The sequence below is a fragment of the Grimontia indica genome (genome assembly GCF_000333895.2).
GTDB classification, from domain to species: Bacteria; Pseudomonadota; Gammaproteobacteria; order Enterobacterales; family Vibrionaceae; genus Enterovibrio; species Enterovibrio indicus.
On the sequence record NZ_ANFM02000010.1, the window covers coordinates 1 to 57,671 of the forward strand.

The window sequence follows — 57,671 nt, forward strand, 5'->3', positions numbered from 1 at the left end:
TTTCTGCTGCGTTATCGGCTTCTCATGTAGGCGAGCTACACATTGAAGCCTCTGCCTTGCATAAAACCCCCACAAACTGCTGCAAAAATCACCACCAAAGGTCAACAGGCCCTACCGTTGGGTAACTTGATGAATATTAAACAAATCGCTGTTAATTGTGGCGATGGTGTACTCGAAGGGGGTGCCATCATCAAATGAGACCACTTCGCGAAGCTCGATCATAGCCTGTCCTTCATCGACATTGAGAAGCTCTGCCAGCTCAGCATCACGAAGGTTAAAGGCGGAGATATCCTGTTCGCGAGTCTGTACTTTCTTCCCTGTCATCTGCTCCATGTACCCGTATTTTGAGTGTTCAATCTGGTTGAATTCAAAGCCATCGCAAACCGCGACCGGGATATGGGTTTGCTCAAAAGACACCGGCATGTTGCCAAAGCTCATCAAACGCTCGATGTAGTAAACCTTTTCATTGGGTTTGATACGAAGAGCATGGGCGATTTGCACATTAGGCACTTCGATAATCGCGCTGGAAATCACGCGCCTGACACCGCTTTGGCCTGCTTTCTGGGCTTGTTCATCAAAGGGGGAAAGCACATGGAAGTTGCCGTTCGGCGCAGCTTGTCCTGAACCGACGTAAAGACCGGAGCCTTTTACGCGATAGACCATGCCTTGCTCGACCAGATAGCGGGTAGCTTCGCGCACGGTCACGCGAGTAATACCCAGGTGTTTGGCGATACCCGCTTCCGTATCCAGCTTGTCGCCGGGGGAAAGGTTAGCGCTCGAGATTTTGCGCTCAATGAAGTCGATGACTTCCTGTTGCTTCCCTGTCACTTTAAACGTCATAGCGTCTCTTTTTTCGTTATTTATTAGCCGACTGACTGCAATGTTATTGAGTGTTATTTATTTTGCAGACACAGAAACGGCGGATCCCTGATCCGCCGCTTAGTTTATGTTATCGCTAGGTGAATACAAACTGTCGCTTGCGTAGTGCGACAGTTGAGGGCTAAGCGCTTAACAAGGTGATGCAGAAATCCGCAATGCGTTCGGCGCTGATGCCGTATGCATCTTTCAGAAAATCGAGTGAGCCCACCTGACCGTATTGCTCCTGCACGCCCAGCTTATGGAAGCTTTGCAGCGCAACACCGCCCGAAAGCAGTCCAGAAGCCACCGCATCACCCAAGCCACCAATCACATTGTGGTTTTCAATGGTTACCACACGGCCCGTCTTACGCGCTTCTGTAATCAAAAGCTCGGTATCCAGCGGTTTGATGGTGTGCATGTCGATAACCGCAACAGTTTTACCTGTGTTAGCTTCGATCTGCTCTGCCGCTTCCAGCGCGTCATGCACACAGATACCCGCCGCGATGAGGGTGAGATCCGCACCATCTTTCAAAAGATTACCCTTACCGATCTCAATCTCATCTTCTGAGCCATAAATCGCCGGCAAATCTTTGCGGGTAGAACGTATGTAGTTCACCCCTTTGTGCTCATAGGCATAACGCATTGCTGCGCGAAGCACCGATTCGTCTGACACATCAATCACAGTCGCATTGGGTACCAAGCGCATCAGGCCTGTGTCTTCAAACGGCATGTGGGTACCGCCGTTGGTGACTGCGGTAACGCCGGCATCACTGCCGAAGATATTGATATGTTGGCCTGCGTAGCCGCCTGCAAGGAAAATCTGATCGTAACAACGACGGGTGGCGAAGCAGCCAAACGAGTGAACGAAGGGCACTTTGCCAACCGCTGAAAGTCCGGACGCCACGCCAATCATATTGGCTTCAGCAATACCACAGTTTAGGAAGTGATTCGGGAAAGCGTCCGCGAATTTCTTGGTGCTCACACTGCCTGCAAGGTCGGCTTCCAGCACCATCACATTGTCGTGTTGATCAGCCAGTTCCATCAGCATTTCTGCATGGATAACGCGAAGTTCTTTGCTCATTTCAGCTCCTCGATTTTTTGTTCCAGCATCGCAATGTCAGTTTCAATGGCTGCGCGCAGGTTGTCGTCTAAACGCAAATGGTGGTTGGCTTCAATCGCTTCCACGGTTGGCATGCCCTGGCCTTTTTCGGTATCGAGAATGATGGCGGTTGGGCGCTCGGTTTCAGCCTGTGCGGCTTCAATCGCGGCGCAGATAGCTTCGACACTCTTACCGTCGACATCAATGGCGTTGAAACCGAAGGAAGCGAACTTCTCGCGAAGATCGAACGACGCCTGAATCTCATCAATGTAGCCGTCAAGCTGGCGCTTGTTGTTGTCGACAAACACCACCAGATTCGACAGCTTGTGGTGCGCAGCAAATTGCGCCGCTTCCCAGCACTGACCTTCCTGAAGCTCACCGTCACCAACGATGGTATAAACCGTTGATTCGGTGCCCGCCGCCATACCTGCTGCACACGAGATGCCCTGACCCAGAGAGCCGGTTGTCATATCCACGCCCGGTGTTTTGTTCATGTCCGCATGGCTTGGCAGGTTAGTACCGTTACCGTTGATGGTTTTCAGCCATTCGATATCGAAGAAGCCGCGAAGAGCAAGAGTAGCGTAAAGCGCAGGACCTGCATGGCCTTTAGATAGCACAAACAAATCGCGGTCTTGCATTTTCGGGTTTGCAGGGTCGTGCTTCAGGTAGCGGCCATACAGGCAAGCCAGTGTTTCAGTCACAGACAGGCAGCCGCCAAAGTGTCCGTAACCCATGTTCAGTAAAGCCTTTGCCATTTCTTTTTTGATGGACAGATTGAAGGCCTCAATCTGACGCAGATCGAGTAAAGATTGCATAGTTACCTCGGGAGAAAGAGAAGGGCGGGCTGGTGGTCAGCCCGCGCTGAAATTAGATGTTTTCTGCTGTCTCGGCGGTTTTCTTGCCGATGAAGTTGGTGCTCAGAACCAGTGCAGCAACAGCTGCCACACCCAGAATGACCGCCTCTTTGCCCAGCATCGCCAGATAGCCCAGGAAGATACCTGTGATAGCGAAGTCAGAGTCAGAGAATGTGGTGTTGGCAAAGCCCAGGTCGCCCAGTACAGGCAGCAGCCACAGGGTCAGGAAGGTAATGACCACACCGTTGATGAATGCGCCCACTGCCGCGCCGCGACGGCCACCGGTTGCGTTACCGAACACACCTGCCGTTGCGCCGGTGAAGAAATGAGGGACCACGCCAGGAAGGATAAGTGTCAGCTCCATCACACCCAGCACGCCCATGCTCACCAGACCGCCAAGGAAGCTACACAGGAAGCCAATCAGTACCGCGTTTTGTGCGTAAGGGAATACGATTGGACAATCCAGCGCTGGTTTCGCGTTTGGCACCAGTTTCTGGGAGATACCGGTGAATGCCGGCACGATCTCTGCGAGTACCAGACGCACACCCTGCAGGATAACGAACACACCCGCTGCGAAGCCGATAGCTGTCAGAATCGCGTAAACAATCGGGTTCTGACCGTTACTCAGGTTTTCGGTGACGAACTCACTGCCTGCTGCCATCACGAGGATCAGGTAGATGATACCCATGGTCAGCGAGATAGAGATGGAAGAGTCGCGCAGGAACACCAGGTTCTTCGGCAGGTTCATCTCTTCGGTACTCTTAGAGCCTTTGCCGACAAGCTTACCGACAAGGCCAGATGCCACATAACCCACGGTAGAGAAGTGACCGAATGCCACATCATCACTGCCAGTGATTTTGCGCATGAATGGCTGCGCCATGGCTGGGAACAGCACCATGATAAGGCCCAGAGACACCGAGCCCAGGAACACTAAAGACGCGCCGCTAAAGCCTGCCACGCTCAGGATGATCGCAATCATACATGCCATGTACAGGGTGTGGTGGCCCGTCAGGAAGATGTATTTGAACTTACTGAAACGGGCAAAGAAGATGTTCGCCACCATACCGAACGCCATGATCATGGACGTTGCTGCACCGAATTCCGCCATTGCAGTGGCGTAAATCGCCTCGTTGTTCGGGATGACGCCGCGAAGGTTGAAGCCTTCTTCCATCAGCACACCCATTGGGGTAACAGCACTCACCAGAATGCCGGCACCGCCGCCGATCACGATGAAACCAAGGACAGTTTTTATCGAGCCTTTGATCACGTCAGAGCTCGATTTTTTCTGGATAGCAAGACCAATCAGGGCCACGATACCGATAAGGATCGCAGGTGTACTTAGAATGTCAGTGATGAAGTCGAGCATAGCGAAACCCTCAATTAACGGTTCATGTAAGCGACGAGCTGTTCTTTCATTGCGTTCTTGTCGGTGATGTTAGGGATAGAAATCACATCACCGGCATGAATGCTGTCTGCCAAATCGCGGGTGCAGATGAACACATCTGCCATGTCTGGCGTCACGGAACCCAAATCGGTGTGGTTCACTTCTGCCTCAACGCCCAACTCACGCATAACTTCCTTCACTTTCATTTCGATCATGAAAGAAGAACCCAGACCTGTGCTACAAACGGCCATGATACGCATAGTGTTACCCTCAATATTTTTTAATAATTTCAATGATGTCTTGTGTATTCTTCGCTTCGGTGACGGCTAAAACGTCTTCGTCGGAGCAGAAGAACTCAGAGATTTTGGTGATGAGCTCGATGTGCTGATCGCTGTCTTTTGCAGCCAACAGAAGCAGCAGTTTCACCGGGTCGTTTTCTTCACTGTGGAACTCGACGCCATTGCGGACGACGAGCAGGGAAAGCGCGTTATTGTTCACGCCCTGTTCCGGGCGGGCATGTGGCATGGCAATCATTGGTGCCAGCACGTAATAAGGGCCAAGCGACTCAGTGGTGTCGATAATGGCAGACTGGTAATCAGGCTCGATATCGCCGGATTTCACTAAAGGCGCACACACCTGATGAATGGCGTCTTTCCAGTCAGAAACGGAATCTACCACCGCAATGCGGTGCTCGGAGAGTAAGGTTGAAAGCATACATACCACCATGCTTATACAGCTAATAAGTTGTCTATACAGGTGGCAATGTAGCGGTTTGAAAACCACTTTTTCGTGATGGAGGTCTAACCTGTTACCGGATACTTTCGCAATATCTCCACAGTGTTTTCATGGTCACAATGGCGACTTATTTCGTATCACATTCGGATTAAAGTGAGATCTTCTGACGAGTATTGGGAATTACTTGATGATATGTGCATGAGTGCTTATGTGAATTCAGGGTTATTTTTGCACCAATGTCTGTATAGAAGTTTGCCAAAGCGTTAACGCCGCGATCTGGGCTAGTATGTTAATTGTGTGGTTAATCAATAAGCGGCAACCTATCGCTAATAAAAATGAAACCACCTTTGTAGTCAGCCAGAATTAAGGGGCGGTTTATGCTTTACCAATTCAACGCAACCTATATGGATGCCATCAAGCCTTTGAACAGTTGGGTCAAATTTATCAGGGATGTGAATGCCGCGCCCTGGAACCCAATGAAAACCTCACCGGTAACCCGAACGCTTGATGCTTCAATGGAGCTGGTGGAGCGGCTGACAGACTGCTACGACGAACCTGCTTGGGGGCTTGATACCACCGTTATCAAAGGCGAAAAGCTCGCGATTCAATACAATGTGATTGCCAATAAGCCTTTCTGTAATCTGCTGCATTTCCGCCGCAGCAAAGCGCAACCCAATCAGCCTAAAGTATTGTTTGTTGCACCGCTTTCCGGCCATTTTGCCACGCTATTGCGCGGCACTATTGATGCCTTCCTGCCGGATCACGATGTGTATGTTACCGACTGGCGTAATGCCCGCGATGTGCCGCTCACGGAAGGGGAATTCCATTTTGATGATTACGTGGATTATCTGGTCGAATTCTTAGAGCTACTGGGGCCAGATACCCATGCCATTGCTGTATGCCAGCCAAGTGTGCCCTTGATGGTGGCGACAGCGCTGATGTCTGCCGAGAAGAATCCTGCCGCGCCTGCAACCGTGACCTTGATGGGCGGCCCTATTGATACCCGCATCAATCCCACCGAAGTAAACGACTACGCCAGCGGCAAGGATTTAGAGTGGTTTGAGTCCAACGTGATTTGTACTGTACCCGAGCAATACGAAGGTGCAGGACAAGTGGTGTACCCAGGGTTTGTTCAGCTTTCGGGTTTTATGTCGATGAACCTTGATACCCATGTGCAAAAGCACTTTAAGTTTTTCGGCGATCTGGTCAAAGGTGATGGTGATAACGCGGAAGCGCACCGCAAGTTCTACAACGAATATCTGGCCGTGATGGACTTGCCCGCTCATTACTACCTCGACACCATCCGAAAGGTGTTTTTGGAACATGACCTGCCAAACGGCACCATGACTTATCGTGGCAAACCCATCAATCTTGCTGCCATCAAAAAGACAGCACTCCTGACCATTGAAGGGGAGTTGGATGACATTACCGGCAGAGGTCAAACAGCTGCTGCGCTCGACATCTGCCCTAACATCCCTAAATCCAAGAAAATGCATTACGAGCAAAAAGGCGTGGGCCATTACGGGATATTCAACGGCCGCCGTTACCGCGAGGCGATTGCGCCGAAGATCAAAGGGTTTATTAAGAAGTACAATCCGAAGATGGTGAAGGCGGCATAGCCCATTCTTACGTGCCAGTGGAGAAAACACTTTTGCCACTGGCGTGATTCTGTTCCTTCCTGATCGTCGCTATAAAAGAAACAAAACGGTTTGAGAAGGAACAGCGGATGTTACGAAAACTACTTCCCGTCATTGTGATGCTGGCAGGGATTGTCGGCGTTTCCACGGCCAATGCCCATGGCCCATCAAGGCTCAAAGTCTCGGAATCTGTCACCATCAATGCGCCGGCTGACAAAGTTTGGAAAACCGTGGGGGCATTCGACAGCCTTTCCTGGTTGCCACCTGTCACCAAAGTGGTAATGGAATCAGGAAACCCTACCGAGAAAGGGGCGGTGCGTGTGGTGTATGTGGGCGATCAAAGCGTGACGGAAGAAATCAAACGCTACAACCCTGACGCCATGATGCTCAAATACAAGATCACCAAAGAAAACACAGCCCTGTTGCCCGTCACCAATTACCAGTCCACCATCAAAGTGAAAGCAGAAGGTGACAAAAGTATCGTGACGTGGAAGGCCGGATTCTACCGTGGCTATCCGAACAACGATCCGCCTGAAAACCTCAATGACGCAACAGCCATTTCAGCCATCACTGGCCTCTATAAAGCGGGGTTAGACAACCTGAAAGCAGAGATGGAAAAGTAAGGTTTCCCCTATTTAACCCCATCCTTGGCTCTCCCGTTTAAAGGGAACGATACAACCGGTCTTGGCTCACCCTTTTCAGGGGAGAGGCGAGGAGGGGTTAACTTTCGTTAAAGATGATCTTCAACTCAATTCCTGCGAACCACCGCCGCTGACTGTCAGCACCTGACCACTCACCCAAGACGCCGCTGGCGAGCACAGAAACAGTGCGGCCAGCGCGATATCATCGGTTTTCCCAAGCCTTCCGAGTGGCGTGTGTTTCAGCATGGCTTTTTCAATATCCGGGGTGAGCACTTTCTCCAGCGCCGCAGTGCGGATTGCGCCTGGCGCAATGGCATTCACGCGAATGCCATTGGTACCCAAATCAAAAGCGGTATTGCGGGTGAGGTGATTGATAGCGGCTTTCGACGAGCCATAAGACGCCATCATCCAGTTTTTGTTTTCACCAGCCATCGAACTGATATTCAACACTGCGCCTCCGCCGGCTTTTTCCATTTCCGGCGCGCAAAGCTGCATCAGCCTGAAAGGGGCAAACACATTGAGTTGATACGCCCACTCAAAGTCTGCCATTGGCATGTCGAAGGGCTTTGGGCCGCCACCGCCTGCATTGTTGGCAAGGATTGTCACCTTGCCAAATGTCGTGACAGCACGTTCAATCAAAGCGACTCTGTCTTCTTCTTTGGTGACGTTACAGGCCGCTGAGATAGCATGCCGACCTGTCGCATTAATGGCCGAAGCCACTTCTGTTGCGGCATCCAAATCCAGATCGCTTACCACCACCTCTGCGCCTGCATCAGCAAATACTTCTGCTATCCGGCGACCAATACCCGCGGCAGCGCCGGTCACAATGGCGACCTGACCATCAAGGCTGAACTGTTGAATGACTGACATGACAAACCCTCATTGAAAAGAGATGCATTGAGCCTAGATGTGGAGGGCAGAAGTGCGCGCGTTATTCTTGATACAAAGCGGGAAGGGAAAAGTGGGAAGGGAAGTTTTCGGGAGAAGACAGCAAAGAAGGAGCCTAGTGGCTCCTTCCGTTAGTCAGGTGTGTTATCCCGCGTAGCGGAAGTAATCCAGACCCTCGACATTACTGGTGATCTCTTTGGAGATGATTTGCGCCAGCAGATGACCAGAGCCACATGCCATGGTCCAGCCCAGCGTGCCGTGACCTGTGTTGGTGAACAGATTGTCGAACGGCGTTTTGCCAATCAGCGGCGTGCCGTCTGGCGTCATTGGGCGGAAACCTGTCCAGAACTCGGCCTTGTCGAAATCGCCACTGTGTGGGAACAGATCTTTCACCACCATAGAAATCGTCGCTTTGCGCTTTTCCGGAATAGAAGGATCGAACCCTGCCAACTCAGCGGTGCCTGCGACACGGATACGATCGTCAAAGCGGGTCAGAGCGACTTTGTAGGTTTCGTCCATCACAGTTGATGTCGGTGCCTGCGTTTCGTCAGTGATTGGCACGGTGAGCGAGTAACCTTTCACCGGGTACACAGGAATGCTCAGACCCAGACCTGCCATAAACTTGGTTGAGTAGCTGCCCATCGCGACCACATAAGCGTCTGCTTCCAGTTCGCCTTTGTCCGTCACCACGCTGACAATGCGGGTGCCTTCGCGTTTCACATTCTTCACTTCGGTGTCGAACATAAACTCCACGCCGTGTGCTTTGGCAAGCTCAGTCATTTGTTGGCAGAACAGGTAGCAATCACCCGTTTCGTCATCCGGCAGGTAGAGACCGCCAGTCAGCTTGTGGCTCACAGACGCCAACCCCGGCTCTTGCTTGATGCAGTCTTCTATCGTCATGCGTTGATAACGGGTGCCGCTTTGCTCCAGAAGGGCGATATCTTTTTCCACTGCATCAAGCTGCTTCTGATTACGGAAGATTTGCAGTGTACCTTTCTGACGGCCCTGATATTCGATGTTGTGCTTGTCACGAAGCGCGAGCAGACACTCACGGCTGTGGTTAGCAATGCCCAACATGCGGGATTTGTTCACCTGATAACGATCAAGCTGACAATTCGACAGCATTTGTGTCGCCCACTTGATCAGCTGTGGATCCAGTGTCGGTTTCACCTTCAGTGGTGCGTGTTCTTCCATTAGCCAGCGAATGGCTTTTTGTGGAATGCCAGGGGCCGCCCAAGGGGAGGAGTAACCATAGGAAATCTGCCCTGCATTGGCGAAACTGGTTTCTTCGCCCGCTTTAGATTGGCGATCAACAACAGTGACTTTGTAGCCTGCCTGCTGTAAATACCAGGCGCTCATCAAACCGACAACGCCACTTCCCAAGACCAATGCTTTCATGATTATTCTCCCCAATCAGACAGGGCGAGTTTGCGTTGTTTACATAACCCTAACAATCGATTTAAATTAATCACTGTGTATAGAATTTCTAAAAGCAAAGATGCAGACACTCAAAAGCCAACATCTCGGTGCCCTTTATACTTTTTCGGAAGTTGGGAGGCACAGCACATTAACCAGTGCCGCTAAAGCCATGCACCTAACTACTGGGGCGGTGAGCCAACAGTTGCTGCAGCTGGAGCAGCAATTGGGTTTCACTCTGCTTGAACGCCACTCCCGTGGTATTCGTCTGACCGAAAAGGGTAAACAGCTTCACCAGAATGTGAGTTTCCATTTAGCAGAAGTTGATGCAGAAATCGCCAGCTTGCAGCGTAACACCGGAAAGAAACAGGAAATCCGCCTCAAGCTCACACCCTCTTTTGCGTTCAAATGGCTGGTGCCAAAACTCGAAAGCTTTCACGATGTATACCCCGATATTCAGGTACAGATCTTTGCCGAAGGCGCGCTGGTAAACGCGGACACGCGGGACTTTGACCTGGCCATCGACTATCGCCCACATACCTTCAAACATCCGAATACCGAACTTCTGCTGGACGAATACCTGCTGCCGGTGATGAACCCAAGATATCTGGAGCGTCACCAGTGGCTGCAAAACGATGCTGGTAAATCCGAACATTGGCAGGGAGTTACCTTGCTGCACGATGCCATGCCGTGGGAAAAAGCTGAAAAAGATTTGGAGTGGAGAAACTGGGCCAAGGCAATGCAGCTTTCGGTACCCACTGACCGCGGCCACTTTTTCAACCGGACTGATATGGCTATGTCCGCCGCCGAAGCAGGTGTAGGCATCGCCATGGCTAGGATGGCGCTTATCGACAATGAGCTGGAAACCGGAAGGTTGGTGTCACCGTTTTCGCCCATCAAAGCCAACGCAGGGTATTACCTGATCAGCAATGTGCAGGATGAGAGCACAGAGAGCTTTGTGAAGTGGTTGAAGGGGATGATTGGGTAACAGCGTCAAGCTGTCTTAGACATCATAGAGAGCAACAGCGCGCCAATCACGCTCCACATTCCCAGACAATTGAACCACATAAACAAAGAGAATTTTTTTGATGTCGTAGAGACTCTTTTACGGATAAATGGATAGGAAATCCAATATCCATACAGACGTGTCGCTATGTTGGTGAAAAGCATACTCGTCCCATTGGCATGAAGCTTTTGAACGTCTTTTGATAACTGTTTATCGATGAAAATAATGCGTTGAGGATCACCTAAAGCAACAACCGCATTCATGATGGTTCCGGGAAGAGCCCACAATATGGCGTAGATTGCCAATAAGCCTGATACTACTATTTTTAGCTCTTCAATGTGCATGGGTATCCATTTTTAAGGTTAGGGAATAATCCCCAGCAACTTTGCCAAGCAAACAAAAAATGTTGTACCAACTAAGCTCCACATTCCTAAGCAATTTATCCACATGAATAGCCTGAATTTTTTAGACTTGGTGGTTGCTCTTTTCTTAATAAATGGATAAGCAACCCAGTAGCCAAATAGTCGTGTGCCAATTGAAGTATACAATTGATATTCAGGCTTTAAATAACCTCTCTCGTCATAATACTTCTTCAGGTTCTTAGCAAGTTGTTTATCAATAAATACAATTCGTTCAATATCACCGAGTGCAACCATGGCACTCATAATCGTTCCAGGAATCGCCCATAAAAACGAATAACCACCGAAAATTGCGCTGATGAGCACAATTGCTACTTCATACCATTCCATTGTTATGCGCTTGTGTCTAATTCAAGATGTGCAAATGTCGAACGAAAAAGGCCAGAAGCATCGTGAGCAGAAAGCTCCAGAAGCCAACAAAGTTCATCCACATAAATACTTTGTACTTCATTGACATTGATTGAGCACGCTTTTGAATAAATGGAAAGGTAAAGCAATAGGTTATAAATCGGCCGCCAATAATTACAAAATTTATGTGTTTTAGGTTACTTTCCCCATCATAAAGCTCGTTTAATTTACTGCTTAGCTGGCTATCAAGATAAATGATGTGTTTAAGACTCCCCAGAGAAACAACGCAAAAAGAGATAATGCCCGGAATAATCAAGGCGAGAGATAACGTTCCTACAATAGCCAGTAGTAGTACGAGTGTTGAGCCAAAATCCGACATAACTAGAAAATATCCCCAATCCATTCATATGCTAGGTACACAGTATCTCCAGTCGCTTTACCAGCAGTTGAACCAGCTATACCACCAAAGGCCCCGCCTCCCACAACTGCACCAACTGTTGCTATAGCGATTACAGGTGCGGATGTAATGCCGGTAATGCCAATTAATAGCGCAATACCCGCCATAGCGAGATTGCCACCTATAACCCCTCCCAAGATACCTGCACCAAATCCAAAGGTTTCTCTGGTTACAACTCTTCCGCAATTATCAGGGGTGTCTATCGAACAAGCTTCGTAAATATTGTTAATTCCGCTTGCTGCACCTAGGGCAATACTGGCATAACCAAGCCCTTTCGATGCGAACATTCCCATAGCTACATTTGCCATTCGTTTACCTAGATTTGGTACAACCCCTTTAGCGATGATTTCATCTGCGTTGTGGATGATAGATCTGGTTGAGAGCTTCAAGTTTTTTCTGACTTGGACATAGGCGGGAACTTGAACATTTCTTTTTGAAAGTGCAGCAAAGCTGCCATCGAGTTTCTTAAATAATTCGCCTCGCTCAGCCACAAAAGTTCCATAATTAATCCCACCCACGCGGCTCGCCATTGCAACCTGAGATACATATAAGCTATTAATTTCCAATAATATGCCATTAATATTATCAAGATGCTGTCCAATACCTGCAGCAATAGCCCCAACACCCAATGAAGCGTGTGCGTAAGCATCCGATGGCAATCCATCTTCTTTAACAGTTTTTAATGTTTCCGACGCATAGTAGTCCAAAAGCTCAAAGTGGCGGTTTACGGTAGCCACTGCATCATCCGTCAGTTTGCCCAGCTCTTTACTTGCCGCTTTCGCTTCTTCAATCAGTGCATCAAGACGGCTTTTCTCTTCCTCGGTCTCTGGCTCTGCAGTCGGCAGGACAACAATCTCTCCCTGTCTGGCGGGATTGTTCAAATGCTCATTGTATTTCTTGATAAGTTCCTGAATGTCTGTGGGTGTTTCGTCTGAAAACAGGTCTCCCCAGAACTGTTCTAATGGTTGGGTTTCTTCAATCTGGCAATAGCCCAAATCGAACGCTAACTTGGCTTTTCCCCATGTATTAACATTCACTACCGGCAACCCACTCTCTACCAATCGTTCGTTGTTGATGGCTTTGAGTGTTGAACCGTTTAGCAGGCGTTCTTTGTGGTCGTAGACAACGTCAACAGGTGCATTGTAGGTTTTCGGTTTATAAGGCTTTTTGGAGGCCGTCGTGGCTTTCTTGGCATCAAGCAGGCTCGGGACGTCTATCATCACGCCATGCTCACTCAGCCATTGGTCATTCACATTACCCAGTTGCTCAATCGTGATTGGGCTGTCGAGATAGATAAGATGCTGGTCGGTGACGACTTTGCTGTCGATTTTCCAGTAAAGCAGAATCGCGCCCTGGTATTTATTCAGCCCTTGCTCATTGTTCAGGCTAAATGGCGTTGAACGTGTGGCCTGAAATGCCCAGCGTCCTTCACCGAGAATTTTGTATTCCTGAACCAGCTTCTTTTTGTGGAAATGATAGAAGTAACCTTCAGTTGGAAAGCCTAAACGGTCGCCAAGTTGAAGGGCAGGAATCACCGGAATAAACGCTTCCCGAACGGCGTCTGTGCCTTTGGGTTTGAGTTTTACAGGAGGCTGGTTACTCACGCCTTTTTCTGCACTGGCAACTTTAGCGATAAGCTTGCGCGGCGTGTCATCTGTGGCTTTGGCAGAGAATACGGTGCCCGTATCCGAGAGTTTGGTTTCCCAGCTGACAATGCTTGCTTCCTTCGGTGTTTTACCGAGCGCAAACTGACACCCCACTTCGCTGGCAAGTACCTCTTCAGAACAGGCTACCTCAAACAGATACTCGTAATCCTGCGCAGGCTTTTCCTGTTTTTCTTCTACTTTAGGCTCATGGGTATAAGGCGTTTCTGCAGGGGCTTGAGATTCTGAGCCCGAGCGAGAGGTAAAGCCTTTGGCTTTTGTTCGGGAAGTCAGCGCAGATTTGGCTTCAGGGGAAAAGCTGGATTCGGCATCAGGGTTGACCTTCCAAACCTTATCACTCATCGAGTCAGTTGTGGATTTCAGAGCTGGCGTGACAGGCGCATCACTCAGTAACACGTATTCGCCCGATGCGAGCTGGGATTGGAACTTTTGTATGGTGACACCTTGAGGCAATACGGCTTCCAATGCCCGCTCTCCCAGTGTCGAAAATCCACCTTCGACTTTGCCGAACTCATACGATGCAAGTTCGGTCATTTTTACAACCCTGTACGCCACTGACTCTTTCCTGATGTGCTTTTGTTTTTTGGTTAAATACCGAACAAACGCGAGCTGCACAACGGAGTGGAAGCAAAACCGAAAGGCAGATCATGCAGGGGCAATTTCTTGCTCAATTTCTTGGTGAGAAGCGGCTCGGAGAGAGACTAATTCAACCCAAACTCAGACACGAATTTGCTCTTAAGATACATATCCGTCGATTGTTTCAGCCAGTTCGGATTTTGCTTAAACCAGCTATCTAAAAGCGGCATCACGTCCTGCTCTTTCATGCCTGCATTAACACCTGACGAATAGAGCAAGCGAAGCAAGGTGATATCCAGAGTTGTCATCACATTGTTTTTAGAGCCATCGTTAAAGATGGAAGGGAAGACCTTGTCAGAGTCATTGGGTAGGCCCATCGCCTGCGTCAGTTCCTCGACTACACAAGCGAACAGCTTGCCGCGTTCGCGGGCGAGATCGACCGGGATAACAATCAGTGCTTCTTCGATTTCTGCCTGAGATGAAGAAGAGAAATGCGCCATGCAGATAGCACCGCGGAACGGAAAGTCTTTCTGTTTCGGCCAAAGTTGGCGGGTCTCATTCTGCCAGCGGCTCTGGCGGGTAAACACCATGCGGAGATTAGCGTTTTCCGGCGAATTCACCACCTTGATGTCATGCCCTGTTGCCCGCACCAAATCTTCAATTTGGGTGTTGGCCAGCATGCTGTGGAGCTCTTTGTCACCAACGCGATGATCAATATAGATACGTATCGGCTTTTGCCACTTGCGGACAGGGTGCTGGTGATTGTCATACTCATTGCTGAGGGCAATGATTTTAAACGCCCTTTTGACATACTCAGGGTCATTCCATTTCGCCAGAGCAGGGGCAGACAGCAGTGACAGCATCAGCCCCCAGATAAGAATTCGCATTTGGCTCTCCGTGGCCCAGTCAGAAACGTCGTCGCAATCACGACGACTCAAGATTAATAATGACAATCAGTGGGTAAGGTTTCCAGTTGGAAGGTGAGATGTCCAGATTCAATCGTCCAAAACATTTTTGTGTGTGGGAGGAAGCGTTTCTTTATCCCCTAGTGGGTATAACAGAAAGTGTATCCGCGGTAAGGGATAGCAGGTCGCTATCCCTTAAAGGCCCTTTAACCCAAACTCATTGAGAGAATCCACTGATACGGATGACTTCCCGGAGTTCATTCTCCAAGTCCGCTGCGTTTCTGTATGGCAGCGTGTAAGGGCTCTGTTTGAGTAACTCAGACTCCCACGAAATTTCAGGCAATACACCCTCATTCAACCTTGAGCCATCTAACCGACGAAACTCCATAACGGGATAACTGATGTATCCAAATTTCTCATCATACAAGTCATAGATATGGTGAAGTGAGCGGAACTGAATCACCAAGGGAGAGCCCGCAGTTGGCTTGCCAATCACCGTCGAATCAGGTGAACTTTGAATCCCAGCCGCCAATATTTCCCCGCCGGAATTTGTCTGTACATCGGTCAACACCAACACTTTCCCATCGAATACCTTGCTGGTCTCGGAAGAAACACGCTTACTTCTGCCAAACGCATCGTAATAGACTCCGAAATCTTCATCCCCAAGAAACAGGCCCGCTAAACCTGTCATCTCTGGCAGAGCGCCGCCTTGGTTTCCTCTTAGATCGAACACTACAAGTTCGGGATTATTGACTTCTAAAAACTCTCCGGTTGCCTCAGCGATACCATCGTAAAAGTGAGCCATCCAAATGTAAGCGACACGCTTGCCGTCGATGTTCAGCAGGGAGAAATCAACGCCCTGCGTGTGGATGCCATTTTCACTGGAGGCGAAATCCGCCAGTGTGCCCAACTGCAACGGGACAGGAATATCAAGGAAGGTAATGTTTCCCCCGTTATTGCGCAGAACATGGAGCGTGACCATTTCACCGCGCATTCCTGTGACAAGCTCTTGGAGCTTGGCATTGTCGCTGTCTCCCAGTGCTGAAAACTCCCCGGATCTCGTCACACCGACAATACAGTCCAGCGATCTTAAACCCGCATTAAGGGTGGATGTGTTGGTAATACCCGTGACGGAGTAACACGCAGGTTTTTGTGCCAACGTCGCGCCAATGTGCGGGACGGGAGGAAGCGTCGTTTGTTGATACTCTTTTTCAGAAACATAGCGAACACCGGTCACTGAATTAGGAAGCAGGGCGCCAATAAACAGCCCGATGTTGGAAAAGTCGACGCGGTCAGTTTTCGACTGAAGGTAGTCCAATTGCCCTTCAATAATGCGCAATGTCTCTGCCGGGTTGTCAGTAAACCCGTTGATAGCGACCAGCTTATAGGTCAGGAATGCTGCTCTTCTGTCGTCTATCAGATCGCCATCGTCTGCTGAGATAAAACTCAGCGCATTGTCTGGTGCATTTTTTAAAACCTCAGCCCCGTTTTCGGCCAGCCAGTTTTTCATCTCGCTAATGGCGAGGTTTTCCTTTTCACGATAGTCGGTGTAAAAGTCCTGAGCCTTTTTGGTGGAAAGGTTTAGGGGATAAACGAACAGATCGCGATAGCGCTCCTCAAACGCCTTTTTCTCTTCATCCGTTAACACCACACCGATGGGGTCGAGATTGAAGAGAAGCCGAGAAAAAGCCTGCCCAACACTTTCGCGGTTGTTCGCCAGGGGAGTGAGCGTATCGAGTGATGACTTGTAATAGCGTCGTATAAACCGATTAACCATCGCATTCAGCGCATCGTTGTAGCCTTGTTCTGCACTGGCAGGCGTGGAGGGAGCATATGCTTTGGGGGCACTCTCTTTCGGGGAGTTAGCGCTTCCCGTTGACTGACAGCCAACAAGCAAAGAGGCGCAAAATAAGCCAAACACCCAAAACGGTTTACACACGGTTTTTCCAAACAGCACTTTCATCGACATCATCCCTGTCATTACCACTTTGTGAAAGCTAGCTTATCTTTGAGCGCGTTGCCGTGATCTGTGTTTTTACACACAGCTAATTCGTTGGTTTGTATCAGTTTGGAGGCGGGGCTAAGAATTCCTGGCTGGTGGGGGAGTTGGAGGGCGGTTAACTATTCGGTCGAATAGCCGTTCTACAAGAGGTAGGGCACAGGTGAGTAGCGAAGTTTATTTTGGTTTTAGAATGAGAGCTCTTGGTCGAGGCTATCCATTTATTTTCAGGTGCATTCGACAATGTTAGGGTTGAATACGATTTGCTAAATATTTAGAGACGGATACCAGTGTCGGTCTAGGCTCTTGTAGATGAACAGAGAACAGGCAAGACAAAATATTATAGAGCAGAATCAGATAACTGAAGAAAAAGCAAAAACTGCTCATTCATCACTCACTTATTTCTTCCCAAAGAGGATATAATCGCTGGTGATAATGCCAGTAAGCATGATGAAAACAAAAACTCAGAGGTCAAACTGTGGCTAAATTAAAACCAAGAGCTAGGCTTATACGCACAATTGGCGACAAATTAATTAGCGGCCCTGAGGCAGCTATCATAGAGCTTGTTAAAAATTCTTATGATGCAGATTCACCATCGGTTGAGATTGTGATTACTCCTCCCACAGATACCCACAATGGGAAGATTACAATAAAAGACACCGGCCATGGCATGACCTATGATAACATCCTAAATGACTGGCTTGAGCCAGCAACTGATATCAAAAGTAAAGTCACTACTTCTAGGTCTGGTGCTCGCACAGTGTTAGGAGCAAAAGGGGTAGGTCGTTTTGCGTCTGCTAGTCTAGGGCAAAAGCTCAAGCTTTCTTCAATTGCCAAACTTGACAACAAGTTTCAGATTAGTCGTTTAGAACTCGATTGGAATATTTTCGAATCAAATAAATATCTTGACGATATTGATATTGATATTCAACAAACAGAATCACACAACCCAGTGAATACTGGCGTGCTCATTGAAATCGAAGAATTGTCCACTGTCTGGGATGAAAGAAAAGTTCGCAAGCTCGTTCGAGAGCTTCGTCGCCTTGCAACACCGCAGAGTGAAACGGATACACCGTTCAACATATTTCTAGACCTTAAACACTTCACTGATAAAAATTCAGCACCGTATAGCTTTAATGGACCTCAACTACTCTTCGAAACAAATCGACTAGCAGAAGTACTAGAAGATCAAGAACATGATCCAGCACATACTAGCAATACACTAATTACTCCTTATAAAATAAGTAAAGAGTCAGATTATCGCCTCAAGGGTGTTTTCGATGAGAAAGGGAATTTTTCTGGTACATTTACTATTATTCGTGGAGATAACTTACCCACGATTTTAAAACTTGATGCACCTCCTCTCGGTATTGGAGAGCTTTCATGTGGGAGTATTGAAGTTGATTTGCGATTATACGATTTAGAAAAAGATTCTGTTGAAAAACTCTTTGAGCGAATGGGGTTGAAATTTTCTGATTTTGGTTTGAGAAATGCTAGGGCTATGATCTCTGAGAACACTGGTATCGGTATATATAGAACCGGATTTAGGATTCGCCCTTATGGTGAGCCTGATAATGACTGGCTAAAGTTAGAAAACCGAAGAGTTCAGCAACCTTCTAAAAGAATTGGTCACGGGCAAATATCAGGTACGATTAGTGTTGGAACGGAAGCAGAGTCAAACCTAATTGAACGAAGTAGTCGTGAAGGACTGGAGGCGAATAGCGCATTTGAGCGTTTGGTCGGACTTATTACTGGCGTTTTACTTAGAGTTGAACAAAAACGATTTGATTTTAGAGCAAAAGCTGGAATAAGCAGAAAACCAACAAAAAGAATTGATAAAGCTCGTGAGCTATCCTCGCTTGATTCAATAACTAAAGCTGTTGGAAATCTTGCCGAGGAAGATCGAAAGCCTCTTTTGCTAAAGATAGAAAAAGAATCTCAAGCTTTAACAAAAGCTCTAGATGAAATTGAAGCGTATCAACGACTGCTAGAGTCTCGAGCAGCTTTAGGTATGGTTGTTGCTCAAGTAATACATGATGGTCGAACTTATTTAGAACCTATTAGTTCATCTGCAAAGTCAATTATTAAAAATGCTCCTTTGGTTCTTGAGAATAGCCCAAAAGGTGAGTTGATTAGAAAGTATTACCCTACCTATGGCCAGGCAATTCTTGATGGAACGAAAGGTTTAACATCATTGTTTAAATCTTTAGATCCAATCTCGGGAAGGAGAAGGGGTCGCCCAGTTGAGTTTTCTGCAATAGATAATATTGAAAATACTTTAAACCTTTTGGATGAGTTGTTTATAGAGAGTTCAGTTTCTTTGGATTTAGATGTTGATGGAAACCTCAAGCTCTATGGTTATTCAGGTGACTTACAGTCAGCAATGATGAATATTTTCCATAATGCTGTTCATTGGTTGAACTCAACTGAAAATAACAATAAAACTATTCGGGTTTCATCCCATGTTGACGATGGGATGGCAAAAATATCTATATCTAATAATGGCCCAGTTATTGATGTTCAAGATCAAGATTCCGTGTTTGAAGCTGGTTTTTCACTCAAATCTGACGGGCATGGTTTGGGCTTATCAATTGCAAAAGAAGCATGTAAGAATAGCAATGGAGACCTGAATTTAGACAGTGACTCCATTGATACATGCTTTGTAATAACATATCCAATTTATCAGTAGGCTTATTCAATGAAATTGAAATTATTAATTGTCGAGGATGTACAACAAATCATTGAAGGATGGAAGGAAAAACTCGACTTCTATGCTGTTGAAGATGAACCGAAATATATAATATCTCCTCATTTTGTCACCAATTTGCAGGAGGCTGAACAAGCGATAAAATATACAAGATTTGATGCTGCAGTTATTGATATCCGTCTTGATGAAAACGGTCAGCAGACTCATAATGGCAATGAGATTCTTTCCCGCCTCTCAAATAATTCCTTGACGGTTTGTGCGGTTCACACTGGAGAGCCCGGTACAGAAGTTGTAGAAGAACATCTCAAAGAGTTTGTAAGAGTTTTCAGTAAAGGCGAAGGAGAAATCGAGCGTATTCTTGATTGGCTAGACGCCAAAGCAGATATGATTTCTGCAATTCAAACCATGCAGGATTCCTTTAATACATCTATGGCAAAAGCGTTTACAAAATCTGTTTGGCCTCGCTGGAGTTTTTGGCTAAGCGGTAGTCGAGACATAGCTTTTGCGAAAGCAGCCTTAACTCGTCATATGGCGACTCATTTACATGCATCGTTCCTGAATGAAGTATCAGCAGTTCACCCTGAAGAGTACTACTTTTTACCGCCTCTTCAAGATAGGTTAGATACAGGTGATATAATTCAATATGACGGAGCATTTCATATTTTGGTAACCCCTAGATGTGACTTAGCAAGAGAGCAAAACGCTACATTTCAACTTGTTAAGTTGCTATCCAAAAAAGATGACTGGGTGAATCTGCACAGAGAAAAAGTTGACGGAGCAAATAGAAAAGCTAAAGAAGTAGCAACTAAAAGCATAGGCAACCTAGTCAATCATGGAAATCGTTCTCCAAAGTTGCACTTTATTCCTCAGTTTAAGCTAAGTTCAGGTGAAGAATTAGGGCCTTTTCATGCACAGTTCAACATTATGCAATGCATAGAAGCTACACCTGAGATGCGAGCTACTCTTACGGCTGAGAGAATCGCAACTCTTTCTAACGAGTTTGTACCATCTTTGGTCGAGCGGTTGGGGGCGTATTTTAGTCGAATTGGTACGCCTGATTATTCACATCCAGAGTGACTTTTTCCGAGTAGCTCCATCACAATCTTACCAATCTGCTGTGCTAGATATGGTGGCACAGCATTGCCTACCTGCACATACTGCTGCGTTCTATTCCCCTCAAATTTATAATTATCTGGAAATGTCTGTAAACGGGCTGCCTCACGAACAGTCAGGCTTCGGCATTGCTTGGGGTCGTAGTGAATGAAGTAGTGACCGTCTTTTGATATGTGGCTAGTGACTGTCGTTGCACATTTATTTGCTGCTTGGGTGCGAAAACGGTCTGCATGTGAACCGCTACTCCAGTTTTCATGAGCGGGAGCGAGATCACTAGGAAAGTCTTTCGCTTTAGGTGAAGTTCCACCACTCAGCTTTGTATATCCAGCACTAAAGGCATAACGGAGTAAATCACCTTCCATATGTCCTCGAGTTTCATGATTTAGTACACATGCTGGGGCATTGTTTCTATACCACTTAATCAAATGGTTTGGCATTTTCTTGGGATGAGAAATTGGGTGACTAGCACTTCTTTGAAGCATTTTAAATGGCTTCAGGTCTAGTTCATTAGCATCATCAAATTGCTTTCTCAGTAACCTTTTAGCAAGTGTGCCATTTTTCGAAACTAGCTTTTCCCAGTCTTTCGTATCATCTTTACGCTTAGAGAAACCACTTCGTAACTTAGGTAAATCTGCCAGGACCTGCTCTACTGTTGTTTGTTCGCCACTTTGAGTTAGCGTTCCCGGAACTCCTTTTACATCAGCTCGAACGCCAAGCAAAATGACACGATGACGAGCTTGTGGTACGCCATATTTCTCCGCTTTAATAAGAAAATCAGAAGGGTCGCAGTAGTGAGGGTCATTGGCATTCTCTGTATCTACCACGAGGGAAAATATTTTGTATCTAGGTGTGGCGATTTTGGTTACTCGGCCTGGAGAACGCAAGTCTTTTAAGATACGAGGAAACATCACTTCATCATCTATTTTCGCGGAGAGAATGCCGCGAACATTCTCCATAACAAAAACGTCAGGCTTAGCAATAGAGATTACCTTAAGATACTCTTTGTACAGAAAGTGTCGTTGATCTTTTTTGGCTTTATAGTCTTTAATACCCGCATTGCGTGAGCGGCCAGCTAGCGAGTAAGCTTGGCAAGGAGGACCTCCTATTACGACTTTCGGACCATGATGGTTAGTAATTAGATCAAGAATACGCTCGTGAATCAGCTTATTGTCGTCACCTAGTGCGTGAGGGCCAAACAAGGTTTCTTTTTGGGCTTCTTCTGCTTGCTGGGGGAAGCGCTCAAAAAGCTCATCTCGGGTCAAGTCACCACTTAAATAAGCGCTATAACTCTGGAGACCATCTTCGGTATCGCAAAGTTTCCGATAGAAAGCTCTAGTTGTGAGCGTCTTATGAGCAGACGCTTCTTTCTCAACTGACATGCCAATTTTAAACGGCGCAATACCGTTTTCATCTCGCACCGATGACACACCTTCACCAAGCCCTCCCGGCCCCGCGAACAAGTCTATTACAAGGATTTCACCAGTTTTCATTAGCACCACAAATATCAGAAAAACATAGCAATAATACTAGCCAAAGCCGCAGTGACAATAATTTTATTACTGCTTTATCAGCATCGGTTTGATAATAGGTAATTCGCCTGCTCATATAGCTTTTAGAGCGACCGTAGTTGCATATCTGGTCTGCTTTAAAAGTATTAAGAATGCCTTTCAAGCTCTTAACAAGTAAGCTGATGGGCTTAAAGTAGAAGCTGCTTTACCATTTGTACTACAAGAAAAAAGCGCCAACTCTTTCGAGTTGGCGCTTTCCCAAACGTTTGGTGGAGCTGGCGGGAGTTGAACCCGCGTCCAAAATCAGTCTAACTAATGGCGCTACATGCTTAGTCTATCTTTAATCTCGTCAGTGTGCTGCGAATAGACACGCTACAAAAAGACATACCGAAATTCTATTTCGCGGTTCAGCTCTTCGGTCAAAGCTTCCCTCGCTATCCTGATTGGGTTTGACTGCCCTGATTCCCCGTCCTACAGGCGGAGGCTAGGGAGGGCAGGCTCTGAGCAGGTTATTAAGCTGCTAGTGCGTAGTTTTCGTCGTTTGCGACTATTTTTTTGCGGCTTTTTACGAGGCCAACCGCCCCTCGGCATGCTCCACGAGCCTTCTTGATCCTGTCGAATCCTGAATCAGCCCCGGAATGTGGACGCAGATACTAGCATAACATGCTGCTGCGTCAACGATTATCTGGTTGAGTGCTTCATGATTCGCGCTTTGTCGCGCTGCCAATCGCGATCTTTGGAAGCATCACGTTTGTCATGAAGTTTTTTACCTTTTGCCAGACCAATCTTAAGTTTAGCCCACGACTGTTTCCAGTACATGGAAAGCGCGATAACTGTGTAACCTTCGCGGTTCACTTTGCCAATCAAGTTGTCGAGTTCACGACGCTTGAGTAGCAGTTTTCGCACGCGTGTTGGGTCTGCCACTACGTGTGTAGAAGCAACATTCAGCGGAGTGATGGTCGCGCCAGACATGAAAGCTTCACCATTGCGGAAGAACACGTAGCTCTCGCTGATGTTGGCTTTGCCTGCACGGAGTGATTTCACTTCCCAGCCTTGTAGCTCTAGCCCTACCTCAATATCGTCTTCGATGAAGTATTCGTGGCGAGCCTGGCGGTTCTGAGCAATCGTGTTGCTGCCCGCCTTATTCTTTGCGTTTTTCTTTACCATAATGGCGGCATTATACGTAGTGGTTATGGTGGGCGAAACAAGTTTTTATCGGATTTTCAGGCGCCCGGCCCCATAAACCGTCGATGGCGGTGTTTCTGGGTGTCCCTGTTCGTTGCCGTTTGTGCGGTTTGGAGGCACGTTGAAGGAATTTGGGGAAAAATACGGTCTGGTGATATGATGCCGGAATCGACCTGAGAGGAGACGCTATGCCGCGTATTACCCGTTCTGCGTTGGTGCCGTATAGTGCAGAGCAGATGTTTGAACTTGTTAATGATGTTGAAGCTTACCCTTCGTTTTTGCCGGGGTGTGCCGGTTCGCGCGTGCTGGAAGCCAATGACAGTGCGATGACCGCGTCGGTGGATGTGTCGAAAGCCGGTATCCGCAAAACCTTTACCACGCGCAATTTGCTGGTAAACGGTCAGCAAATCAAAATGGAACTGGTTGATGGCCCTTTCCGAAAACTGGTGGGTGGCTGGCATTTTACTTCTTTGGATGCGGATGCGTGCAAAATCGAGCTGAATCTGGATTTTGAGTTCACCAACGGTTTGGTGGAAATGGCGTTCGGAAAAGTCTTTAACGAGTTGGCGATGAACATGGTGAAGGCTTTCACCGACAGGGCGAGAGACATTTATGAGTGACGGTAAGTTGCTGCATATTGAAGTGATGTATGCGTTGCCGGATGAGCAGCGTGTGTTTAAGGCGATTGTGACGCCAGATACGCCGGTGGAAGAAATCATCAGCCACTCGGGTATTTTGGATGCCTACCCAGAAATCGACCTGAAGAAGAACAAAGTCGGTGTGTTCAGTCGTCTGGTGAAACTGGATGCGACGGTGCACGACGGCGACCGCATTGAAATCTACCGCCCGCTGGTGGCTGACCCGAAAGAAATTCGCCGCCGCCGCGCAGAGCGCATGAAAGCGGAAGGGAAATCTGACCCGGTCACAGGTGGTAAGGTGAACCCGCTACGTAAAGGCGAGTGAATCTGCATTTCGCTTTCGTAGAAGAAAGTGAAGAAGAATGCGGATAAGAATATAGATAAGAACAAAGAGAAAAGCGGTGGTCATTGGCCACCGCTTTTTTGTGTATTGACTACGATTGGTATGACTTCAGCAGGTTCCAGGCATCTTGCCAGAACGGTGTTTTACCCGGCGCATAACTTGGGTTAGAGCACCAGCCTGAGTTTGGCCATGGCTTGCATTGGTATAGCTTGCCGTCCTGACCTTTTACAATGTCACCTTCCTGATAAGCCGCGCCCGGTTTGTAGCTTGGGTATTCACCCGGTGGTGGCGGTGTCACTTCTGGATCCGGATCTGGTGTTGGCTCTGGGTTTGGTTCTGGGTTAGTGCCGCCGCAGCTCTCGTCGTCAGTTTGTTTCCAAACGCCCCATTCGCCGGTGTTGCCCGGCTCTTCGCCTTTGGTCCACCAGGCGGCCAGCCATACCACGCCGTGGTGCGAGACTTTATCTCCACCGACATATACGCGGTTTTTCTCCCAGCTGGCAATACATGTCGCGCTGGCTTCGACCGCAATGGTGCGGGTGGCTGACGCTGTCTGGCCTTCGCTGTCGGTGACTTTGTAGCTCAGCAGGTAATCGCCCGGTGTTTGGGTATCAACATCACCGAAAACGCGGATGCTAGCGGTGATGTCGCCATCTTCTTTATCAAACGCGCTCACGCCTTGCAGTGCATCAAAGCTATCGCCCTGTTGCAGGGTCACGTCTGTCACACCTGACAGGGTCGGCGCTTCGCCAAGCTCTGTGGTGACGATGCCTGCTTTGAGTTCCACCGTCGGCGCGGCAATCGCGATATCGGCAAGCAGTTTGTCGTTGCAGTAAAGCTCGGCACGGTAAGGGTTGAGCGCGGTTTCCACATTCACGTGGAAGCGGTTCATCAAGCCTTCTTTAAAGCGTCGGTTGTGCAGGTTGAAGCGTTGGGTACCGCCTTGCTGAGTGAGCACGTCCAACTGGCACGACGATGCAGTGAAGTTATCGGCATATACGGCACCATGCGCACCATGCAGGGCAGGGTAGATGTAGCTTGGCAGCGTGTTGCTTGGGTCGTAGTAACCCACCAGTGTGGTCACGGCAACGCCTTGTTTTTCAGGAATGCGTGGTACGGTTTTGTCGATGATGTCTTTTTCCACTTCCACCCACTGACCTGCTTCAAAGCGGTAGGCGTATTTGGTGCCGTTCACCAGAAGCTGGGAGTCACCGTTAAAGTGAATGTGGGAGTTGTAGCCTGCTGATGAGCGGAACACCACCACTTTGCCTTCAAAGCTTTGGTCTGTCGGCAGGTAGAAATCACGCGCCCAGTAGCCGTTGCCTGTGTTGATGCGAACGGCGTCTGCGTTCTCGAACAGTTCGTGGAACTTGCGGCTTTCCGCGCCAAACTCGTTCAGGGTGTTGTTGTCGCTGATGGTGACAATGTTAAAGGCGAGATCGTCCTTCAGGCTGTTGTCCCATGGCTGCATGGTCTGGCTTTCTGCATCCCATTTGCTGAATCCGGTTGGGGAGGCGGGGTCAAAGCTCGCTTTGCCTTCCATGAAATGCTGGAACACGTTCAGCTCGTAAGGGGTGTGCAGTGTGTATTCATTACCTGCCGGGTGCAGCGGCCAGCCACCCGCCATGGTGCCCCAGCCGAAACTGTGTCCGTTGAAAGGTTCTGCGCATTCGCCTTCGTAGCATGACGAGCCATTGGTTCGCGCTTTGCTGAGGTTCGGCAGGAAGCGGTTTTCAAACAGATCCCAGCCCCAGGTTGAGTTGATATTGGTGGAGCTGTTATGCACCGAGCCTTTGAATCCGCCCAGATAGTGAGCTTCTGCATGGGTGCCTGCGCCGAACTCATGGCCGACTTCGTGGCTGAATTCATTGCCTGTTGAGCTGACCACTGACGCCACACCGGCATAAGAGCCGAGCAAACCGTGATTGATAATGCCATCGCTGTAGTTGCCCCGTGAGTTGTTCACCGTCACTTGGGCCGCGTGGTAAGGCGCGCTGATGTTCCATTGGGAACCGTTCATCACGTCATAGCTGTTCACGCCATAGTTGGCGCTGTTGATGCCAGCGGAAATCAGTTCACGGGCTATGCGGTAATGGGAATCACTGCCGTAAGCGTCTGCTTTGCTTGGGTCTACGTCGACCAGCAGGCGGCCATCCGGCAGCATGATCTCTTCCAGATGGATGGGCGCATAGGGGTTCACGATAAGTTTGCTGATCTGCACAGACTGGAAGTAATCGCGGTGCAGTTTCTCATCGGTCATAAAGCGGAATTCACCGCGCGGTGGCGTCAGCAGACCCACATCGACAGTGTTAAGGATCAGTGTGGTGTTAGCGCCGACTTTAATGCCTTCGACCACGCCTTCCTGAAGGCCATTGCTGAGCGTCAGGCTGAAGCCCGGCTCAATCACTTCTGCGGGCAAAACCGTTGTGTAGGCTTTGTCGCTGTAGGCGAGTTTGCCGTAATCGGCATCAGACTGGGCAAACCATTTTCCGCCAACGTTGTTGTAGGTAAAGCGGTTACCGGAAGAAAGCGTGTCTGAGCCGTGGGTGTAGTGAATGCGTGAGTTGTATCCGGCCTGTGAGGAGAAGGTGACAATCTTGCCGTCGAGCTCTGCGCCTTCCGGCAGCATAAAGTCGTAGGCAAAGTTGCCGTTGCTGGTGGCGATTTCTAGGGTGTCATGCTCGGTCAGCAGCGCTTTGAAAGCGTCCTTGCCGGATTCATAGGCGATGACATCAATCGCCTGTTGTGACGAGATGCGGTGCGCGTAGGTTTCCGGTACGACAATATCGAGGTCGATATCAATCTGGCCCGCAGGTTTTGGCTGCGCAGAAGGCGGCAGCAGGGTCGTGCGGTGCACCTCTTCGCCCTGGCTGTTTTTCACCACCACGGCGATCTCGCTGTTTTGAAGCGCATCAGTGGTGTGAGGTTCTACGATCACCAGTGCTTTACGCAGTGCGACCAGATGCGGCTGGCGATCACCTTCAATACCGTGGATGGTTGGCATGATCACGCTCTGTGCCATGCTGACGCTGGCAGCCAGTGAACCTTGGGTATCTGAAGGCAAGGATTTCTGGTTGAAGTAAACGGCTTGAGAGCTAGGTGTGCTGGCGAAGGCTGTTGAGCAGCTTGCCCCAGCGAGCAATGCCGGGATCAGGCAGGCTAACTGTTTCTTGTTCATCGTCTTTATTCTTTTTGATGTGTGTGATTTGGGGCGGAATATATAGATGGAAATACAAGGTGAGTGAGCGAGAAAATCTGTTATTTGAAGCAGTCCCTCAATTCAGAATCGTGAACTGGCAGTAAATGCACAGCGGTGACATTTTTATGACGTAATTACAGTGGCTTACGAAGTTTTGACGCTGTCTGGAAAGGTCGTCTTTGAGGTGTGTTTTCAAGACAAAAAAGCGCAGCTTATATTGGCTGCGCTTTTGGGGTGAGTGGTGGTTGGCTTATAGCGCTTCGGTGACATCCGGTACGAAGCTTTGGCTTTCGAGCGGCACACGCACATAGCCTTCTTTGTTGATCTCCGGCAGATCGATGGTGTCATAGCTGATGGCTTCATACGGAATGCTGGAAAGCAGGTGGGAAATGCAGTTCAGGCGCGCCCGTTTTTTGTTGTCGGCTTCCACCACCCACCATGGAGATTCTTTGGTGTCGGTGTAGGCGAACATCTTGTCTTTCGCTTCACTGTATTCTTTCCAGCGGCTTCGGGATTCCAAATCCATCGGGCTGAACTTCCAGCGCTTCATCGGGGTGTTGATGCGCTCGCTGAAGCGCTTTTCCTGCACTTCATCGGAAACTGAGAACCAGTATTTCAACAGGATGATGCCGGAGCGCTGCAGCATGCGCTCGAACTCGGGGCAGGTACGCATGAACTCGTCATATTGCTCGTCGTTGCAAAAGCCCATCACGCGTTCAACACCTGCGCGGTTATACCAGCTTCGGTCAAACAGGACGATTTCGCCCGCTGCAGGAAGGTGCGAAACGTAGCGTTGGAAATACCATTGGGTGCGTTCGCGCTCGGTGGGTTTATCCAGCGCGACAATGCGGCAAACACGAGGGTTGAGCTTTTCAGTAATGCGCTTTATCACGCCGCCTTTACCCGCAGCATCGCGCCCTTCGAAGACGACGACCACTTTCAGGCCTTTGAGTTTGACCCATTCCTGAAGTTTAACGAGTTCCGTCTGTAGCTCAGCGAGTTTGTTCTCATAGGCTTCGCTGCTGAGTTTCCCTTTCTTCTTTTTCGTTGGCTTGTCTTGTTCTTCGCTCGCCATGTGCCACGTCCTTTTCCTCGGGTTGTGTTGCCACCCTAAAAAAGAAAGGAGGATGATTTCAATCCCCCTTTCGGAAAAGTGCGAGCTTAGCGAGTTAGCGCTGAGAGTGTGGCTTTGATTGTCTCAGGATTGGTGACTGTGATGGCAAAATCGTCACCGTTGCCCATGGTGGCGTTTTCATTCTTAAACGCCATATGAGATTGGCGGGTGGTTTTACCGGATAGGTGAATTTCGGTGACGCCTGTGGCATCGACAATGCGCTTGGCATTGTCCGGCGAAACGCCTGCACCCGGCATGATTGAAAGGCGACCTTGGGTAAAGGTAACCATGTCTTTCAGCATTTCAATGCCGTCTTCGGCACGCTTGGCAAGGCCGGAGGTGAGGATGCGCTCCACCTTGTGTGCCATCAGAAATTCCAGTGCATCAAACGGGGCAGAGCAGTGGTCAATCGCTCGGTGGAAAGTGATGCCCATGCCGGAAGCAGCTTTGATCATGTCGCCAACAATCGTCTCATCGATTTTTCCGTCAGCCTGCAGTGCACCTATCACCACGCCGTTAAGGCCTGCCTGTTTCGCGGTGTGAATGTCTTCAAGCATGATTTCCACATCATCACCGGAGTAAAGGAAGTCGCCTTCACGGGGACGGATAATGCCGTAAACCGGAATACTTGCCACACGCGCCGCCGCTTTCATGTAACCCGCACTGGCTGTCAGGCCACCTGTCGCCAGCGAACTGCAAAGCTCAATACGCTTTGCGCCCGCGCGCTCAGCGATAGGAAGGGATTCAATACTATCAATGCACACTTCAACCAAAACAGACATACAACACTCCTTGGAATTTGAACGCTCATCATCAAGGAGTTGCATTCGGAATAGAAGATGGGGGCGTGTAAAAGTTTGGTAAAAGTTGGGGAAGAGCAGGGCCTAGGGTACTAGGTCCTAGGAAGAGCAAGAGCGAGGAAGAGCAGAGATGAGATTTGAGATAAGAGAAAGAGCGGGAAGGGCAGAGAAAGCAGGGACGAGATTTGAGATAAGGGAAAAAGCAGGAAAACGAAGATATAGATTAGAGCAATGCGAGAAAAGGCGCTGAAAGTTGGGTGTGTCTGGAAATCAATTTAATGACCGAGAGTCCGCTTTTCCTAGGACCTTGTTCCCTAGGATCTAGGACCTTTTAAGTCCGCTTTTCCTAGGACCTCGCCCCCTAGGACCCAGGACCTATAAAGTCCCTTTGGAATGCTGAAGTGCGGGCTTAACCAAGAGGCGAATAAATCCGAGATTTGCCGGGGCCCAAATACAAAAAGGGCCCGGTGGTCCGGGCCTCATTCTATTTTTATAGCTGACTTTGGCTTTACGCTTACGCGTTAGGGGGAAACTGCGCGAGCAGTTAGCCAAATATTACAGGTCGTCAGAGTGCTCAGACAGGAACGCTGCAACACCTTTAGGAGATGCGTCCATACCTGCTTTGCCTTCTTCCCACTGTGCTGGGCAAACTTCACCGTTCTTCTGGTGGAAGTTCAGTGCGTCAACCATGCGCAGCATTTCGTCGATGTTACGGCCCAGTGGCAGGTCGTTAACAACTTGGTGACGTACCAGACCGTCTTCGTCGATCAGGAAAGAACCACGGAAAGCAACGCCAGCTTCTGGGTGCTCTACGTCGTACGCTTTACAGATCTCGTGCTTAACGTCTGCAACCAGTGGGTATTTAACCTGGCCGATACCGCCGTCTTCAACAGCAGTGTTACGCCATGCGTTGTGAGAGAACTGAGAGTCGATAGAAACGCCGATGACTTCAACGCCTTTCTCTTGGAAGTCAGCGAAACGCTTGTCAAAAGCGATCAGCTCAGAAGGACATACGAAAGTGAAGTCCAGTGGGTAGAAGAACAGAACCGTTTTCTTACCTTTGGTGAATTCTTTCAGGTTGAAGTTTTCTACGATTTCACCATTGCCCAGTACTGCTGCTGCAGTGAAGTCTGGGGCTTGACGGCCTACTAGTACCATTTCTCAGCTCCTAAAATGTCTAATTTTCAGGCATGAATGCCTTGATTCATCTATGAACGGGACAAACTATAATGGAACTGCTAGATTGAAAAAAGTGAATTAAATAGATTAACCTAATCGGAAAAATCGATGAATAAATTCCCTTCTCTCAAACAACTCCATTACTTGGTCACACTGTACGAGACGCGCCATTTCGGTGAGGCGGCCAAACAGTGTTTCGTCAGCCAGTCTACACTAAGTTCCGGCATTCAAAACCTTGAAGACCTGATTGGATCTCAGCTTATTGAGCGCGATAACAAAACACTGGTATTTTCGGCTATCGGTGAAGATGTGGTGTCTCGAAGTCGGGAAATCTTGGCACGTAGTCAAGATTTAATGGAGCTGACACAAGTCAGTGAAAGCCCGATGCAGGGCAAGCTGCGTGTAGGCTGCATTCCCACTATCGCTCCTTTTCTTCTCTGTGATTTGGTGCAGGCAGTGAACCAGCGCTTTCCCGAGCTTGATTTACTGCTGCGAGAAGACACCACCGCAAATCTGCTTATGGCGCTGAAAAGCGGTGAAATGGATGTGCTGATTCTGGCGCTACCTGTCGAAATCGGCGGCATGCAAAGCCGAATCGTGGGGAAAGACTCGTTTAAGATGGTGCTAAACAGTGCTCAGGCACAAGGGATCCCTGTTCCTATCCACTATTCTGATCTGCCGGATGAGTCGGTGTTTCTGCTGGAGCGTGAACATTGCCTGACAGACCACGCCGTGTCGGCCTGTCAGCTCACAAGCACAGAGAAAATTAACCCATTTACCGCAACCAGCCTTCATACCTTGGTGCAAATGGTCGCGAATGGGTTGGGGACGACTTTCATTCCTCAAATGGCCATCAATCATGGGCTCATCGAAAATCTCGATTTGGTGGTGATGGAACCACCTGGACGTGAGGCTTACCGCGAGATCGGTTTGGTTTGGCGTCCTACTTCGAGCCGCAAACCGACCTTTGAAGCACTCGCGGATCTGGTTGAAACTCTCCTTTAAGTACCATTGTGGTACTCAAATCCGGGGAACTTTCATCGTCAACATATGCATCACGACACCTAAAACGATGAAATTTCCTCTGGTTTTTCAAGATTCTTTAGCTCTCATTAGGTTTTAGAATAACTTTGGTGATTTATTCTAAATATTTAACCCATATTCGAATTAAATCCTTTTTACACTTTGGTAACTCCCCTGCGCTTCTGAAATTAAATTCTGTCGGTATCCCTACATATTTTTCGCCAATTATTAAGCACTTAAGTTGCATGTTTGTTAGCGGCTGCCAAACGCTTCCATTGTTAAGCTTTTGTTATAAAAAGATTTTCTGCAGAAATTGATATTCACTGCTACGTTTAAAACATGCGAATTCGATATTCAACAAGTTGACTCAAAAAGTAATTTAATTTCGTAAGTGCTTACAAAAATCGCACTAAGGGATGAGAAAGTCACAAACGGAAGAACAATCTGAGATTCGTTTTAATTCAGTGTTTTGAGTTAAAACTCTATATTTTATAAGATATTGATATTTAATGGTTTAAATGATTTAAGACTTAAGTCTAACGCCTTTGGTAGTGTTGACGGGTGAAAATAAATACGCCAGTTTAGAAAGGTGTTTCGGCGATAAGAAAGCAATCGAAGCAGTAAGGGAATAATTGGTATTGTTGTGATTTAGTTACAAATGGAAATGGAGGGCATTTTATGGATTCACAAGCACAACAAGCTTTAAAGGAATTGTCGTTTGTTCCGCCGATCACTGAGATGGAATCTGATGTACTGACTGATGAAGCGCTCTCTTTCATCCTAAAACTTGCTACCCGCTTTGCGCACCGTGTACCAGAACTGCTGGAAGCCCGAGAAGCACGTCAGGCGCAATTCGATGCGGGTGCCACGCCTGACTTTCTGCCTGACACGGCGGAAATCCGAAACGGTGATTGGCGTATTCGCGGTATTCCTGAGGACCTGCAGGACCGCCGCCTGGAAATCACCGGCCCGCCAGAGCGGAAAATGGTGATTAATGCCCTGAATGCCAACGTAAAAGTGTTCATGGCGGACTTCGAAGATTCATTCTCGCCGGTATGGGGCCCTGTGCTGCAAGGCCAGCGTAACCTGACCGACGCGATTAACCGCACCATTTCTTACAACAACCCGGTGACAGGCAAACACTACGCCCTCGGCGATGACCCATCGGTGCTGATTTGCCGTGTTCGTGGTCTGCACCTGAAAGAAAAGCACGTGCTGCTGGATGGTACGCCGATTCCAGGTGCGCTGTTGGACTTTGGTTTGTATTTTTTCCGCAACCATAAAACCTTGTTGGAAAACGGCTCTGGTCCGTATTTCTACCTGCCAAAACTGCAGGCACATCAAGAAGCTGCATGGTGGAACGACGTGTTCTGCTTTGCGGAAGATGAGTTCAATCTGCCTCGCGGAACCATCAAGGCAACCGTGCTTATCGAAACGCTGCCAGCTGTGTTCGAGATGGATGAAATCCTGCACGCGCTGAAAGACCACATTGTGGCGCTGAACTGCGGCCGTTGGGATTACATCTTCAGCTATATCAAAACATTCCGTAACCACTCGGACCGCGTTTTGCCGGATCGTCAGGTGGTGACAATGGAAAAACCTTTCCTGAACGCGTATTCGCGTCTTCTGGTGAAAACCTGTCACCGCCGTGGCGCGATGGCAATGGGCGGCATGGCCGCGTTTATCCCGTCAAAAGACCCGGAGAAGAACGCCTGGGTTCTGGACAAAATCAATGCAGACAAATCGCTGGAAGCCAATAACGGCCACGACGGTACTTGGGTGGCTCACCCAGGTCTGGCGGACACGGCAAAAGCGGTTTTCGATGCAGCGCTCGGTGAGCGTAAAAACCAACTCGATGTTATGCGTGAGCAAGATGCACCTATCACAGCCAAAGAGCTCACAGAGCCGTGTGAAGGTGACCGCACCGAGGAAGGCATGCGACACAACATTCGCGTGGCGGTGCAATACATCGAAGCTTGGATTTCGGGGAATGGATGTGTGCCTATCTATGGCCTGATGGAAGATGCGGCGACGGCGGAAATCTCCCGCGCTTCAATCTGGCAATGGATTAAACATGAAAAATCGCTCAGCAACGGCAAGACCGTCACCGCAGATTTCTTCCGAGCCTGTCTGGCCGAAGAGATGGATGTGCTGAAGCAGGAACTAGGGGAAACCGTATTCAACGGTGGGAAATACCAGCAGGCGGCCAGTTTGATGGAGCAACTGACCACCAGTGATGAGCTGGCAGATTTCCTGACGTTATCTGGATACGAATTGCTGGACTAATTACCGATTTATCAAACATTGAGAGAGGGAAGCACAATGACTCTGACAAGACAGCAGCAAATTGACGCACTGAAAAAAGACTGGGCAGAAAATCCACGTTGGAAAAACGTGAAGCGTACTTACACAGCAGAAGAAGTGGTTGAGTTACGTGGTTCATTCGTTCCAGCGCAGACCATTGCCCAGCGTGGTGCAGACAAGCTTTGGGATTTGGTTAACGGTAGCGCGAAGAAAGGCTATGTGAACTGTCTTGGCGCGCTGACCGGTGGTCAGGCTGTCCAGCAAGCAAAAGCAGGTATCGAGGCGATTTATCTGTCAGGTTGGCAGGTAGCTGCGGATAACAACACCGCATCTTCTATGTACCCTGACCAGTCACTGTACCCGGTAGATTCTGTACCAGCAGTGGTTAAGCGCATTAACAACTCTTTCCGTCGTGCAGACCAAATCCAGTGGTCTAAAGGTGGCACGCCGGAAGAAGGTACCGATTACTTCCTGCCAATCGTGGCTGATGCAGAAGCAGGCTTCGGTGGTGTTCTGAACGCTTACGAGCTGATGCGTTCGATGATTGAAGCAGGTGCGGCAGGTGTTCACTTTGAAGACCAGCTGGCATCGGTTAAGAAATGTGGTCACATGGGTGGTAAGGTGCTGGTTCCTACCCAAGAAGCCGTTCAAAAACTGGTTGCAGCACGTCTTGCTGCCGACGTTGCAGGCACCACCACCCTTGTGATTGCGCGTACTGATGCGAACGCAGCAGACCTGCTGACATCTGATTGTGACCCTTACGATAAAGACTTCATCGAAGGCGAGCGTACTTCTGAAGGTTTCTACAAGGTTCGTGCGGGTATCGATCAGGCGATTTCTCGTGGTCTGGCTTACGCACCTTACGCAGACCTTATCTGGTGTGAAACCGCAACGCCGGATCTGGAAGAAGCACGTCAGTTCGCTGAAGCTATCCACGCTCAGTACCCAGATCAACTACTGGCTTACAACTGTTCGCCATCGTTCAACTGGGAGAAAAATCTGGATGCGCCAACCATCGCGAAGTTCCAGCAAGCTCTGTCAGACATGGGCTACAAGTACCAGTTCATCACTCTCGCGGGTATCCATAACATGTGGTACAACATGTTCGATCTGGCGCACGCTTATGCGCAAGGTGAAGGCATGCGTCACTACGTGGAGAAAGTACAGCGTCCTGAGTTTGAAGCAGCTGAGCGTGGTTACACCTTCGTTGCTCACCAACAGGAAGTGGGTACCGGTTACTTCGATAAGATGACGAACACTATTCAGGGCGGTAACTCTTCGGTAACAGCTCTGACGGGCTCTACGGAAGAAGACCAGTTCTAAAGCGCTATCCCAATCGGGCTGATAATCCAGCCATACCTATCGGCCCGATTGCCTTTATAACATGCAATAAACCTAGCTGTTCAAGAGCCGTCAGAGCTCCAATATCCACGCTTTGAGCGACCTTCGGGTCGCTTTTTTTGTGCCTGTGATTTGAGACTTCTGAGAGTTAAGGCTGGTGGTTAAAATCGCGAGCAGCGCTAAGCACATCTCTATATATAGAAGGAAAAGCATCCATCAGTATTTGTCGATGAGCGACTAAGGTCTCTGCCGTCTCAGCCAGCGGGCCCATCCGAGGGCTTCGGGATGACATGCGTCTCAGCGCAAAGGGCAGGGTGTTGATATCTGCATAAGAGGGAATCCAGCCTTCGCGCCACATTTTATCTGAGAGAAAAAGATACCTTTCCGGTAGCGGATTGGGTTCTTGCTCAGTCGCGGTGCGGCAGTTTTTCTCGGCGAGGGCGACAAACTCATCGAAACGGGCGTTATTGAAGGCATCCCAATGATGGACGAGCGCATGATCCCAGAACATATCGAGAGCAATCGCACTGAATCGGTAAAGGTGTTTGGGAAAGAGCGCGCGGCAGGGCTTGATGGCCTCATGGCTGTCGATGTAGCGGTCCACAAACCGGTGAAGATAGACGGCTTTCGTCGTTTCTGGCAGAAATTTACCGTCGGGCTTTCCGCGAACAAAATCTGCCATCAGGTTTCCCATCAACTGGCTGTTGCAGTGCTTGGCTATATGTAAATGTGCCAGATAATTCACGCGCCCTCTGGACCTTTCCTTGAAACGGAAAACCTAGCCTATCTCAAGTGGCACGTGTTTGTCGCTATCAGACCACTTCTTCCTCTTCTTCCATCGGCTCTGTTTCTTCCTGGATCTCGAGCAGGTTGATGGCGATGGCGACGAAATCGCTGTCTGTGATAATACCGACCAGTCTGTCGTCCTCAACGACAGGCAAGCAGCCAATCTTACGTTTCTGCATATATAGTGCAGCCTCTTTGAGCCCGGCACACGGTGACACCGTATATAAAGAACGCTTGAGGAAGCGCAACAAAGGCGCTTGCATCGGGTCGTTGTCGCCAACTGCTTTTTCCAGACTGGATGTTTGAGCAGCGAGGACGTCACGCTGAGTGACCAATCCTTCCAATTTTCCGGAAGCACTGACGATAGGAACGTGGCGAATACGGCGGGAATCCATCAGGCACTTTGCGTCAGATATCTTATCCTTAGAAGAGAGCGTGATGGGGTCGGAACTCATCATGTCATTAACGGTAAACATTCTGCCTCCAGAAATACATATAATTAGTAAGGCTATATCTCGAATGTAGCTAAAAAGGCAGGGACTTTAGGTGACGACATTCAAACTTCCATCCGGAAATTCTGAATGACGCCAAGGTTGTTTCAAGCAGTAGCAACGCACCGGGGCGCAGCGGCGCCAAACAACACTTTTTTGTTTTTAGGGGCGATGATAATGCGCATGAAACTCGCAATACTATCCTTACTTTTCTCTTCATTTTTGGGGCAGGCCGCAGAGCCGTCTCCCAATGTTGTTGGTGGGACAGATGCTTCCATCAGCGATGCTCCCTGGCAGGCATTTATCAGAATTGGTAACGCTTTTTGTGGCGGGGTGGTGATCTCTTCCCGCTGGATTCTGACCGCGGCACATTGCCTTGATACTGCCGATGACGATGACCCTTTTTCTCTGGCATCAGCCAACTCTGTCTCGGTCTACACGGGAACAGCGGAAATTAATGGGGCAAATTTTTCCAGCTTTCAATCTTCCGTTGACTCTATTTATACCAACAGCAGTTACAACAAAGATACGTTGCAAAACGATATTGCCTTGGTAAAACTTTCCTCCGATGTCCATCCTAATGCTTCAACCGTGGTGTTGCCCAATGACACGGTACAAGCTGCCGTCGATGCGACGGGGAACCTCAATAACAATGATATGCAGCTAACTGGCTGGGGCTATACGGACACCGGACGAAGCCAAACGACCACAACACTGCAAAAAGCGACGCTCTCTGCACTGACAGATGCAAGTTGCGCCTCTGCTTGGGGAACAACTCTGACTAATGTGTCTGATTACCAATCTAAGTATTTCTGTGCTCAGGCAAGCGGTGTGGGTGCTTGTAACGGAGACTCAGGCGGCCCACTAATTTGGTACGACCCTTCCCGCGCTGGTGATGCAGATGGCGGCGCAACCCTGATAGGCTTGGTGAGCTTCGGTGTGGCTTCGCAGTGCGCATCCCCGACGGTTCCAGACGTTTTTACCCAGGTTGCCACTTACATCAGTTGGATTTCCAACTGCCAAAGTGGGAGTTGTGCGAGCAGGTCTTCGACGGTAGTGCAGGGATCCGGTGGGGGTGGTGGGATTGGCTTGTTTGCACTTTTTTTTGCCCTGACCGGATTTTCTATAAGGTATTTGATTGGAATAATAGGATCTTACCCTCAGTGTCTCAAGGATGAAGAGATGGTGTAAGAGCGAGACTTTTCTGACATACCCGCTACTGATTCCTTTGCCAGCCTGACTGATTAAGATACGGTTTTTCAAAGTCTAGGAATAATGGGTTGGCAAAGGAATATGTTTAGTAAGAAGTATGTTGTCGCGGTTGCGATGCTGACAAGTGCGTTTGCTCCATCAAGCAATGCAGAGAATGCTGTCAGTCCCCGAATTGTTGGTGGGCAAGATGCCACGATTTCCGAAGCGCCCTGGCAGGCGGCTGTCACGATCAGACGTTCAGGCGGAACCGCATTTTGTGGAGGCATCGTTATCGGCTCCCGCTGGGTGTTAACGGCAGCGCACTGTCTCGACCTTGCTGATGAAAACGATGCGTACTCCCTTGCTCCAGCTAGTGAAGTCTCTGTTTACACAGGCACCGCCGTTATTGATGGCGCAGACTTCAATAATTTCCGTTCTGGTGTTTCAGCCACATTTGCCCACAGGGACTACAACAAAGACAACTTCTCTAATGATATTGCCTTGCTTCAACTTAGTTCGGATATCAACGCTAATGCATCCAGCATTTCTCTGGCGACACTTGCTGATCAATCTGCTTTGGATAGCAACGCCGGGAACAATAACCAAGACCTTCAGTTAACAGGGTGGGGATTTACGAACGTATTTGGCACCCAAAGCACTGATATTTTGCAAAAAGCCACGCTTTCTGCCGTTTCTGATAGCACATGTGCCAGTCAATGGGCCGCTGAGACTGATTTGAACTTGTTTGCCATTGCTGGTTATGAAAACAATTACCTTTGTGCTGAACAGAGCTCTATTACTGCGTGTAATGGAGATTCTGGTGGTCCTTTGGTTTGGATTGACAATGGCACCTCAAAACTTGTTGGCGTGGTGAGCTTTGGCGTTAAAACAAGTAGCCAAAATTGCCCAATAAATCGGTTGCCGGACGTATTTACGCAAGTATCTAACTACTCAAGCTGGGTGAGTAGCTGTCAGGTGGGAAGCTGCAATAGCTTCTCTCCTGCTATTTTGAACTCAGGAGGAGGAGGCGGCGGCTCTTTCGCTTGGCTATCATTGCTCTCATTAGGGTTTCTGACTTTCCGTCGTCGACTGTCATAACTCCTCACAATTTGCCAGCTGTATTTGTAGCGGGCAAGCCCCATCCTGCTTGATATTGCAGCACAGCAGCCTATACTAGCGGGCTGCTGTAGAATGGGGCTTTTTCAATGCAAGTATCCGATTTTCATTTTGACCTTCCTGACTCGCTGATCGCACGCTATCCACAACCCGATCGTACCGCGAGCCGTTTGCTGCAACTGAACGGCAATTCCGGCGAGCTGAGTCATAAGCAATTCACTGACATTCTTGATCTTGTCGAGCCAGGTGACCTGATGGTGTTCAACAACACCCGGGTAATCCCTGCGCGCGTTTACGGCCGCAAAGCGTCTGGTGGCAAGATCGAAGTGCTGGTGGAGCGTATGTTGGATGAAAAGTCGATCCTTGCACATGTCCGCGCTTCCAAGCCGCCTAAGCCGGGTACACAGTTGTTTCTGGGTGAAAATGACGAGTTTGAAGCAGAAATGGTTGCCCGCTACGATGCGCTTTTTGAAATTCACTTCAGCGGCGAGCAAGCTGTACTTGATATCTTAAATCAGGTTGGTCACATGCCGTTGCCGCCTTATATCGATCGCCCTGATGAAGAGTCGGACAAAGAGCGTTACCAAACGGTTTACAACGAAAAACCGGGTGCAGTCGCAGCACCAACAGCTGGTCTGCACTTTGATGAGAAGATCCTTGCAGCTCTCAAAGAGAAAGGCGTAGATACGGCATTTGTGACTCTTCATGTTGGTGCGGGTACCTTCCAGCCAGTGCGTGTTGATGATATCAATGATCACGTGATGCACTCTGAATATGCTGAAGTACCACAAGAAGTGGTCGATGCAGTTCTGGCAACCAAAGCGCGCGGTAACCGCGTGATTGCAGTAGGCACCACGTCAGTCCGTTCACTGGAAAGTGCAGCTCAGCATTCAAAGAATGAAGGCACTGAATTGAAGCCTTTCTTCAACGATACTCAGATTTTCATCTATCCGGGTTACGAATGGCAGCTGGTGGATGCATTGGTGACGAACTTCCACCTGCCAGAATCGACGCTGATCATGCTGGTGTCTTCTTTTGCAGGTTATGACCACGTGATGAATGCCTATCAAGAAGCCGTGAACAATGAATATCGTTTCTTCAGTTACGGAGATGCGATGTTTGTCACCCGCCAGACTGAGGTATAATCAGACGCTGGCTTTTATACCGCATCGCTATTTGTGATGGGGTGACTCCAAATTCAACTGGCTGTCAGCATGATTGCGACAGCCAGTTTTGTCTCTGTGCGACAGGCACATTAGCGCCAGACTGTTTCTCTGGCATTTCGGAGGTATCGTGAAATACGAACTGATTAAGAAAGAAGGCCGCGCTCGTCGTGGTCGTCTGGTTTTTGAACGCGGCACTGTTGAAACCCCGGCATTTATGCCTGTGGGTACTTACGGCACCGTAAAAGGGATGACACCGGAAGAAGTGGCTGATACTGGCGCACAAATTCTTCTGGGTAACACCTTCCATCTATGGCTGCGCCCAGGTCAGGAAGTGATGCGTGCCCATGGTGACCTGCACGATTTCATGAACTGGCAGGGTCCTATCCTGACCGATTCAGGCGGTTTCCAGGTATTCAGCCTGGGTGCAATGCGTAAAATCACCGAAGAAGGTGTGCATTTCCGCAACCCTGTAAACGGTGACAAGATTTTCATGGACGCAGAGAAGTCGATGGAAATTCAATACGATCTGGGTTCTGACATCGTAATGATCTTCGACGAATGTACGCCTTACCCGGCGACACACGAAGAAGCGAAGAAATCGATGGAAATGAGTCTGCGTTGGGCACAGCGCAGTCGCAACCATTTCGACAAAATGGGCAACAAAAATGCACTGTTTGGCATCGTTCAAGGGTCTGTCTATGAAGACCTGCGCGATGTGTCAGTCGAAGGCCTGACCAACATTGGTTTTGATGGTTATGCGGTCGGTGGTCTGGCGGTGGGTGAACCAAAAGAAGACATGCATCGCGTTCTGGAACATACCTGTCCAAAACTGCCGGAAGATAAGCCACGTTACCTGATGGGCGTAGGTAAACCGGAAGATTTGGTGGAAGGTGTTCGCCGTGGTATCGACATGTTCGACTGTGTGATGCCAACGCGTAACGCGCGTAACGGCCACCTGTTTGTGACTGGCGGTGTGATCAAGATCCGTAATGCGAAGCATAAAAGTGACACAACTGCACTGGATCCAGAGTGCGACTGTTACACTTGCCGCAACTACAGCAAGGCGTATCTGCATCATCTTGATCGCTGTAACGAAATTCTTGGCGCTCGCCTTAACACCATCCACAACCTGCGTTACTACCAGCGTCTGATGGAGAGTTTGCGTAACGCTATTGACGAAGGTAGATTAGAGACCTTTGTTAAGGAATTCTACGAACGCCGTGGCCGTGAAGTGCCACCGCTGAAAGAAGACTAAGAATTCTCGCCTCGCCAAAAGAGTGCTTTCGGTGGGGCGAAAATCTAGAAAATGTTCATATTGATACGAGGACGTTACTGAATGTTTATTTCTCAAGCTCATGCAGCAGCAGAAGGCGCACCACAAGGCGGCGGTATGCAGCTATTTATCATGCTTGGCCTGTTTGCCGTTATTTTCTACTTCATGATTTACCGTCCACAGGCGAAACGTGTGAAAGAGCACAAGAACCTGATGGCATCAATGGGCAAGGGCGATGAAGTTCTGACCGGTGGCGGCCTGGTGGGTAAAATTACTAAGATTTCTGATGACAACGACTTCATCGTTATCGCACTGAGCGACAACAACGAAGTGACCATCAAAAAGGATTTTGTGACTGCAGTTCTGCCAAAAGGCACCATTCAGTCGCTGTAACCCCATAGCCATAAAGGATCCTAGCAGTGCTAAACCGTTATCCTTTGTGGAAGTACATTATGGTGGTGTTGGTCATTTTTGTCGGCGCCCTTTATGCACTTCCCAATATTTACGGTGAAGATCCAGCGGTTCAAATCACCGGGGCGCGTGGCGCCTCGGTTGATCTCTCCACACTGGACACCGTCAAATCTTCCCTCGAAAAAGATAAAATCTCTTATAAATCCATTGCGCTAGAAAACGGCACTGTACTGGTTCGTTTCTCCGACACTGATAATCAGATTGAAGCTCGTGACGCTCTAAACAGCGAACTGAAAGAAGACGGTCTGATTGTTGCGCTTAACCTTGCTCCTGCAACGCCTGATTGGCTGGAAGCCATTGGTGCTAACCCAATGAAACTGGGTCTGGATCTCCGTGGTGGTGTGCATTTCCTGATGGAAGTGGACATGGACGCGGCAATGGAAAAACTGCTTACCCAGCAGGAAGACACCTTCCGTACTGAACTTCGTGAAGCCAAAATCCGTTACCGCGGTATCCGCGTGGGTGGTGAGGACAACATTGAAGTGATGCTGCGTAATGAAGCGGACATGGATGCTGCAGAAAGTGAACTCGCTAGACTGCACCCAGATATGGTGTTCACCACCGATAGTGCCCGTTTTGCCGTTTCTGCGAAGTTCACTGAAGAGCGCCTTCAGGAAATCCGTAACTACGCCGTTGAGCAGAACATTACTATCCTGCGTAACCGTGTTAACGAGTTGGGGGTTGCTGAGCCACTGGTGCAACGCCAAGGTGCAAGCCGCATCGTGGTTGAGTTACCGGGTGTTCAGGACACGGCACGTGCGAAAGAAATCTTGGGTGCAACTGCAACCTTGGAATTCCGTGAAGTGGATGACAGCGCCGATCTAGCTGCTGCGGCTGCAGGCCGTGTTCCACCGGGCAGCGAAATCAAATACACCCGTGACGGACGTCCGGTTGTGCTGAAAAAACGTGTGATTCTGGGTGGTTCAAGCATCACTGATGCGAGCTCAAGCTTCGACGAATACAGCCGTCCGCAGGTAAACATCTCGCTGGATAGCGACGGCGGCAGCAAAATGGCAGCGTTCAGTAAGAACAATGTCGGCAAGCTGATGGCGACGGTATTTGCAGAGTACAAAGACAGCGGTAAGCGTGATGAAAACGGCAAGGTGATTCTTTCCAAGCATGAGGAAGTGATCAACCAGGCAACGATTCAAACTGCGCTGGGCCGTAACTTCCGTATCACGGGTATCGACTCTCAAGCTGAAGCGCATAACCTTGCACTGCTGCTGCGCGCAGGTGCTTTGATCGCGCCAATCTCCATTGTTGAAGAGCGCACTATTGGTCCATCTATGGGTCAACAGAACATTGATATGGGCATTAAAGCCTGTATCTGGGGTCTGCTGGCGGTCATGTTGTTTACGCTGGTTTACTACCGTCGTTTCGGCCTGTTTGCGAACTGTGCGCTGGCGGCGAACATCATCCTGATTATCGGTGTGATGTCGATGATTCCAGGGGCAACCATGACTCTGCCGGGTATCGCAGGTATCGTTCTGACAGTGGGTATGGCGGTTGATGCCAATGTCCTTATCTTTGAGCGTATCCGTGAGGAGCTCAATGAAGGGCGCAATCCTCAGCAAGCGATCCACCAAGGTTATGCGAACGCATTCAGCACCATTGCCGATGCGAACATCACCACACTGATCACTGCAATCATTCTGTTTGCTGTAGGTACAGGCGCGGTGAAAGGCTTCGCTGTGACACTGTCGATCGGTATTCTGACGTCTATGTTTACTGCAATTATCGGTACCCGTTGCCTGGTTAACCTGGTGTACGGCGGTAAGCGCATTAACAAGCTGTCGATTTAAGGAGGCATTAAGATGTTTCAACTATTAAGGCCTGACTTTAGCATCGACTTTATGCGTTGGTCGAAGCCGGCATTTTTCCTGTCGGTTGTCATGATTGCTGCTTCTATTTTCAGCCTGTCTACCAAATGGCTGAACTGGGGCTTGGACTTCACCGGCGGTACGCTGATTGAAGTGGGTTTTGAGCAACCAGCAAACCTGCCACTGATTCGTGAGTCACTGGAAGCAAAAGGCTTTGGTGATGCGATCGTTCAGAACTTTGGTACTGCACGTGACGTGATGGTTCGCCTTCGTCCACGCGAAGATGCGCAAGGTGAATTACTGGGTAACCAGATCCTGGATGCTATTAAAGAAGGCACGGGTCAGGCAGTAGAAATGCGCCGTATCGAGTTCGTTGGCCCTAATGTGGGTGACGAACTGACAGAAGCGGGTGGTCTGGCGATACTGGTATCGCTGATCTGTATTCTGCTGTATGTCTCCTTGCGATTCGAATGGCGTCTGGCCGCGGGTGCGGTTGTTTCTCTCGCACACGACGTGATTATCACGCTGGGTATCTTTTCGTTCCTGCAGATTGAAGTTGACCTGACGATTGTTGCGGCATTGTTGACCGTTGTCGGTTACTCACTCAACGATACTATCGTTGTTTATGACCGTATCCGTGAAAACTTCCGCAAGATGCGTAAGGGTGATGCCGATGAAATCGTGAATGCGTCTGTGTCGCAGACACTTAGCCGTACCTTGATTACGTCTGGTACAACCTTGTTCGTAGTTATCGCGCTGTTCCTTCAAGGTGGTGCCATGATCCACGGCTTTGCGACTGCATTGCTGATTGGTATTACTATCGGTACCTACTCGTCTATCTACGTGGCTTCTGCGCTGGCGCTCAAACTGGGTATTACCCGCGAGCATCTGCTTCCACCGCCACCGGTGGAAAAAGAAGGCGAAGAATTCGACAGTATGCCTTAATAAAAAACGGAGCCGATTGGCTCCGTTTTTTTATTTTAGGTCCTAGGGCCTAGGAAAAGCAGGTCCTAGCAAGAGCAATAGCACTAGATATATGGTTCTAAAGGCTTAAGTTACGCAGCCAACAAACAAAAACGGCGTCACGAGGGACGCCGTTTTATTGATTCCAAAGAACCTTATTTTTTCATCGCTTCATTCGCGTTGTCGCGAATTTTCGCCAAAATACCTTTCAGTACTTTAGGGTTCGCAGTCACGATGTTGCCAGACTGAACGTAGTCAGTACCGCCAGCGAAGTCAGTACAAATTGCACCAGCTTCACGGGCAATCAGTTCACCTGCAGCGATATCCCAAGGTTTCAGACCCAGCTCGAAGAAACCATCTACGCGACCAGCAGCGACATAACACAGATCAAGAGCGGCAGAACCAGTGCGACGGAAGTCAGCACAGTCTACAAACAGAGCGCTAACAACTTTGATGAAGCCTTCTGAGTGTTGCTTCGCTTTGAACGGGAAGCCAGTTGCCAGAACGGTGCCGTTCAGATCTTTCGCAACGCCTACACGGATACGCTTGCTGTTCAGCTGCGCACCTGCGCCACGCTGAGCAGAGAAAAGCTCGTTACGGATTGGATCGTAAACACACGCCACTTCAGTACGGCCTTTAATGCGCAGAGCAATAGACACAGAGAAGTGTGGGAAGTTTTTAACGAAGTTAGTGGTGCCATCCAGTGGGTCGATGATCCATTGGTAATCAGTATCTTTACCTGCAACCACACCGGCTTCTTCAGTCACGATGTTGTGTTCAGGGTAAGACTTCTTGATTACGTCGATAATGATTTGCTCAGCTGCTTTGTCGATGTTAGTGACAAAGTCATTAGAACCTTTCTGAGTCGTTTCAACGTTATCAGAGTTCTCAGCAGATTTAGCGATAAAGTCGCCTGCCTTTCGCGCTGCGCGAATGGCAATATTTAGCATAGGATGCATACGAATTTCCCAACGGATGTTAAAGAACGGAAAGCGGCGGCGAGTATATCAGAGCTGAACCAAAAGGGAAGCGGTTATTTTTTGTTCGCTCGTCTTATATGACGGGCTGTAAAAAGGGTAAAACAAAAGCTGCTGTGTTAGAATCCGGCGGCTTTTCTTCCTCAAAGTAAATCAGTGATAGCGAAATGTTAGAAAATATTCGAATCGTGCTGGTAGGCACCACACATTCAGGCAACATCGGATCTGCTGCTCGGGCAATGAAAGTGATGGGGCTGAAACATATGGTGTTGGTCGCGCCTGATTGTCAGGTCGATGGGCAGGCGATAGCGCTTGCTGCCGGAGCCAGTGATATTGCTAACAACGCGCGTATCGTTGATACCGTGGAAGAAGCGGTTGCTGATTGTGGTCTTGTGATTGGAACCAGTGCCCGTAATCGTTCACTGGAATGGCCAATGCTGGACTCTCGCGAATGCGGCGTGAAAGCCATTGAAGAAGCGGCGCAATACCCTGTGGCGTTTGTGTTTGGACGTGAGCGCACAGGCCTAACGAATGAAGAACTTCAGGCTTGTCATTTTCACGTGGCTATTCCGGCTAACCCGGAATATAGCTCGCTGAACCTTGCCATGGCGGTGCAAACCCTTTGCTACGAAGCACGAATGGCTTGGCTGGACAGTCAGGCATACAAAGGGGAAGTGAAAGAGCAGCCTTACCCGCTGGCTGAAGACTTGGAGCGTTTTTACGCTCACCTTGAACAGGTTCTGGATACCACTGGCTTCATCAATAAATCCCACCCGGGCATGGTGATGACTAAACTGCGTCGTTTGTTTAACCGCGCAAGACCAGAAAGTCAGGAACTGAATATTCTTCGTGGTGTGCTCTCTTCGGTTGAAAAACACAACAAAGAGAAGCAAAAATAACCGCTTTAAAATTGCGGCTAAAAGCCTGACTAAATTAGTAGGTTAAATACTTGACCCTTTTAGTCGGGTATGTCAGACTCAGTGCATTACTCGCTCACAGGTAGGATGTTATGAGACTGACTTCGAAAGGCAGATATGCCGTTACTGCGATGCTCGATGTCGCGCTGCACTCCGAGATGGGGCCTGTGCCTCTAGCTGATATTTCAGAGCGTCAAGGGATCTCTCTGTCATATCTGGAGCAACTTTTCTCTCGCCTTCGTAAAGCAGGCCTGGTTTCCAGTGTACGTGGTCCAGGTGGCGGTTATCGACTCGGGGTGAATGCAAATGAAATTGCAGTCGGCATGGTGATTGCCGCTGTTGATGAATCGGTCGATGCGACCAAGTGTCAGGGCAAAGGCGATTGCCAAGGCGGAACACGCTGTCTGACGCACACGCTATGGCGTGACCTTAGCTCCCGTATCAGCAGCTTTTTAAATGACATTACGCTCGGCGAACTCATGCAAGACAACGAAGTCAAGCATGTCGCGGATCGTCAGGACTCCTCACTTGAGTCCTCAACAATTGTTAGACATGGTTTAAACTCCAGTGGCAGTGAAAAGCCAGCCACCACTTTGGGTGTGAATTTTCGCTCGTAATTAGTAGTGCCGGAGTACTTGGAGACACAAATGAAATTGCCAATCTATTTTGACTATTCAGCGACATGCCCAGTGGATCCGCGTGTTGCTGAAAAGATGATGCAGTACCTGACCCTTGACGGTTGTTTTGGTAACCCTGCATCCCGTTCGCACCGTTTCGGCTGGCAGGCGGAAGAGGCAGTGGATACTGCCCGTGAAAACATCGCCAACTACCTAAACGCGGACCCACGTGAGATCGTGTTCACTTCTGGTGCAACAGAATCTGACAACCTGGCAATTAAAGGTGTAGCGCATTTCTACGGTAAGAAAGGCAAGCACATCATCACCTGCAAAACTGAGCACAAAGCTGTACTGGACCCATGCCGTCAGCTGGAGCGTGAAGGTTTTGAAGTGACTTACCTCGAGCCCGAATCAAACGGTATCGTCGATCTAAACAAGCTGGCCGACGCCATTCGCGAAGACACCATCCTTGTTTCTATCATGCACGTGAACAACGAAATTGGCGTGGTTCAAGACATTGCAGCGATCGGCGAACTATGTCGTGAACGCAAGGTGGTCTTCCACGTTGATGCGGCGCAATCTATCGGTAAATTGCCTTTGGACACTCAGGAAATCAAAGTTGACTTGATTTCAATGAGCGCACACAAGGCATACGGCCCGAAAGGTATCGGCGCTCTGTACGTTCGTCGTAAGCCACGTATTCGCCTCGAAGCTCAAATGCACGGTGGTGGTCATGAGCGCGGTTTCCGCTCTGGTACATTGCCAACTCACCAAATCGTGGGTATGGGTGAAGCGTTCCGTATTGCGAAAGAAGAACTTGAGCAAGACATGGCGCACTCGCTGGCACTGCGTAATCGCTTCTACGATGGCGTAAAAGATCTGGAAGCGGTTTATGTAAACGGCGACCTTGAGCAGCGCGTCGCGTCAAACCTGAACGTGAGCTTTGCTTTCGTTGAAGGTGAATCACTGTTGATGGCATTGAAAGATTTAGCGGTTTCTTCCGGCTCTGCATGTACATCTGCAAGCCTGGAACCTTCGTATGTACTTCGTGCGCTGGGTCTGGATGACGAACTGGCACACAGCTCTATCCGCTTCTCGTTTGGCCGTTTTACTACTGAAGAAGAAGTAGACTACGCGGTTGAGCAAGTACGCAAAGCGGTCACCAAGCTGCGCGAAATGTCGCCACTGTGGGACATGTACAAAGAAGGTATTGATTTAAGCACTGTTGAGTGGGCACACCACTAAGCGGTCTCAGGGTTTTGAGGATAAGATCATGGCTTACAGCGAAAAAGTAATCGATCATTATGAAAATCCACGTAACGTGGGTGCTTTTGACAAAAACGATCCAAACGTAGGTAGCGGCATGGTTGGCGCACCAGCGTGTGGTGACGTGATGAAACTGCAAATCAAGGTAAATGAGCAAGGCATCATTGAAGATGCGAAGTTCAAAACCTACGGCTGTGGTTCAGCGATTGCGTCAAGCTCACTGGTCACTGAGTGGGTGAAAGGCAAGTCTTTGGACGAAGCAGCAGCTATCAAGAATGCTGAAATTGCAGAAGAGCTGGAACTTCCTCCTGTGAAGGTTCACTGCTCAATCCTCGCGGAAGATGCTATCAAAGCAGCAGTAAGCGACTATAAGAAAAAACACGAAGCTTAATACGATTTAAAGGGTTGTTGTACATATGGCCATTACTATGACTGACGCGGCGGCATTACGCGTCCGCACCTTCTTGGAAAACCGCGGAAAAGGCATCGGCCTTCGCTTGGGTGTTCGCACGTCAGGCTGTTCGGGAATGGCTTATGTACTGGAATTTGTTGATGAACTTCAAGAAGAAGATCAGGTGTTCGACTTTGAACAATACGGCGTCAAAGTGATCGTCGATAGTAAAAGTCTCTTGTACTTAGATGGTACTGAACTTGATTTCACCAAAGAAGGCCTTAATGAAGGCTTCCAATTCAACAACCCCAACGTAAGCAGCGAGTGTGGTTGCGGCGAAAGCTTTAACGTTTAACTCGTGAGATGATATGAATCATTTCGAACTATTTGGGCTATCATCGCAGTTCGAGCTGGATGGTAGCTCTCTTTCTTCGCAGTTTCGCGAACTTCAACGACGTTTCCATCCGGACAAATTTGCCACTGCATCTGAGCAGGAACGCCTGCTTGCTGTGCAGAAAGCCGCGCAAATTAATGATGCTTATCAAACGCTGAGTGATCCGGTGCGTCGTGCCGAATACCTTCTCTCTCTCAATGGCGTAGAATTGCGCGATGAGCAGCAGACGATGCAAGATCCAGAATTCTTGATGCAGCAAATGGAGTTGAGAGAAGAGCTGGAAGAGATTGCAGACAGCGATGAGCCGGATGTATTGTTGTTCGACTTTGAACAAGGCGTGGAGAAACTCCACAAAGCCATGCTTGCCGAATTGAAAGAACAACTAAATGGCGAGCAGTGGCAGGATGCGGCGATAAGCGTTCGCAAGCTGAAGTTCTTAGTCAAACTCAAGCAAGAAATCGAACGAATCGAAGATCGGCTGCTGGGTTAATCCAGCACGCTGATCAGGCTACAGGAACCACTATGGCACTGTTACAAATTGCAGAACCTGGTCAGAGTGCTGCACCGCACGAGCACAAGCTTGCGGTGGGTATTGACCTAGGGACTACCAATACTCTCGTTGCTTCAGTCCGAAGCGGCACTGCGAGCACCCTTAATGACCTTGATGGTCGAGCGCTGATCCCTTCTGTGGTTCACTACGGTGATGACGTAACGGTGGGATATTCAGCAAAAGCGATGTCAGAAACCGACAGCGCAAACACGGTTTCTTCCGTCAAACGCATGATGGGCCGCTCATTGGCGGACGTTCAAACCCGCTATCCCAACCTTCCTTATGAACTGTCTGCATCTGACAATGGTCTGCCATTGATCAACACCCGTGCAGGCAAGAAAAACCCGATTGAAGTTTCTGCGGATATCCTACGTGCCGTCAATGCACGTGCAGAAGAAGCGCTGGGTGGAGAGCTGGAAGGTGTGGTTATCACAGTTCCTGCTTACTTTGACGATGCGCAGCGCGCGGGGACCAAAGATGCCGCTAAATTTGCCGGCCTGAAGGTACTTCGTCTCCTGAACGAACCAACCGCAGCTGCGATCGCTTACGGTCTGGACTCGGGTCAGGAAGGAGTTATCGCTGTCTACGATCTAGGCGGCGGTACGTTTGATATCTCTATTCTCCGCCTTTCAAAAGGCGTGTTTGAAGTGCTGGCTACAGGCGGTGATTCAGCGCTGGGCGGTGATGACTTTGATCACCTTGTCGCAGACTGGATCTCCGAGCAGGCAGGATTTGGTGCGCTTTCCGGCGATGACCGTGCGCGCTTGATGAATGCCGCTAACAGCGCAAAAGTTGCTTTGAGCGCAAGCGATGCCGCAGATATCGATGTGCTTGGCTGGAAAGGCACACTGAGCCGCGGACAGTTCGACGATCTGATTGGCGCGCTGGTAAAGAAAACCCTGTTGTCTTGTCGTCGCGCACTGAAAGATGCTGGCGTTTCCGCTGAAGAAGTGCTGGAAGTGGTGATGGTGGGTGGTTCTACCCGCGTACCACTGGTTCGCGAAAAAGTTGGCGAGTTCTTCGGCCGCACACCGCTGACCAGCATTGATCCGGATAAAGTTGTTGCCATCGGTGCAGCGACACAGGCCGACATTTTGGTAGGTAATAAGCCGGATGGTGAAATGCTGTTGCTGGACGTGATTCCGCTTTCTTTGGGTATTGAAACCATGGGCGGTCTGGTCGAGAAAATCATTCCACGCAATACCACTATCCCTGTTGCGCGTGCGCAAGAGTTCACCACGTTCAAAGATGGCCAGACGGGCATGAAAGTGCACGTGGTTCAGGGCGAGCGCGAAATGGTGGAAGATTGTCGTTCGCTGGCGGATTTTACCCTGAAAGGCATTCCACCAATGGCTGCAGGCGCAGCGTACATTCGCGTGACTTACCAGGTTGACGCCGATGGCCTGCTATCTGTGACAGCGATGGAAAAGAGCACCGAGGTGCAGGCATCGATTCAGGTGAAACCGTCTTACGGCCTGAGCGACACCGAAATTGCCGATATGATCAAATCGTCGTTCACCCATGCGCAGGACGACAAAGACGCCCGTTACCTGGCGGAGCAACGCGTTGAAGCCGATCGTGTGATTGAAGGTCTGCTGGTTGCGATGCAAGCAGACGGCGAAGCGCTGCTGTCAGACGAAGAGCAGCAAGCGCTGGTGAAAGCGATTGAAGCGCTGATTGCGCTCCGCAACGGTGACGATGCCGCAGCTATTGAACAAGGTATCAAAGATACAGATAAAGCGAGTCAGGAGTTTGCCTCACGTCGTATGGATAAATCCATCCGTGAAGCACTGGCTGGCCATTCCATTGACGAGGTTTAAACATGCCAAAGATTGTTGTTCTGCCACACCAGGATCTCTGCCCAGAAGGCGCGGTGTTGGAAGCAAAGACCGGTGACACTGTGCTGGACGTTGCACTGCGTAACGGTATTGCGATTGAACATGCCTGTGAAAAGTCGTGCGCTTGTACGACCTGCCATGTAGTCATCCGCGAAGGATTTGATTCTCTGGATGAAAGCGATGAGCTGGAAGACGACATGCTGGATAAAGCATGGGGTCTGGAGCCTGAGTCACGCTTGGGCTGTCAGGCAAAAGTGGCTGATGAAGATCTGGTGGTAGAAATTCCGCGTTATACCCTAAACCACGCTGCAGAAAATCACTAATCTGATAAGGGAGCAAAAACTATGAGCCTGACATGGACCGATTCGCGTGATATCGCGATTGAGCTGGTAGAACAATTCCCTGATACTGATCCGAAAACGGTTCGTTTTACTGACCTGCACCGTTGGGTGACGGAGCTTGAAGACTTCTCAGACGACCCAAATCGCTCGAATGAGAAGATCCTAGAGGCAATCATCCTGTGCTGGATGGAAGAAATGGATTAAAGACCTTGTTTTACGCCAGTAAAGCAGGCAGATTGAGACTATCCAAGCGGGCATGATGCCCGCTTTGTTTTATCCCCAAATTTGAGCTGGAACCTCTATGAACAGACGATTTGGGGCACTTCTGATAAAACGTCATAAAGATGGCGTACTCTAAAAAGAAAAATCAGCCCAAATTTAATGCTCCGCAACGATGTGCGGGGTAACAGGAAAAAGGAGTTCAGCATGACTGACAAAATGCGTATCACGCTATCACACGAAGCTGCGGGTGAGACTTGGGGTGCGAATGCACTGGTTTCTTTTAATCAGCAAGGCGCAGTGGTTCACGCCTCAGGTGACGATAAACTCACGTCGGTTCAGCAAGCTGCTCGTAAGCTGGATATGCAGGGTATTCGCAAAGTTTCTCTGGTTGGTGATAGCTGGGATTTGGAAACCGCGTGGGCATTCTATCAGGGGCTGCGTGGTCCTAAGCCTGGTTTCGATTTCGATGCAGAGTTGGAAGACGCTGCTCAGAAAGTGCTGAATGATCGCATTGTCGCGACCGATTGGGTACGTCAAATTATCAATGAAACTGCAGAAGAAGTCGGTCCGCAACAACTGGCTGTCCGCGCCGGTGAATTCATCAAATCCCAAGCGCCAAATCCTGAACATGTCAGCTACAAAATTGTTTCCGGTGCTGATCTGCTCGAGCAAGGCTGGGTGGGTACCCACACCGTAGGTCGTGGTTCAGCGCGTAAGCCGGCGATGCTTCAGCTTGATTACAACCCAACCGGCGACAAAGACGCTGAAGTGTTCGCCTGTATTATCGGTAAAGGTATTACTTTCGACTCAGGCGGCTACAGCATTAAACAGTCGGCGTTCATGGACTCAATGAAAGCAGACATGGGCGGCGCAGCGATGGCGACCGGTGGTCTGGGACTGGCAGTCGCTCAAGGCCTCAACAAGCGTGTGAAATTGATTCTTTGCTGTGCAGAGAACATGATTTCCAGCAACGCCTACAAGCTGGGTGACATCATCACGTACAAAAACGGCGTGACCGTTGAAGTACTGAATTCAGATGCCGAAGGGCGCTTGGTGATGGCGGATGGCCTGCTTTACGCGAACAAATTTACCCCAGCTCTGACCATCGATTGTGCTACTTTGACCGGTGCTGCAAAGGCAGCGCTAGGCAATGACTACCATGCACTGTTTAGCTTTGATAAGGCGCTCTCTCAACGCTGTCTGTCAGCGGCAGAAGCGGAAAACGAAGGCATGTGGCAGTTGCCACTGGCTGAGTTCCACCGTCAGATGCTGCCATCTAACTTTGCCGATCTTGCAAACGTTGGCGCAGGTCAATACTCACCGGGTGCGAGCACGGCGGCAGCTTTCCTTTCCTACTTTGTCGACAACTACAAAGAAGGCTGGGTTCACCTGGATTGCTCCGGGACTTACCGCAAAACACCAAGCGATAAGTGGTCTGTAGGTGCAACGGGTATGGGCGTTAAAACGCTGGCTCGTATTCTGATGAATGAGTCAAGCCAGTAATCGCTACAAAAGTTAGGTGTTTTATCAACACAGTTAACGCTTCCGCAATGTCAGGGTAGGGTCTGGCATTGCGCTCTGGTAGGCTACCTTTGTGAATACAAACAGATAACAGAGCAATGCTCGCGTATCTGTAGAAAAATAAAAGGAAGATAGAATGACTATTGAGCGCACTTTTTCAATCGTTAAGCCCGACGCAGTAAAACGTAATCTGATTGGCGCTATTTATCAGCGTATTGAAGCGGCTGGTCTGCAAATTGTCGCAGCAAAAATGCTTCACCTGACAAAAGAACAGGCACAAGGTTTTTATGCCGAGCATGAAGGTAAGCCATTTTACGACGGTTTGGTTGAGTTCATGACTTCTGGTCCGGTGACCGTGCAGGTTCTCGAAGGCGAAGACGCGATTGCGCGTTACCGTGAACTGATGGGTAAGACCAACCCAGAAGAAGCGGCCTGCGGCACACTGCGTGCAGACTTTGCTGAGAGCATGCGTTTTAACTCAGTACACGGCTCTGACAGCCCGACTTCGGCAGAGCGAGAAATTGCTTACTTTTTCGCCGCTGATGAGATTTGTCCTCGTATTCTGTAATCGCTTCATGGATAAGACAAAAGGAGAGCTTTGGCTCTCCTTTTTCGTTTCTGGCAGATTTACACACTAGAATAAGCCTATAAGTAACAGGTGGAATCCCGATCACAAAGGCTGTACAATTTCGCGCCTTGATTTAAGGCGAACCGCCATTTATCAGCCAATGTTGAGTGGCTGATGTGGTTACTGATTTATTGTTCACGAGGCAATCTGATGACAACAGAAAAAATCAATCTGCTGGATTTCGATCGACAGGCGCTACGTGCGTTTTTCGCCGAAGAGTTAGGCGAAAAGGCGTTCCGTGCCGATCAGATCATGAAGTGGATGTACCATTTCGGTGTTGATGATTTTGATCAGATGAACAACATCAACAAAAAGCTTCGTGAAAAACTGAATGCGCGTTGCGAAATCCGTGCGCCAGAAGTTAGCACTGCTCAATATTCTTCTGATGGCACCATCAAATGGGCAATGCGTGTTGGTAATCAGGACGTTGAAACCGTTTATATCCCTGAAGATGACCGTGCAACCTTGTGCGTGTCTTCCCAGGTAGGCTGTGCGCTCGACTGTAAATTCTGTTCTACTGCCCAACAAGGCTTTAACCGTAACCTCAAAGTGTCTGAAATCATCGGACAGGTTTGGCGTGCAGCTAAAGAAATCGGCGTGGAAAAAGAAACTGGCCGTCGTCCAATTACCAACGTGGTCATGATGGGTATGGGTGAGCCTCTTCTGAATATGAAGAACCTGATCCCAGCGCTGAATCTGATGCTGGATGATCTGGCCTACGGTTTGTCAAAACGCCGTGTCACTGTATCAACTTCCGGTGTGGTTTCCGGTCTGGATCAGATGGCAGGTAAGATTGATGTCGCTCTGGCGATTTCTCTTCACGCGCCGACTGATGAGCTACGCAGCCAAATCATGCCAATCAACGATCGCTATGATATTGAAACGTTTTTAGCGTCTGTACGTCGTTATATTGCGTCGTCAAATGCGAACCGTGGCCGTGTCACCGTAGAGTATATTCTCCTCGATCACGTCAATGATGATATGGAGCATGCGCGCCAACTCGCAGAGCTGTTAAAAGATACGCCTGCGAAGATAAACCTGATTCCTTTTAACCCTTATCCTGGGTCACCATATAAGAAACCGAGTAACTCACGCATCGATCGTTTCCAGAAAACACTGATGCAATACGACTACACGGTTATCGTTCGTAAAACCCGTGGTGATGACATTGATGCGGCGTGCGGTCAGCTCGTCGGCGATGTGATAGACCGAACCAAACGCACGCAAAGCAGACTGAATGTTGAGGAGCAAATCCCAGTGAAATCAGTCTGATTTGTCAGACTGATTAGGATGGGATAATGGCAAGGACGCTTAGCGCTCTGTTATTGATGGGATTATTAGCTGGTTGTGTCACAGTAACAGAGAAGCAAAATACCGCGAAGTTTGATAGCATTGACGCAGCTGAGTCCAGAATTTCGCTTGGTCTTGCCTATTTGAAGGCAGGACAATGGGAGCGAGCGAGGCAAAATCTTGAAACGGCGGTGCAGTTTGCACCCACTTATTATCGCTCACTCATTTCCTTCGCCTACTATCTTCAGGAAGTTGGCGAGTACGACCAAGCTGAACAACAGTACAAAACAGCGTTACGTCATTCACCACAAAATGGTGACGTTCAGAACAATTACGGCGTCTTTTTATGTCGACAGGAACGATACGACGAAGCGCAGCGGGCGTTTGCGAGGGCGATTGACCAACCATACTATTACAAGTTATCCGGTAGTTACGAAAACGCTGCTCTTTGCGCAATGAAAGAGGGGAACAGGGGTAACGCGAAAGTATGGTTCGCCAAAGCTATTGACCATGAGCCGAACAGGCCTTTATCTTCCGTAAAACTCGCCCGTATGGAAGTGGAAGACGATGAGCTGAATGAAGCGAGAATACGTCTTTTCCATTTTCACAAACGCTATGGCTATCAGCCTGCGACGCTGTTAATAATGAATGACCTGGAGAACAAAGCCGGACGGCCAAAGGAAGCGGAACGTTACGCGAGCCTGCTGGCTGACAAATTTCCCGAATCAAAAGAATTTAGACAGTACCTGACGAATGAATACTGAACAAAACGAAGAACAGCAGTTTGAGGTTGAGTCGACACATCCGGGAACGGTTTTGCGACAAGCCCGAGAGGCGATGGGGCTATCCGCTCAGGATGTGGCTGACCGCCTGAGACTTCGTGTTTCCGTTATTCAAGACCTGGAAGAAAACTGCTGCGATGAAAAACAGATAACCACGTTTACACGTGGTTATATTCGTTCATATGCCAAGCTGGTCGGCGTAAACGCTGACCAACTCCTGCACACATTTAAGCCTGCACCCGAAGCAGAAGATAACGTGCAGAAGATGCAAAGCTTCTCGCGAAAGACCCGTCGTGACAAAGACGATAGCCGCGTCATGAGTCTGACCTGGGTTATTTTGGCTGTGGCTGTGGGTTTGACAGCGTTTTGGTGGTGGCAGAACCAACAAAACGATCCTCTACTCTCACTACCGGAAGGGACCAACCTTCTCGCCTCTATCACAGAAGAAACACCTGCAGCCGCTGACCTAAGCGAAGGTTTGGAAAATCAGCAGGTTCAGGATGTGACCGAAAGTATCGCTCCTGCTCTAATAGAAGCAGAAGACAACAATACCGTGGCAGAAGAGACAGTCACCGAGGTTGTGCCTGAAGTCGAGACCGAGTCCCCAGTTGGGCAAGAATCTGCACCGCAAGAAGTCGCTGAAACTTCAACAGTGGTTGAAGCGCCAGAACAGGTTGAAGAAACTGTTTCGACCCCGGTGGTGACGGAGCCGACTTTATCTTTATCCTTTAATGGCGATTGTTGGGTGGATATCCGCGATGCCAGTGGCAAACGTCTGCTGACAGGGATAAAATCTGCAGGCGAAACCGTTGAACTATCCGGTGATACACCGTTTAAGTTGGTGCTGGGTGCACCAGCTGCTGTGAGTCTTGCCTACAATGGCGAGAACGTTGATCTGAGTGGCTACCCATCAGGACGGGTAGCGCGTTTGAGCCTTCCAAAGTAATCCAGAGTACACCTAATGCATACCGAATCTCCTATTAAACGTCGTCCGTCTACGCGTATTTATGTGGGCGATGTGCCAATTGGCGATGGCGCTCCGATCGCAGTTCAATCAATGACGAACACCCGCACAACCGACGTGGAAGCGACGGTTGCTCAGATCAAAGCACTGGAAAAAGTGGGTGCAGACATCGTGCGCGTTTCTGTGCCGACCATGGACGCCGCCGAAGCGTTCAAACTGATCAAACAGCAGTGCTCCATCCCATTGGTTGCTGATATTCACTTTGACTACCGTATTGCCCTCAAGGTGGCAGAATATGGCGTTGATTGTCTTCGTATTAACCCTGGCAATATTGGTAACGAACAACGTATCCGCTC

At 49.2% G+C, this 57,671-nt stretch carries 54 protein-coding genes and 1 other RNA gene (1 of these 55 running past the window's edge); 32 read left to right on the top strand and 23 right to left on the bottom strand.

The features are described 5' to 3' along the window. Positions 1 to 111: 111 nt before the first annotated feature. The 6 genes from D515_RS05640 to D515_RS05665 form a co-directional block, all read right to left on the bottom strand. Positions 112 to 840, bottom strand: coding sequence for a GntR family transcriptional regulator (locus D515_RS05640; RefSeq protein WP_002536877.1), 729 nt, complete (start codon positions 838 to 840; stop codon positions 112 to 114). A 160-nt stretch (positions 841 to 1,000) separates the two neighbouring features. Continuing rightward, a complete protein-coding gene (locus tag D515_RS05645; RefSeq protein WP_002536878.1) occupies positions 1,001 to 1,939 on the bottom strand; it encodes a transketolase family protein in 939 nt (312 codons plus the stop codon). After that, positions 1,936 to 2,772 (bottom strand): transketolase, encoded by an 837-nt coding sequence (locus D515_RS05650; RefSeq protein WP_039849674.1) that lies wholly within the window; start codon positions 2,770 to 2,772, stop codon positions 1,936 to 1,938. The genes D515_RS05645 and D515_RS05650 overlap by 4 nt, the downstream gene beginning before the upstream one ends. Positions 2,773 to 2,824: 52 nt before the next feature. After that, positions 2,825 to 4,177: a PTS ascorbate transporter subunit IIC gene (locus D515_RS05655; RefSeq protein ID WP_002536880.1), complete on the bottom strand. Its 1,353-nt coding sequence runs from the start codon at positions 4,175 to 4,177 to the stop codon at positions 2,825 to 2,827. A 14-nt stretch (positions 4,178 to 4,191) separates the two neighbouring features. Then, positions 4,192 to 4,455 (bottom strand): PTS sugar transporter subunit IIB, encoded by a 264-nt coding sequence (locus D515_RS05660; RefSeq protein WP_002536881.1) that lies wholly within the window; start codon positions 4,453 to 4,455, stop codon positions 4,192 to 4,194. Positions 4,456 to 4,465: 10 nt separating this feature from the next. Further along, positions 4,466 to 4,909 carry a PTS sugar transporter subunit IIA gene (locus tag D515_RS05665; RefSeq protein WP_002536883.1) on the bottom strand — a complete coding sequence of 148 codons (444 nt, stop codon included), beginning with the start codon at positions 4,907 to 4,909 and terminating at the stop codon, positions 4,466 to 4,468. 398 nt (positions 4,910 to 5,307) lie between these two features. On the opposite strand from D515_RS05665, the gene D515_RS05670 reads away from it, so the two are divergent. Together D515_RS05670 and D515_RS05675 are read left to right on the top strand one after the other, a co-directional pair. Then, entirely contained in the window at positions 5,308 to 6,549 is a 1,242-nt protein-coding gene (locus tag D515_RS05670) for a polyhydroxyalkanoate depolymerase (protein ID WP_002536885.1), read from the top strand. A gap of 107 nt (positions 6,550 to 6,656) precedes the next feature. After that, positions 6,657 to 7,190: an SRPBCC family protein gene (locus tag D515_RS05675; protein ID WP_002536886.1), complete on the top strand. Its 534-nt coding sequence runs from the start codon at positions 6,657 to 6,659 to the stop codon at positions 7,188 to 7,190. A 120-nt stretch (positions 7,191 to 7,310) separates the two neighbouring features. On the opposite strand, the gene hdhA is transcribed toward D515_RS05675, so the two are convergent. Continuing rightward, positions 7,311 to 8,078 (bottom strand): 7-alpha-hydroxysteroid dehydrogenase, encoded by a 768-nt coding sequence (gene hdhA / locus D515_RS05680; protein WP_002536887.1) that lies wholly within the window; start codon positions 8,076 to 8,078, stop codon positions 7,311 to 7,313. Positions 8,079 to 8,240: 162 nt separating this feature from the next. Beyond that, positions 8,241 to 9,494 carry a D-amino acid dehydrogenase gene (locus D515_RS05685; protein WP_002536888.1) on the bottom strand — a complete coding sequence of 418 codons (1,254 nt, stop codon included), beginning with the start codon at positions 9,492 to 9,494 and terminating at the stop codon, positions 8,241 to 8,243. 100 nt (positions 9,495 to 9,594) lie between these two features. Between D515_RS05685 and D515_RS05690 the strand changes: the two genes are divergently transcribed. Then, on the top strand, positions 9,595 to 10,500 hold the full coding sequence (locus tag D515_RS05690; protein WP_002536890.1) for a LysR substrate-binding domain-containing protein: 906 nt from the start codon (positions 9,595 to 9,597) through the stop codon (positions 10,498 to 10,500). Positions 10,501 to 10,505: 5 nt separating this feature from the next. Here D515_RS05690 and D515_RS05695 read toward each other — a convergent pair whose 3' ends face one another. The 5 genes from D515_RS05695 to D515_RS05720 all read right to left on the bottom strand — a co-directional run bounded on the left by D515_RS05695 (position 10,506) and on the right by D515_RS05720 (position 16,850). Continuing rightward, on the bottom strand, positions 10,506 to 10,862 hold the full coding sequence (locus D515_RS05695; protein ID WP_002536891.1) for a hypothetical protein: 357 nt from the start codon (positions 10,860 to 10,862) through the stop codon (positions 10,506 to 10,508). 18 nt (positions 10,863 to 10,880) lie between these two features. Beyond that, positions 10,881 to 11,267: a hypothetical protein gene (locus D515_RS05700; protein WP_039849676.1), complete on the bottom strand. Its 387-nt coding sequence runs from the start codon at positions 11,265 to 11,267 to the stop codon at positions 10,881 to 10,883. A 399-nt stretch (positions 11,268 to 11,666) separates the two neighbouring features. Further along, positions 11,667 to 13,940 (bottom strand): hypothetical protein, encoded by a 2,274-nt coding sequence (locus tag D515_RS05710; RefSeq protein ID WP_002536893.1) that lies wholly within the window; start codon positions 13,938 to 13,940, stop codon positions 11,667 to 11,669. A 167-nt stretch (positions 13,941 to 14,107) separates the two neighbouring features. Further along, complete coding sequence (locus tag D515_RS05715; RefSeq protein WP_002536894.1) at positions 14,108 to 14,869, bottom strand: DUF2927 domain-containing protein; 762 nt, start codon at positions 14,867 to 14,869, stop codon at positions 14,108 to 14,110. 235 nt (positions 14,870 to 15,104) lie between these two features. Further along, complete coding sequence (locus D515_RS05720) at positions 15,105 to 16,850, bottom strand: S41 family peptidase (protein ID WP_002536896.1); 1,746 nt, start codon at positions 16,848 to 16,850, stop codon at positions 15,105 to 15,107. Positions 16,851 to 17,364: 514 nt separating this feature from the next. Between D515_RS05720 and D515_RS05725 the strand changes: the two genes are divergently transcribed. Continuing rightward, positions 17,365 to 19,575 (top strand): sensor histidine kinase, encoded by a 2,211-nt coding sequence (locus tag D515_RS05725; RefSeq protein WP_002536897.1) that lies wholly within the window; start codon positions 17,365 to 17,367, stop codon positions 19,573 to 19,575. 9 nt (positions 19,576 to 19,584) lie between these two features. After that, complete coding sequence (locus tag D515_RS05730) at positions 19,585 to 20,670, top strand: response regulator (RefSeq protein ID WP_002536898.1); 1,086 nt, start codon at positions 19,585 to 19,587, stop codon at positions 20,668 to 20,670. Here the strand turns inward: D515_RS05730 and D515_RS05735 are convergent. The 3 genes from D515_RS05735 to smpB form a co-directional block, all read right to left on the bottom strand. Then, entirely contained in the window at positions 20,652 to 22,196 is a 1,545-nt protein-coding gene (locus D515_RS05735; protein WP_002536900.1) for a DNA cytosine methyltransferase, read from the bottom strand. The genes D515_RS05730 and D515_RS05735 overlap by 19 nt on opposite strands. A 285-nt stretch (positions 22,197 to 22,481) precedes the next feature. After that, positions 22,482 to 22,849, bottom strand: a transfer-messenger RNA (tmRNA) gene (gene ssrA / locus D515_RS25195). Positions 22,850 to 22,895: 46 nt separating this feature from the next. Further along, a complete protein-coding gene (gene smpB, locus D515_RS05740; RefSeq protein WP_002536901.1) occupies positions 22,896 to 23,381 on the bottom strand; it encodes an SsrA-binding protein SmpB in 486 nt (161 codons plus the stop codon). Positions 23,382 to 23,587: 206 nt separating this feature from the next. Between smpB and D515_RS05745 the strand changes: the two genes are divergently transcribed. Continuing rightward, positions 23,588 to 24,019, top strand: a complete 432-nt coding sequence (locus D515_RS05745; RefSeq protein ID WP_002536903.1) for an SRPBCC family protein — start codon at positions 23,588 to 23,590, stop codon at positions 24,017 to 24,019. Further along, positions 24,012 to 24,362 (top strand): RnfH family protein, encoded by a 351-nt coding sequence (locus tag D515_RS05750; protein ID WP_002536904.1) that lies wholly within the window; start codon positions 24,012 to 24,014, stop codon positions 24,360 to 24,362. The genes D515_RS05745 and D515_RS05750 overlap by 8 nt, the downstream gene beginning before the upstream one ends. Before the next feature lie 109 nt (positions 24,363 to 24,471). Here D515_RS05750 and D515_RS05755 read toward each other — a convergent pair whose 3' ends face one another. The 4 genes from D515_RS05755 to D515_RS05770 form a co-directional block, all read right to left on the bottom strand. Then, positions 24,472 to 27,558, bottom strand: coding sequence for a M66 family metalloprotease (locus tag D515_RS05755; RefSeq protein ID WP_002536906.1), 3,087 nt, complete (start codon positions 27,556 to 27,558; stop codon positions 24,472 to 24,474). Positions 27,559 to 27,829: 271 nt separating this feature from the next. After that, on the bottom strand, positions 27,830 to 28,654 hold the full coding sequence (gene ppk2 / locus D515_RS05760; RefSeq protein ID WP_002536907.1) for a polyphosphate kinase 2: 825 nt from the start codon (positions 28,652 to 28,654) through the stop codon (positions 27,830 to 27,832). 86 nt (positions 28,655 to 28,740) lie between these two features. Beyond that, positions 28,741 to 29,475 carry a copper homeostasis protein CutC gene (locus D515_RS05765; protein WP_002536908.1) on the bottom strand — a complete coding sequence of 245 codons (735 nt, stop codon included), beginning with the start codon at positions 29,473 to 29,475 and terminating at the stop codon, positions 28,741 to 28,743. 573 nt (positions 29,476 to 30,048) lie between these two features. Next, positions 30,049 to 30,651, bottom strand: coding sequence for a peroxiredoxin C (locus D515_RS05770; protein WP_002536910.1), 603 nt, complete (start codon positions 30,649 to 30,651; stop codon positions 30,049 to 30,051). A gap of 129 nt (positions 30,652 to 30,780) precedes the next feature. On the opposite strand from D515_RS05770, the gene D515_RS05775 reads away from it, so the two are divergent. The 3 genes from D515_RS05775 (at position 30,781) to aceA (ending at position 35,322) form a co-directional block, all read left to right on the top strand. Beyond that, entirely contained in the window at positions 30,781 to 31,677 is an 897-nt protein-coding gene (locus D515_RS05775) for a hydrogen peroxide-inducible genes activator (RefSeq protein ID WP_002536911.1), read from the top strand. A 696-nt stretch (positions 31,678 to 32,373) separates the two neighbouring features. Beyond that, complete coding sequence (gene aceB, locus D515_RS05780) at positions 32,374 to 33,981, top strand: malate synthase A (RefSeq protein ID WP_002536913.1); 1,608 nt, start codon at positions 32,374 to 32,376, stop codon at positions 33,979 to 33,981. 36 nt (positions 33,982 to 34,017) lie between these two features. After that, positions 34,018 to 35,322, top strand: coding sequence for an isocitrate lyase (gene aceA / locus D515_RS05785; RefSeq protein ID WP_002536914.1), 1,305 nt, complete (start codon positions 34,018 to 34,020; stop codon positions 35,320 to 35,322). A gap of 166 nt (positions 35,323 to 35,488) precedes the next feature. Here aceA and D515_RS25200 read toward each other — a convergent pair whose 3' ends face one another. Both D515_RS25200 and D515_RS05795 read right to left on the bottom strand, forming a co-directional pair. Further along, positions 35,489 to 36,085, bottom strand: a complete 597-nt coding sequence (locus D515_RS25200; RefSeq protein WP_083939836.1) for an acyl carrier protein phosphodiesterase — start codon at positions 36,083 to 36,085, stop codon at positions 35,489 to 35,491. A 67-nt stretch (positions 36,086 to 36,152) separates the two neighbouring features. Beyond that, positions 36,153 to 36,602: a CBS domain-containing protein gene (locus D515_RS05795; RefSeq protein ID WP_002536917.1), complete on the bottom strand. Its 450-nt coding sequence runs from the start codon at positions 36,600 to 36,602 to the stop codon at positions 36,153 to 36,155. 198 nt (positions 36,603 to 36,800) lie between these two features. On the opposite strand from D515_RS05795, the gene D515_RS05800 reads away from it, so the two are divergent. The 7 genes from D515_RS05800 to secF all read left to right on the top strand — a co-directional run bounded on the left by D515_RS05800 (position 36,801) and on the right by secF (position 44,599). Beyond that, entirely contained in the window at positions 36,801 to 37,808 is a 1,008-nt protein-coding gene (locus tag D515_RS05800) for a serine protease (protein WP_239643946.1), read from the top strand. Positions 37,809 to 37,910: 102 nt separating this feature from the next. After that, positions 37,911 to 38,906, top strand: coding sequence for a S1 family peptidase (locus D515_RS05805; protein ID WP_039849682.1), 996 nt, complete (start codon positions 37,911 to 37,913; stop codon positions 38,904 to 38,906). Between the two features lie 107 nt (positions 38,907 to 39,013). Beyond that, positions 39,014 to 40,069, top strand: a complete 1,056-nt coding sequence (gene queA / locus D515_RS05810; protein WP_002536922.1) for a tRNA preQ1(34) S-adenosylmethionine ribosyltransferase-isomerase QueA — start codon at positions 39,014 to 39,016, stop codon at positions 40,067 to 40,069. Positions 40,070 to 40,217: 148 nt separating this feature from the next. Then, complete coding sequence (gene tgt, locus D515_RS05815; protein ID WP_002536923.1) at positions 40,218 to 41,345, top strand: tRNA guanosine(34) transglycosylase Tgt; 1,128 nt, start codon at positions 40,218 to 40,220, stop codon at positions 41,343 to 41,345. An 81-nt stretch (positions 41,346 to 41,426) separates the two neighbouring features. Further along, positions 41,427 to 41,756, top strand: a complete 330-nt coding sequence (gene yajC, locus D515_RS05820; protein WP_002536925.1) for a preprotein translocase subunit YajC — start codon at positions 41,427 to 41,429, stop codon at positions 41,754 to 41,756. A gap of 26 nt (positions 41,757 to 41,782) precedes the next feature. Continuing rightward, positions 41,783 to 43,636, top strand: coding sequence for a protein translocase subunit SecD (secD, locus tag D515_RS05825; RefSeq protein ID WP_083939838.1), 1,854 nt, complete (start codon positions 41,783 to 41,785; stop codon positions 43,634 to 43,636). Between the two features lie 12 nt (positions 43,637 to 43,648). Further along, complete coding sequence (gene secF / locus D515_RS05830) at positions 43,649 to 44,599, top strand: protein translocase subunit SecF (protein WP_002536928.1); 951 nt, start codon at positions 43,649 to 43,651, stop codon at positions 44,597 to 44,599. 173 nt (positions 44,600 to 44,772) lie between these two features. On the opposite strand, the gene suhB is transcribed toward secF, so the two are convergent. After that, positions 44,773 to 45,576: an inositol-1-monophosphatase gene (gene suhB / locus D515_RS05835; protein ID WP_002536929.1), complete on the bottom strand. Its 804-nt coding sequence runs from the start codon at positions 45,574 to 45,576 to the stop codon at positions 44,773 to 44,775. 185 nt (positions 45,577 to 45,761) lie between these two features. On the opposite strand from suhB, the gene trmJ reads away from it, so the two are divergent. From trmJ to ispG, 15 genes are all read left to right on the top strand, one after another. Beyond that, on the top strand, positions 45,762 to 46,493 hold the full coding sequence (gene trmJ, locus D515_RS05840) for a tRNA (cytosine(32)/uridine(32)-2'-O)-methyltransferase TrmJ (protein ID WP_039849683.1): 732 nt from the start codon (positions 45,762 to 45,764) through the stop codon (positions 46,491 to 46,493). Between the two features lie 110 nt (positions 46,494 to 46,603). After that, complete coding sequence (iscR, locus tag D515_RS05845; RefSeq protein WP_002536934.1) at positions 46,604 to 47,128, top strand: Fe-S cluster assembly transcriptional regulator IscR; 525 nt, start codon at positions 46,604 to 46,606, stop codon at positions 47,126 to 47,128. A gap of 30 nt (positions 47,129 to 47,158) precedes the next feature. Next, complete coding sequence (locus D515_RS05850) at positions 47,159 to 48,373, top strand: IscS subfamily cysteine desulfurase (protein WP_002536935.1); 1,215 nt, start codon at positions 47,159 to 47,161, stop codon at positions 48,371 to 48,373. A gap of 28 nt (positions 48,374 to 48,401) precedes the next feature. Next, positions 48,402 to 48,785, top strand: a complete 384-nt coding sequence (gene iscU, locus D515_RS05855; RefSeq protein WP_002536937.1) for a Fe-S cluster assembly scaffold IscU — start codon at positions 48,402 to 48,404, stop codon at positions 48,783 to 48,785. A gap of 25 nt (positions 48,786 to 48,810) precedes the next feature. Next, positions 48,811 to 49,140 (top strand): iron-sulfur cluster assembly protein IscA, encoded by a 330-nt coding sequence (gene iscA, locus D515_RS05860; protein WP_002536938.1) that lies wholly within the window; start codon positions 48,811 to 48,813, stop codon positions 49,138 to 49,140. A gap of 13 nt (positions 49,141 to 49,153) precedes the next feature. Then, positions 49,154 to 49,669, top strand: coding sequence for a co-chaperone HscB (hscB, locus tag D515_RS05865; protein WP_002536940.1), 516 nt, complete (start codon positions 49,154 to 49,156; stop codon positions 49,667 to 49,669). Between the two features lie 32 nt (positions 49,670 to 49,701). Further along, positions 49,702 to 51,549: a Fe-S protein assembly chaperone HscA gene (gene hscA / locus D515_RS05870; RefSeq protein WP_002536941.1), complete on the top strand. Its 1,848-nt coding sequence runs from the start codon at positions 49,702 to 49,704 to the stop codon at positions 51,547 to 51,549. Between the two features lie 2 nt (positions 51,550 to 51,551). Further along, positions 51,552 to 51,890, top strand: a complete 339-nt coding sequence (gene fdx, locus D515_RS05875) for an ISC system 2Fe-2S type ferredoxin (RefSeq protein WP_002536943.1) — start codon at positions 51,552 to 51,554, stop codon at positions 51,888 to 51,890. 27 nt (positions 51,891 to 51,917) lie between these two features. Beyond that, complete coding sequence (gene iscX, locus D515_RS05880; RefSeq protein ID WP_192815495.1) at positions 51,918 to 52,112, top strand: Fe-S cluster assembly protein IscX; 195 nt, start codon at positions 51,918 to 51,920, stop codon at positions 52,110 to 52,112. 222 nt (positions 52,113 to 52,334) lie between these two features. Continuing rightward, positions 52,335 to 53,633 (top strand): aminopeptidase PepB, encoded by a 1,299-nt coding sequence (gene pepB / locus D515_RS05885; protein ID WP_002536946.1) that lies wholly within the window; start codon positions 52,335 to 52,337, stop codon positions 53,631 to 53,633. Between the two features lie 154 nt (positions 53,634 to 53,787). Continuing rightward, entirely contained in the window at positions 53,788 to 54,219 is a 432-nt protein-coding gene (gene ndk / locus D515_RS05890; RefSeq protein WP_002536947.1) for a nucleoside-diphosphate kinase, read from the top strand. Positions 54,220 to 54,429: 210 nt separating this feature from the next. After that, entirely contained in the window at positions 54,430 to 55,551 is a 1,122-nt protein-coding gene (gene rlmN, locus D515_RS05895; RefSeq protein WP_002536949.1) for a dual-specificity RNA methyltransferase RlmN, read from the top strand. A gap of 26 nt (positions 55,552 to 55,577) precedes the next feature. Continuing rightward, the gene (gene pilW, locus D515_RS05900) at positions 55,578 to 56,333 is read left to right on the top strand and encodes a type IV pilus biogenesis/stability protein PilW (RefSeq protein ID WP_002536950.1); all 756 of its coding nucleotides are present in this window, start codon (positions 55,578 to 55,580) and stop codon (positions 56,331 to 56,333) included. Next, a complete protein-coding gene (gene rodZ, locus D515_RS05905) occupies positions 56,323 to 57,297 on the top strand; it encodes a cytoskeleton protein RodZ (RefSeq protein ID WP_002536951.1) in 975 nt (324 codons plus the stop codon). Before pilW ends, rodZ begins: the two co-directional genes overlap by 11 nt. Before the next feature lie 15 nt (positions 57,298 to 57,312). Then, positions 57,313 to 57,671, top strand: the 5' end (the start) of a protein-coding gene (ispG, locus tag D515_RS05910; RefSeq protein WP_002536953.1) for a flavodoxin-dependent (E)-4-hydroxy-3-methylbut-2-enyl-diphosphate synthase. Its footprint extends 760 nt past the window's final position; only the first 359 of its 1,119 coding nucleotides appear in the window; its start codon is at positions 57,313 to 57,315; its stop codon lies beyond the right edge, outside the window.

Excerpts from the sequence above, each read along its gene's own strand:
- D515_RS05640 (WP_002536877.1), bottom strand. The coding sequence starts at position 840 with ATGACGTTTAAAGTGACAGGGAAGCAACAGGAAGTCATCGACTTCATT.
- D515_RS05645 (WP_002536878.1), bottom strand. The coding sequence starts at position 1,939 with ATGAGCAAAGAACTTCGCGTTATCCATGCAGAAATGCTGATGGAACTG.
- D515_RS05650 (WP_039849674.1), bottom strand. The coding sequence starts at position 2,772 with ATGCAATCTTTACTCGATCTGCGTCAGATTGAGGCCTTCAATCTGTCC.
- D515_RS05655 (WP_002536880.1), bottom strand. The coding sequence starts at position 4,177 with ATGCTCGACTTCATCACTGACATTCTAAGTACACCTGCGATCCTTATC.
- D515_RS05660 (WP_002536881.1), bottom strand. The coding sequence starts at position 4,455 with ATGCGTATCATGGCCGTTTGTAGCACAGGTCTGGGTTCTTCTTTCATG.
- D515_RS05665 (WP_002536883.1), bottom strand. The coding sequence starts at position 4,909 with ATGCTTTCAACCTTACTCTCCGAGCACCGCATTGCGGTGGTAGATTCC.
- D515_RS05670 (WP_002536885.1), top strand. The coding sequence starts at position 5,308 with ATGCTTTACCAATTCAACGCAACCTATATGGATGCCATCAAGCCTTTG.
- D515_RS05675 (WP_002536886.1), top strand. The coding sequence starts at position 6,657 with ATGTTACGAAAACTACTTCCCGTCATTGTGATGCTGGCAGGGATTGTC.
- hdhA (WP_002536887.1), bottom strand. The coding sequence starts at position 8,078 with ATGTCAGTCATTCAACAGTTCAGCCTTGATGGTCAGGTCGCCATTGTG.
- D515_RS05685 (WP_002536888.1), bottom strand. The coding sequence starts at position 9,494 with ATGAAAGCATTGGTCTTGGGAAGTGGCGTTGTCGGTTTGATGAGCGCC.
- D515_RS05690 (WP_002536890.1), top strand. The coding sequence starts at position 9,595 with ATGCAGACACTCAAAAGCCAACATCTCGGTGCCCTTTATACTTTTTCG.
- D515_RS05695 (WP_002536891.1), bottom strand. The coding sequence starts at position 10,862 with ATGCACATTGAAGAGCTAAAAATAGTAGTATCAGGCTTATTGGCAATC.
- D515_RS05700 (WP_039849676.1), bottom strand. The coding sequence starts at position 11,267 with ATGGAATGGTATGAAGTAGCAATTGTGCTCATCAGCGCAATTTTCGGT.
- D515_RS05710 (WP_002536893.1), bottom strand. The coding sequence starts at position 13,940 with ATGACCGAACTTGCATCGTATGAGTTCGGCAAAGTCGAAGGTGGATTT.
- D515_RS05715 (WP_002536894.1), bottom strand. The coding sequence starts at position 14,869 with ATGCGAATTCTTATCTGGGGGCTGATGCTGTCACTGCTGTCTGCCCCT.
- D515_RS05720 (WP_002536896.1), bottom strand. The coding sequence starts at position 16,850 with ATGAAAGTGCTGTTTGGAAAAACCGTGTGTAAACCGTTTTGGGTGTTT.
- D515_RS05730 (WP_002536898.1), top strand. The coding sequence starts at position 19,585 with ATGAAATTGAAATTATTAATTGTCGAGGATGTACAACAAATCATTGAA.
- D515_RS05735 (WP_002536900.1), bottom strand. The coding sequence starts at position 22,196 with ATGAAAACTGGTGAAATCCTTGTAATAGACTTGTTCGCGGGGCCGGGA.
- smpB (WP_002536901.1), bottom strand. The coding sequence starts at position 23,381 with ATGGTAAAGAAAAACGCAAAGAATAAGGCGGGCAGCAACACGATTGCT.
- D515_RS05745 (WP_002536903.1), top strand. The coding sequence starts at position 23,588 with ATGCCGCGTATTACCCGTTCTGCGTTGGTGCCGTATAGTGCAGAGCAG.
- D515_RS05750 (WP_002536904.1), top strand. The coding sequence starts at position 24,012 with ATGAGTGACGGTAAGTTGCTGCATATTGAAGTGATGTATGCGTTGCCG.
- D515_RS05755 (WP_002536906.1), bottom strand. The coding sequence starts at position 27,558 with ATGAACAAGAAACAGTTAGCCTGCCTGATCCCGGCATTGCTCGCTGGG.
- ppk2 (WP_002536907.1), bottom strand. The coding sequence starts at position 28,654 with ATGGCGAGCGAAGAACAAGACAAGCCAACGAAAAAGAAGAAAGGGAAA.
- D515_RS05765 (WP_002536908.1), bottom strand. The coding sequence starts at position 29,475 with ATGTCTGTTTTGGTTGAAGTGTGCATTGATAGTATTGAATCCCTTCCT.
- D515_RS05770 (WP_002536910.1), bottom strand. The coding sequence starts at position 30,651 with ATGGTACTAGTAGGCCGTCAAGCCCCAGACTTCACTGCAGCAGCAGTA.
- D515_RS05775 (WP_002536911.1), top strand. The coding sequence starts at position 30,781 with ATGAATAAATTCCCTTCTCTCAAACAACTCCATTACTTGGTCACACTG.
- aceB (WP_002536913.1), top strand. The coding sequence starts at position 32,374 with ATGGATTCACAAGCACAACAAGCTTTAAAGGAATTGTCGTTTGTTCCG.
- aceA (WP_002536914.1), top strand. The coding sequence starts at position 34,018 with ATGACTCTGACAAGACAGCAGCAAATTGACGCACTGAAAAAAGACTGG.
- D515_RS05795 (WP_002536917.1), bottom strand. The coding sequence starts at position 36,602 with ATGTTTACCGTTAATGACATGATGAGTTCCGACCCCATCACGCTCTCT.
- D515_RS05800 (WP_239643946.1), top strand. The coding sequence starts at position 36,801 with ATGAAACTCGCAATACTATCCTTACTTTTCTCTTCATTTTTGGGGCAG.
- D515_RS05805 (WP_039849682.1), top strand. The coding sequence starts at position 37,911 with ATGTTTAGTAAGAAGTATGTTGTCGCGGTTGCGATGCTGACAAGTGCG.
- queA (WP_002536922.1), top strand. The coding sequence starts at position 39,014 with ATGCAAGTATCCGATTTTCATTTTGACCTTCCTGACTCGCTGATCGCA.
- yajC (WP_002536925.1), top strand. The coding sequence starts at position 41,427 with ATGTTTATTTCTCAAGCTCATGCAGCAGCAGAAGGCGCACCACAAGGC.
- secF (WP_002536928.1), top strand. The coding sequence starts at position 43,649 with ATGTTTCAACTATTAAGGCCTGACTTTAGCATCGACTTTATGCGTTGG.
- suhB (WP_002536929.1), bottom strand. The coding sequence starts at position 45,576 with ATGCATCCTATGCTAAATATTGCCATTCGCGCAGCGCGAAAGGCAGGC.
- trmJ (WP_039849683.1), top strand. The coding sequence starts at position 45,762 with ATGTTAGAAAATATTCGAATCGTGCTGGTAGGCACCACACATTCAGGC.
- iscR (WP_002536934.1), top strand. The coding sequence starts at position 46,604 with ATGAGACTGACTTCGAAAGGCAGATATGCCGTTACTGCGATGCTCGAT.
- D515_RS05850 (WP_002536935.1), top strand. The coding sequence starts at position 47,159 with ATGAAATTGCCAATCTATTTTGACTATTCAGCGACATGCCCAGTGGAT.
- iscU (WP_002536937.1), top strand. The coding sequence starts at position 48,402 with ATGGCTTACAGCGAAAAAGTAATCGATCATTATGAAAATCCACGTAAC.
- iscA (WP_002536938.1), top strand. The coding sequence starts at position 48,811 with ATGGCCATTACTATGACTGACGCGGCGGCATTACGCGTCCGCACCTTC.
- hscB (WP_002536940.1), top strand. The coding sequence starts at position 49,154 with ATGAATCATTTCGAACTATTTGGGCTATCATCGCAGTTCGAGCTGGAT.
- hscA (WP_002536941.1), top strand. The coding sequence starts at position 49,702 with ATGGCACTGTTACAAATTGCAGAACCTGGTCAGAGTGCTGCACCGCAC.
- fdx (WP_002536943.1), top strand. The coding sequence starts at position 51,552 with ATGCCAAAGATTGTTGTTCTGCCACACCAGGATCTCTGCCCAGAAGGC.
- pepB (WP_002536946.1), top strand. The coding sequence starts at position 52,335 with ATGACTGACAAAATGCGTATCACGCTATCACACGAAGCTGCGGGTGAG.
- ndk (WP_002536947.1), top strand. The coding sequence starts at position 53,788 with ATGACTATTGAGCGCACTTTTTCAATCGTTAAGCCCGACGCAGTAAAA.
- rlmN (WP_002536949.1), top strand. The coding sequence starts at position 54,430 with ATGACAACAGAAAAAATCAATCTGCTGGATTTCGATCGACAGGCGCTA.
- pilW (WP_002536950.1), top strand. The coding sequence starts at position 55,578 with ATGGCAAGGACGCTTAGCGCTCTGTTATTGATGGGATTATTAGCTGGT.
- rodZ (WP_002536951.1), top strand. The coding sequence starts at position 56,323 with ATGAATACTGAACAAAACGAAGAACAGCAGTTTGAGGTTGAGTCGACA.